This is a genomic window from Klebsiella sp. 4_1_44FAA, assembly GCF_000238715.1.
In the GTDB taxonomy this organism is placed as follows: Bacteria; Pseudomonadota; Gammaproteobacteria; order Enterobacterales; family Enterobacteriaceae; genus Klebsiella; species Klebsiella pneumoniae.
The window spans coordinates 5,115-62,268 of sequence record NZ_JH414807.1 but is presented as its reverse complement, the minus strand read 5'-3'; the positions used below and the strand labels follow the sequence as shown (position 1 = coordinate 62,268).

Genomic DNA, 57,154 nt, shown 5'->3' with positions numbered 1-57,154 from the left:
ACCAGCTTCTCGTTCTGGATGCCGACGCAACGGCCGCCATGGCCCTGCAGCAGCAGCTCAATCGCATAGGCGCCCATGCGGGAAGCCAGGATGCGGTCGTAAGGAACCGGGGAACCGCCGCGCTGAATGTGGCCGAGGACGGTGGCGCGAGTTTCACGGCCAGTCTCTTTCTCGATGTAGCTTGCCAGCTCGTCAACGTCGCACATGTGCTCGGTGATGGCCACGATAGCGTGTTTTTTCCCTTTCGCGATACCGGCTTTGATTTCTGCCACCAGATCGTCACGGGTATATTCCACTTCAGGCACCATGATGAACTCACAGCCGCCGGCAATCGCCGCCGCCAGGGTCAGGTCGCCACAGTAACGGCCCATCACTTCCACCACGGAGATACGCTGGTGCGAAGAGGAGGTGTCGCGCAAACGGTCAATCGCTTCCACCACGGTGCTCAGGGCAGTAAAGAAGCCGATGGTGTAGTCAGTGCCTTTGATATCGTTGTCGATGGTGCCCGGCAGGCCGATGCATGGGAAGCCCATCTCGGTCAGGCGCATCGCCCCCATATAGGAACCGTCACCGCCGATAACCACCAGCGCGTCCAGGCCGCGCTTCTTCATGTTTTCGATAGCCACAGCGCGGATGTGTTCTTCGCGGAATTCCGGGAAGCGAGCGGAGCCCAGGAAGGTGCCGCCGCGGTTGATCATGTCGGAAACGCTGTAACGGTCGAGCTGAACCATACGGTCTTCATACAATCCGAGGTAACCGTCATAGATTCCAAAAACTTCCAGACCTTCCGTTAATGCCGCGCGCACAACGCCACGAATTGCTGCGTTCATGCCCGGCGCATCACCGCCACTTGTCAACACACCGATTTTCTTAATCATGACTACCTCTGAACTTAGGAAGCAAAAAATAATTCTGTTGCCTGAAGCGCTCCCTCACCAGGAGTGCACGACGCTAATGACAATAGTATATCAAACGCCTCAAGCTGAATTGATTCAGGTCAGACCAAACGGCGGTAATTTATACAAAAAATGCCGATCTGCCCCACATTTTTACATCGAGTTTACAGACTATAACCTAACGCTCAAAAAAGCCCTGCTGCGCCGCTGGCACAACAGAGCTGGGATCCTGATGGATAATGACATCGGACCCCGGGAAACGGCGCAGAATCGCCTGCTCCACCTGGTCTGCAATCACGTGGGCTTGCACCAGCGGGAGGTTATCTTCCATTTCCAAATGAATCTGAATAAAGCGGGTCGGCCCTGACTGCCGCGTTCGTAGATCGTGCGCCCCGCGGATGCCGGGCCATGCGGTCACGATGGTGATAATGTCCTGACGCTCCTCGTCAGGCAAAGCGCGGTCGAGTAGTGACTGAACCGCCTCATAGCCCATCCGCAGCGCGCTATATAAAATATAGATGCCAATCCCCAGGGCAAACAACGCGTCGGCGCGATGCCAGCCGTACCAGGAGAGGCCCAGCGCCACCAGAATGGCGCCGTTCATCATAACATCAGACTGATAATGAAGCATATCCGCCCGCACCGCCTGGCTCTGGGTTTTTCGCACCACCCAGCGCTGGAAAGTCACCAGCGCCAGCGTACTAACGAGGGCGATCAATGTGACGACGACCCCGACGCCGGCGGCCTGCAGCGGCTCCGGACGCACCAGGTGCTGAATGCCGGTGAGAAACAGGAACAGCGCCGAGCCGGAGATAAACATGCTTTGCGCCAGCGCCGCCAGCGACTCCGCTTTGCCATGACCAAAGGTATGTTCTTCATCAGCAGGCTGTAGCGAATAGCGAACCACCAGCAGGTTGGTCAGCGAGGCGGCAATGTCCACCAGCGAATCCACCAGCGCAGCCAGAATACTGACAGAACCGGTATACCACCACGCAAAAATTTTGATCAAAAGTAACGCAGAGGCCATAGCCGTCGCTGCAATAGCGGCGCGGCTCACCAACCGGCCATAAGATTGATTCATATAGGCTCCTTCTCCTGCAATGCGCTTAGTATAACCCGAACTTGTGACGCTCACGGGATAGGCGAAGGAGTTGATTTACCGTAAAAAGGGCAAAAAAACCCCCACATCATGTGGGGGAAGACAGGGATGGTGTCTATGGCAAGGAAAACAGGGTTTGTTACTGGGGTTGCAGGGTGTTGCTACTACTCGAAAGCATCATCGCTGAGCCTTTCTGCATCCTTGCAACCTCACGCAACTGATCCATACGCTGCTGGTGCTTAGCATTTAAAACCGCTTGCTGCTCTGGCGTAAGCAGGTGGTACATCTGGTTGCGAACCTTAGCCATCTCGACCTGGCGGGCAACCTGTTCCTGCGCCATCTTTTCTGCCTGAGCGCGCACAGCGTTTTCATCAAAATTTTCTGCGGTGACAAGGCGATGCATTGTCTCCATTTCGCTAACATTAACGGGGAGCCTGTCGTGGCGTGCCCGTTGCATAAGATCCCGTAACTGCTGACGTTGCTGCTCGGTTAAACTTATGCCGTCAAACATATGGCTTTGGCTACCGCGCTGTCCCCCTTCGTCTCCGGGGAGCCAGTTAACGCTGGTAACGACTTCAGCGGCCTGGCTATATGCACTTAGCGCCAGCGTTGAGGCCATGACGGCAGCGATAACATTGCGCATCACATACTCCCAAAACGTTTGTGTCGCGATTCAACGAGAGACAGTCTACGATTCAGGCTGCAAACATGCGTCAGGGGGTGTAAAACAACGTAAAGTCATGGATTAGCGGGCCTTGATGACGTAATTTCTGCCTCGGAGGTATTTAAACAATGAATAAAATCCTGTTAGTTGATGATGACCGGGAGCTCACCTCCCTGTTAAAAGAGCTGCTCGATATGGAAGGTTTTAACGTGCTGGTGGCCCATGATGGGGAACAGGCGCTGGCCCTTCTGGACGACAGCGTTGATTTATTGCTGCTCGACGTGATGATGCCGAAGAAAAACGGTATCGATACGCTGAAAGAGCTGCGTCAGACACACCAGACTCCGGTTATCATGCTAACAGCGCGCGGAAGCGAGCTGGATCGCGTTCTCGGCCTCGAGCTGGGCGCGGATGACTATTTGCCTAAGCCATTCAACGATCGCGAGCTGGTGGCCCGTATACGCGCGATTCTGCGCCGTTCCCACTGGAGCGAGCAGCAGCAGACGACCGAAGCCGGCTCACCAACCCTGGAAGTGGATGCCTTAAGCCTCAATCCGGGCCGCCAGGAAGCCAATTTCGATGGCCAGACGCTGGAGCTCACCGGCACCGAGTTCACCCTGCTCTATCTGTTAGCGCAGCATCTCGGTCAGGTAGTCTCCCGTGAGCATTTAAGCCAGGAAGTGTTAGGCAAGCGCCTGACGCCGTTCGACCGCGCCATCGATATGCATATTTCCAACCTGCGGCGTAAGCTACCGGAGCGCAAAGATGGCCATCCGTGGTTTAAAACGCTGCGTGGCCGCGGGTATCTGATGGTTTCCGCTTCATGATTGGACGTTTGACTGCACGCATCTTCGCCATCTTCTGGCTCACGCTGGCGCTGGTGTTGATGCTGGTGCTGATGTTGCCCAAACTGGATTCCCGGCAGATGACCGAGCTGCTGGAAAGCGAGCAGCGTCAGGGCATCATGATCGAGCAGCACGTCGAGGCCGAGCTGGCCAACGATCCGCCAAACGACCTGATGTGGTGGCGTCGTTTGTTTCGCGCCATCGATAAATGGGCGCCTCCGGGACAACGCCTGCTGCTGGTGACCAGCGAAGGCCGCGTGATCGGCGCAGAACGCAACGAAATGCAGATCATTCGTAACTTTATCGGCCAGGCCGATAACGCCGATCATCCGCAGAAAAAACGCTATGGCCGCCTGGAAATGGTGGGCCCGTTTTCCGTCCGGGACGGGGAGGATAACTATCAGCTCTATCTGATTCGTCCCGCCAGCACCTCACAATCCGACTTTATTAACCTGCTGTTTGACCGGCCGCTGCTGCTGCTGATCGTCACGATGCTGGTCAGCGCCCCGCTGCTGCTGTGGCTGGCGTGGAGCCTGGCGAAACCGGCGCGTAAGCTGAAAAATGCCGCCGATGAAGTCGCCCAGGGCAACCTGCGCCAGCATCCGGAGCTGGAAGCCGGACCGCAGGAGTTTTTAGCCGCTGGCGCCAGTTTTAACCAGATGGTGACGGCCCTGGAGCGGATGATGACCAGCCAGCAGCGGCTGCTGTCCGATATCTCGCACGAGCTGCGCACGCCGCTTACGCGCCTGCAATTAGGTACCGCCCTGCTGCGTCGCCGCAGCGGAGAGAGTAAGGAGCTGGAGCGTATCGAAACTGAAGCGCACCGGCTGGACAGCATGATCAACGACCTGCTGGTGATGTCGCGCAATCAGGCGAAAAACGCCCTGGTCAGCGAGACGGTGAAAGCCAATCAGCTATGGAACGAAGTGTTGGACAATGCGGCCTTTGAAGCTGAGCAGATGGGGAAATCTTTCACCGTTGAGTATCCGCCGGGCCCATGGCCGCTGTACGGTAACCCTAATGCGCTGGAAAGCGCGCTGGAGAATATCGTGCGCAACGCCCTGCGCTACTCGCATACGAAAATTTCCGTCAGCTTCTCGGTGGATAAAGACGGGATTACGGTTAACGTCGATGACGACGGCCCGGGAGTCAGCCCGGAGGATCGCGAACAGATTTTCCGGCCATTCTACCGGACCGACGAGGCGCGCGACCGCGAGTCCGGCGGCACCGGCCTGGGGCTGGCGATTGTCGAAACCGCTATTCAGCAGCACCGCGGCTGGGTGAAGGCCGACGACAGCCCGCTGGGTGGTCTGCGTTTAACAATCTGGCTGCCGCTGTATAAACGAACCTGACGCCGACCCGGCCTGCGCTGTGCGGCGCTGCGCCGGGAGCATCCCTGGGAATACTTAATATGGGGGATTATTTCCCCCATAATCTCCGCGAACTATCCTCTATCTTGCCGCTTAAACGCCGTTTCTGCATCGTTCGGCTCCAGCTAACAGACAGGCCCGCTGCCGACAATAAGCGGTGGTACTGATCATCATCAAACGGCATCTGCCAGGCAATCGCCCCGGCCTCATGAACGCTGACATCACTCAGCCGGGAAACCAGCTCGAGCGGCGCATCGCTGGAAACTTGCCCTCCGGCAATCACCCGGTACAGCCAGCCGGTTTTTCCGCTGTTTTGCATCAGCTGCGCCATATCATTGATCGCAAAATGAAAGTTGAGCTTGAAGCACGGCGATCGCGGCTGGGTGACCTGGATCAGCGCCTCGCCCCAGCGAAAGATATCGCCGATATAAACGTTTTGCTCGGTAAGCCCGGTGGTGGAGAGGTTTTCGCCGAACGCCGGCGCGCAGAACCGCTCGGCCTGCTGGGGGAAGTCACGGATCCAGTCGGCATAGTGTTCACGCGGATAATGACACAGCGCGCGGTCCGGCCCGCCGTGGATTTTCTTCTCCGCCTGCTGGTCCCCATCGAGACCGAGATCGCCGAGCTGCAATTCTCCGTCGACCTGGATTTTGTCGATCGCGCTGGGGCGACTGCCCACGTAGTCCCTGATTTTGCCGACAAAGACATTCACCGGATAATGCATGGCTGCTCTCCTTGCTACAGATATAAAAAAAGCGAGTCATCAGACTCGCTTCTCTTTTAGCGCAATGCAACCTTATTTTTTGGCGGCAAAACGCGCTGCAGCTTCGTCCCAGTTCACTACGTCCCAGAAGGCTTTGATGTAGTCCGGGCGGCGGTTCTGGAATTTCAGGTAGTAAGCGTGTTCCCAGACGTCCAGGCCGATAATCGGGAAGCCGGAAGCGCCGGAAATGGCTTCGCCCATCAGCGGGGAATCCTGGTTGGCGGTGGAGACAACGGCCAGTTTGTCACCTTTCAGGACCAGCCACGCCCAGCCGGAGCCGAAACGGGTAGCAGCGGCTTTTTCGAATTCCGCTTTGAAGTTCTCCACGGAACCGAAATCGCGCTCGATAGCCGCTTTCAGGTCGCCCTGCAGGGTGGTACCGGTTTTCAGGCCTTTCCAGAACAGGCTGTGGTTCGCGTGGCCGCCGGCGTTGTTACGCAGTACGGTTTTTTTGTCAGCCGGCAGCTGATCCAGCTTGGTAATCAGCTCTTCAGCGGACAGGTTAGCGAACTCCGGCAGGCTTTCCAGCGCGGCGTTGGCATTGTTCACGTAGGTCTGGTGGTGTTTAGTGTGATGGATCTCCATCGTCTGCTTGTCGAAGTGCGGTTCCAGAGCATCGTAAGCGTAAGGCAGGGATGGCAGGGTATAGCTCATAATCATCTCCATTATTGTCGAGCGGCTCAAGTGTTAACGCCGCGTAAGCAGTTTGTCCATTATAGTTAATTAAATGGTATTGAAAATGCTTATCAATGCCGTATTTTTCATATGGATATAACCAGAAGAAATACCCGTCGTTTTGTGATGTAGAACAACTAATTAAGCCCATGGTTGCCAGGGTTCGCCATCCTGTGGCAACGTCCTGAAGGCGGCCAAAGCGGCCAATTTTTACACTCATCCCATCGGAAGCCGCCGTCTCCGATAAAAAAAGATGAGGATAAAATCAATGAACCACGCGATTACGATGGGTATTTTTTGGCATTTGATAGGGGCCGCCAGTGCCGCCTGTTTCTATGCCCCGTTCAAGAAAGTAAAACACTGGTCGTGGGAAACCATGTGGTCGGTCGGGGGGATCGTCTCCTGGCTGATTCTGCCCTGGGCCATCAGCGCCACGCTGTTACCCGACTTCTGGGCCTACTACCGCTCTTTTAGCGCCTCCACGCTGCTGCCGGTCTTTCTGTTCGGCGCCATGTGGGGCATTGGTAATATCAACTATGGCCTGACCATGCGCTATCTTGGCATGTCGATGGGGATTGGCATCGCCATTGGCATCACGCTGATTGTCGGCACGCTGATGACGCCGATTATTAACGGTCAGTTTGCAGTGCTGATGCACACCCAGGGCGGTCAAATGACGCTGCTCGGCGTGCTGGTGGCGGTGATTGGCGTCGGCATCGTCACTCGCGCAGGCCAGCTGAAAGAGCGCAAAATGGGCATCAAAGCCGAAGAGTTCAATCTGAAGAAAGGGCTTCTGCTGGCGGTAATGTGCGGTATCTTCTCCGCAGGGATGTCGTTCGCGATGAACGCCGCCAAACCGATGCATGATGCCGCCGCGGCGCTCGGCGTCGACCCGCTGTACGCAGCGCTGCCAAGCTACGTGGTGATTATGGGCGGCGGGGCGCTGGTTAACCTTGGCTTCTGCTTTATTCGTCTGGCGAAAGTGAAGAACCTGTCAGTCAAAGCCGATTTCTCGCTGGCCAAACCGCTTATCATCAGCAACCTTCTGCTCTCCGCCCTCGGCGGTCTGATGTGGTATCTCCAGTTCTTCTTCTATGCCTGGGGCCACGCCAGCATTCCGGCGCAGTATGATTATATGAGCTGGATGCTGCACATGAGTTTCTACGTGCTGTGCGGCGGTGTGGTGGGTCTGGTGCTGAAGGAGTGGAACAACGCCGGCCGTCGTCCGGTGAGCGTCCTGAGCCTCGGCTGCGTGGTGATCATCATCGCCGCCAATATCGTCGGTCTGGGAATGGCCAGTTAATCACCGGATCATCTGCCTGACAACGACGCTCTTCAGGCGGCGGCGCGACTGCGCTGCCGTCACTGCCCCGGCGACATGCCGATTTCCCGGCTAAAAACCACCGAAAAGTAGTTACTGTCCTCAAAGCCGCACTGCATGGCGATATCGCCGATTAAGCGCTCGGTATGCTGCAGCAGATACTGCGCATGGCAGATCCGCAGCTGGCGTAAATAGTGATTGATGGTCATCCCGGTTTGCTGGCGAAACTACTGGCGAAGCGCCCGCTCGCTGCCGCCCTCCTGCTCGCAGAAACGCTCCAGAACAAAGGGGCGGCTAAGGCTGGCCGCCAGCGCGGCCAGCAGTTTGTCCAGCAGCTCTTCGCGCTGCGTCGCCGCGGGATCATCCGTCGCGTAGCGATGGCGCTGCAACGTCAGCGCCAGCTGGGCAAAAAGCAGTTCGGCCATCGCATTTCCCTGCGCGTCGCGCCGGGCGCACTCATGCTCAAGCTGGCTAATCACCTGGCGCGCCTGCGCCATACCTGTGCTGCCCATGCGCCAGTGGGGCTTCCACGGCGTGCCGAAGAGGCCAGGGATCGCCCCGGCCCAGTCAAAATTGAGCTGCAGCCGCTCCGGGCAATAGATGATGTTCTGCAGAACCAGATCGTTAACGGAAGCATAGGAGTGTTTATCTTCGGCGCGAATGTAGAACAGATCGCCGCGGGTAATGCGCCAGGGGCGATCGTTAAGGACGTGCAGCCCGTTGCCTCGCCACACCAGAACCAGCTCGCAGAACTCATGGGTATGTTCGGCAAAGACATTTTGCGGGTAGCGGTCTGCCACCGCCACTGCCTGTGTGGCGGAAGGGAAAAACTCCTCTTTACGTAAAATCAGACCGGCCACGGCTCACACTCCAAACGCGGATAACGGCGCATTATTCGCGTTTTTAGTCTGCAATACGTTGACTCTTCTCGCGTTACTGAAGAATGGCGTCGCGCCCCTGGCGGATATCGCGCGGCGACCAGTCGAACTCCCGGCGAAAAAGCGTCGAAAAGTGGTTACTGTCGCCGAAGCCGCAGCGATAAGCGATATCAGTCACGCTTTCATCGCTGTGGCGCAGCAGGTGGCGGGCTTTCATCAGGCGCACCCGATTAAGATAGCGCTGTGGCGTCAGACCGGTTTGCTGCTTCAGCTGGCGGTGCAGCGTACGCAGCGACAGCGAAAACTGCGCCGCCACCTCCTCCCAGCAGATCTCCTGCGCAAAATGGTCTTCGAGCCAGGCCAACAGCTGATTCAGCCGCGCATCGTTGTTGGTGGCCTCTTCCGCAAGGCTGCTTTTACGTAACAGCACCAGCAGCTGCATAAACAGGATCTCACGGCTGGCGACGGCATGAGTATCCGTTTCGCTCCCCACGGCCTCGATCTGCGCCACGATATGCCGCACCTGTTGCAGGACGGTTTGATTCACCCGCCAGTGCGAGGGGTAGTTTCCTTCCTGTTCCTGGGGCAGTAGTTGACTGACCCCGGCGAGAAAGCGAAACGCATCCGGCGCGCGATAGAGCACATTGGTCAGACACAGATTATCCGTGTGCTCGTAAAGATGGCGGTCGTGATCGCGGATAAAACAGACCGAACCGCCGCCAATGGTGTAGGGCTGGCCATTGAAGACGTGAATACCCGATCCCTGCTCCACGATAACTATTTCATGGAAATCATGGTGATGTTCCGGAAAGGCCGACTGAGGGAGGCGGGGTTCAATAGCCACCGTCGAGATCCCGGCCTTAAAGAAATCCGTACTGTGCAATATGGTCATGATGCCACCCTCGTAATGAGAAAAATTATCAGTCACCGGCTGATAGTAATGAAGGGTTGGCTATCCGGCCTTCAATTTTTGACCGCGAAATTCGTAAATCCTGCCGCTTTTTCAAGAATCAGCCGGAAAGATGCGGAACTGCGGAGGCCATCACATCCCCCTCGCCATCCCCTAAAACCGCAAACTGTGATGTCCCTCACGGTCACCTTTGCTTTCTTGCCAGCGGCCAGTTTTGGCTGTCCGTAGCGAGAAGGTGTCAGTAAACGGCCTTTTTTAGACTGCGGACAATGATTTTAAGAAGGATCGTTTCATGAGTATTCGTCATTGTGTCGCTGTCGATTTAGGCGCCTCCAGCGGGCGGGTGATGCTCGCCAGCTATCAGCCCGGGCCGCGCGCCCTGACGCTGCGCGAAATTCATCGCTTCACCAATAGTCTGCAGAAAGTAGACGGCTTCGACTGCTGGGATGTAGATAGCCTGGAAGGCGAGATCCGCCGCGGGCTGGAGAAAGTGTGTGAGCAGGGCATTCTGATAGACAGTATCGGCATCGATACCTGGGGGGTAGATTATGTCCTGCTGGATAAGCAGGGCCAGCGCGTCGGGCTGCCGATTTCCTATCGTGACGACCGCACCCAGGGCCTGCTGCGTCACGCTGAAGCGCAGCTGGGCAGGGCGGAAATCTATCGCCGCAGCGGCATTCAGTTTTTGCCGTTTAACACGCTTTATCAGCTGCGCGCGCTGGTGGAGCAGCAGCCGGAGCTGGTCAGTCAGGCTGCCCATGCCCTGCTGATCCCCGACTATTTCAGCTTCCGCCTGACCGGCAATCTGAACTGGGAATATACCAACGCCACCACCACCCAGCTGGTCAATATTAACAGCGATAGCTGGGATGAGACGCTGCTGAACTGGACCGGCGCGCCGTTGGCGTGGTTCGGAAAGCCGACCCACCCCGGCAATGTGATAGGCCACTGGATCTGCCCGCAGGGTAACCGAATTCCGGTAGTCGCTGTCGCCAGCCACGACACCGCCAGCGCGGTGATCGCCTCCCCGCTGGCCGACCGCCATGCCGCCTATCTCTCCTCCGGCACCTGGTCGCTGATGGGGTTTGAAAGCCTGACGCCGTACACCTGCGACGCGGCGCTGCAGGCCAATATCACCAACGAAGGCGGAGCCGAAGGCCGCTATCGGGTGCTGAAAAATATCATGGGCCTGTGGCTGCTGCAGCGGGTGCTAAAAGAGCAAAACGTCAGCGACCTGCAGGGGCTGATCGCCCGCACCGCCGCGCTACCGGCGTGCCGCTTCATAATTGACTGCAACGATGACCGCTTTATCAACCCGGCCAGTATGAGCGCCGAGATCCAGGCCGCCTGTCGCGACGCCGGGCAGCCAGTTCCTGAAAGCGATGCCGAACTGGCGCGCTGCATTTTCGACAGCCTGGCGCTGCTCTACGCCCGGGTGCTTAACGAGCTGGCGGCGCTGCGCGGCCACCCCTTCAGCCAGCTGCATATCGTCGGCGGCGGCTGTCAGAACACGCTGCTCAACCAGCTGTGCGCTGACGCCTGCGGGATCGCCGTCGTGGCCGGCCCGATAGAGGCCTCCACCCTCGGCAATATCGGCATCCAGTTAATGACCCTCGACGAGCTGGCCAATGTCGATGAGTTTCGTCAGGTAGTGCGCGGCAACGCGGCGCTCACCACTTTTACCCCCAATCCTGATAGTGAAATTGCCCGTTTCGTGGCGCAGTTTCAGCCACAACAGACCAAGGAGCTTTGCGCATGACCACTCAACTTGAACAAGCCTGGGAAATTGCTAAGCAGCGCTACGCCGCCGTCGGCGTGGATGTCGAGGAGGCCCTGCGCCAGCTGGACCGTCTGCCCGTCTCCATGCACTGCTGGCAGGGTGACGACGTCGCCGGTTTCGAAAACCCGGCGGGAAGCCTGACCGGCGGTATCCAGGCGACCGGCAACTACCCGGGCAAAGCGCGCAATGCAGAAGAACTCCGCGCCGACCTTGAGCAGGCGCTGAGCCTGATCCCGGGGCCAAAGCGTCTCAATCTGCACGCTATTTACCTGGAATCCGACGCGCCGGTAGCCCGCAATGAGATTAAGCCGGAGCACTTTAAAAACTGGGTTACGTGGGCGAAAGCCAACAAACTGGGGCTGGATTTCAACCCCTCCTGCTTCTCGCATCCGCTGAGCGCCGACGGCTTTACCCTGTCGCACGCCAACGATGAGATCCGCCAGTTCTGGATCGACCACTGCAAAGCCAGCCGCCGCGTATCCGCTTATTTTGGCGAACAGCTGGGCACGCCGTCGGTGATGAATATCTGGGTGCCGGACGGCATGAAGGATATAACCGTTGACCGCTTCGCCCCGCGCCAGCGGCTGCTGAACGCCCTTGATGAGGTGATCAGCGAGAAGCTCGACCCGGCGCACCATATCGACGCCGTGGAGAGCAAGCTGTTCGGCATCGGCGCCGAAAGCTACACCGTCGGCTCCAACGAGTTCTATATGGGTTACGCCACCAGCCGTCAGACGGCGCTGTGCCTCGATGCCGGCCACTTCCATCCGACGGAAGTGATCTCCGACAAGATCTCCGCCGCCATGCTCTACATCCCGCGCCTGCTGCTGCACGTCAGCCGCCCGGTGCGCTGGGACAGCGACCACGTGGTGCTGCTGGATGATGAAACCCAGGCCATCGCCAGCGAAATCATTCGCCATAACCTGTTTGACCGCGTGCACATCGGCCTCGACTTCTTCGATGCCTCCATCAACCGCATCGCGGCCTGGGTGATTGGCACCCGCAATATGAAAAAAGCGCTGCTGCGCGCCCTGCTGGAACCGACCGCCCAGCTGCGCCAGCTGGAGAACGACGGCGATTACACCGCCCGCCTGGCGCTGCTCGAAGAGCAAAAATCGCTGCCGTGGCAGGCCATCTGGGAGATGTACTGTCAGCGTCACGACACGCCGGCGGGCAGCCAGTGGCTGGACAGCGTACGGGCTTATGAGAATGCGGTTCTGAGCCAGCGCGGGTAATGCACGAGCTTCCCCGGGTCGCGGCTGACGCCTTACCCGGGCTACGAACCGGTAGCCCGGATAAGCCGTTTACGGCGCAATCCGGGGGCACGCACATATTTAGGGTGAGGGGGTCAACCCCGCACCGAATCAACAGGAAAGACAAGACTATGCAGACCATTATCGACGCCTGGTTCGTCCAGGGCATGATCAAAGCCACCTCCGACGCCTGGCTGAAAGGCTGGGACGAACGCAACGGCGGCAACCTGACGCTGCGTCTGGATGAAGCGGATATCGAACCTTACGCGGCGGATTTCCACGCCCAACCGCGCTATATCGCCCTCAGCCAGCCGATGCCAACCCTGGCCAACCAGCCGTTTATCGTCACCGGCTCCGGCAAATTCTTCCGTAACGTCCAGCTCGACCCGGCCGCTAACCTCGGCGTGGTGAAGGTCGACAGCGACGGCGCGGGATACCATATCCTGTGGGGCCTGACGGAGGATGCCGTCCCGACCTCCGAGCTGCCGGCACACTTCCTGTCGCACAGCGAGCGCATCAAACTGACCGGCGGCAAAGACCGGGTGATCATGCACTGCCATGCCACCAACCTGATCGCCCTGACCTATGTTCTGGAGAACCACAGCGATCTTTTCACCCGTAAGCTGTGGGAAGGTAGCACCGAATGTCTGGTGGTCTTCCCGGATGGCGTCGGCATTCTGCCGTGGATGGTGCCGGGCACCGATGAAATCGGCCAGGCGACCGCCGAAACCATGCAAAAACACTCGCTGGTGCTGTGGCCGTTCCACGGCGTCTTCGGCAGCGGCCCCACGCTGGATGAGACCTTCGGCCTGATCGATACCGCCGAGAAGTCCGCCGAGGTGCTGGTGAAAGTCTTGTCGATGGGCGGGATGAAGCAGACCATCACCCGCGACGAGCTTATCGCCCTTGGCAAACGCTTCAACGTGCAGCCGCTGCAGTCCGCTTTAGATCTTTATCCATAACAACATCGCGCCCCGCTCACCGAGACGGGGCGAAATATCACCTGCAAACCCTACAAAACTAACTCATGTGGAGTAAAAGCAATGAAAACAAAGACAAGCTTGATCCTCACCGTTGCCGCCCTGGCGTTGTCCGGTTCCGCCATAGCCGAAGTTAAAATCGCCCTTGTGGCGAAATCGCTGGGAAATGGCTTCTTCGAAGCCGCCAACGTTGGCGCCCAACAGGCAGCCAAGGAGTTAGGTGATGTCAAAGTGATCTACACCGGCCCGACCACTACCACCGCCGAGGCGCAGATCGACGTGCTGAACGGGTTGATCGCCCAGGGGGTGGATGCGATCGCCATTTCCGCCAACGATCCGGACGCGGTGGTGCCGGTGCTGAAAAAAGCGATGCAGCGCGGCATCAAGGTGGTCTCATGGGACTCCGGCGTGGCGCCGGCAGGCCGTCAGATCCATCTTAACCCCTCAAATAACGCCTTAATTGGCGAAACCAACGTCAAGCTTGCCGCCGATGCGCTGCAGGCGCTGAACGTTGAGAAAGGCGAGGTGGCCGTGTTAAGCGCCACCCCAACCTCCACGAACCAGAACATCTGGATTGAGGAGATGAAAAAGGTGCTACCGCAGTATCCGTCGGTGCAGCTGGTCACCGTCGCCTACGGTGACGATCTGTCGGATAAAAGCTACCGCGAAGCGGTGGGTCTGCTGAAATCATATCCGGACCTGAAAGTCATTGTCTCGCCGTCGTCGGTGGGGATTGTTGCCGCCGCGCAGGCGGTGAAGGACCAGGGCAAAATCGGCAAAGTGTATGTCACCGGGCTGGGGCTGCCGTCGGAAATGGCCGGCGCGATCAAGTCCGGCGCCAGCAAAAGCTTCGCCATCTGGAACCCGATTGACCTGGGCTACGCCGCCACCTATCTGGCCGACGATTTAGTCAAAGGCACGGCGACCAAAACCGAAGCCAGTATGGGCAAGCTGGGCAAAGTGAAGCTGGACGCCGAGGGGAATGGCGCGATGGCCAAGCCGTTTGTCTACGATGCGAGCAACATCGATAAGTTCTCGAAAATTTTCTAATCCTTGTTCCCTCACCCCGGCCCTCTCCCGGAGGGAGAGGGGGAACGGCTGGCCCTCTGCGCGATGCGGCCAGCGGACGCCGGACCGTTCCCTCGCCCCTGTGGAGGAGGGTTAGGGTGAGGGGTGATTTTTGTGGAGAACTATCATGTCAGCATCAACGCCACTGCTGTCGCTGAAGGGGATCACCAAGATTTTTCCCGGTGTGCGCGCCCTTGAGAACGTGCAGCTTGATCTCTGGCCCGGCAAAGTGACCGCCTTAATCGGCGAAAACGGCGCGGGGAAATCCACGCTGGTCAAAGTGATGACCGGTATTTATCAGCCCGAAGAGGGCGAGATCCTCTATAAAGCGATCCCCATTCATCTGCCAACGCCGGAGTCGGCGCATAAGGTAGGGATCACCGCCATTCACCAGGAAACCGTGCTGTTTGACGAACTCTCGGTCAGCGAAAACATTTTCGTCGGCCAGTATCTGTATAAGGGACTGCTGAAAACGCTCGACTGGCCGGCGATGCACCGCAGAGCCAACGAGATCCTCACCCGGCTGGAAGTCCAGATCGACCCGCGAGCCACGCTGAAAACCCTCAGCATCGCCCAGCGTCACATGGTGGCGATTGCCCGGGCGCTGGCTTTCGACGCCCAGGTGGTGATCCTCGATGAGCCGACCGCCGCGCTTTCCCAGCATGAAATCCTCGAGTTTTATCATATCGTTGAGCGTCTGAAGCAGGACGGCAAAGCGATCCTGTTTATCTCGCATAAGTTCGATGAAATCTTCGAGCTGGCCGATTATTACACCATCCTGCGCGATGGGGTGTACGTCAGCTCCGGGGCGATAAGCGACATCACCGAAGAGCGGATGGTGTCGATGATGGTGGGCCGGGCGATCAGCCAAACCTACCCGAAAGTCGACTGCACCCCCGGAGAAACGGTGCTGGAGGTGACCGATCTCTGTCATCCTACCGAGTTTGCCCATATCAGCTTCCGCCTGCGCAAGGGAGAAATTCTCGGCTTTTACGGCCTGGTGGGCGCCGGACGCACCGAGCTGATGCAGGCGCTCTCCGGTGTCTCGCGCCCCTCCTCCGGCGAGATCCGCCTGAACGGCAGAACCATGCGCTTTCACCAGCCCGCCGACGCCATCCGCGCGGGCATCGTCTGCGTGCCGGAAGAGCGGCAGAAACAGGGAGCGATCATCGCCCTGCCTATCGCCCAGAACATCAGTTTACCGCAGCTCAGCAAGCTCAACCCTAACGGCGTCCTGAACGACGCCCGGGAATGGCGGCTGGCCGACGAGTACGCCTCGCGCCTGCAGGTAAAAGCCTTCAGCTGGCGGCAGCCGGTGGAGACCCTCTCCGGCGGCAACCAGCAGAAAGTGGTGATTGGCAAATGGCTGGCGACCCAGCCCGAGGTGATCATTCTCGATGAGCCGACCAAAGGCATCGATATCGGCTCAAAGGCCGCCGTGCATCAGTTTATGTCCGAGCTGGTCAGCCAGGGGCTGGCGGTGATTATGGTGTCGTCAGAGCTGCCGGAAGTGATGGGCATGGCTGACCGGATTATCGTAATGCACGAAGGGCTGATGGTCGCCGAGTACCGGGCCGGGGAAGCGACGGCGGAAACCATCGTTAGCGCCGCCAGCGGCATCGGCCAGGAGGCGGCATGATGGGACACGCATGGCTGAAACATCGCGAAGCGCTGCTGGCGGTGGTCATCATTTTGATGATCGGCGCCATCGGCAGCCGGGTGCCGTCGTTCGTTTCACCGGGCAATCTGGTGGAGATGTTTAACGATACCGCCATCCTTATCATCCTCGCCCTCGGCCAGATGATGGTGTTGCTCACCAAAGGCATTGATCTGTCGATGGCCGCCAACCTGGCGCTGACCGGGATGATCGTCGCCCTGCTTAACGCCCACTATCCGGGTATTCCGGTGGTGGCGCTGCTGGCGCTGGCGACTCTGCTGGGCCTGCTGATGGGAGTAATTAACGGCCTGCTGGTCTGGCGCCTCGGCATTCCCGCCATTGTGGTGACCCTGGGCACCATGAGCATTTATCGCGGCATTATCTTCCTGCTGACTGACGGCGGCTGGGTTAACTCACATCAGATGAGTGCTGATTTTCTCAGTCTGCCGCGCAGCCCCCTCCTTGGGCTGCCACTACTGAGCTGGTGCGCCATCGCCGCGCTGCTGCTGGTGGGTTATTTCCTGCGCTACAGCCGCACCGGCCGGGCCTTATACACCGCGGGCGGCAACGCGACGGCGGCATACTACACCGGCATTAACGCCGGAAAAATGCAGTTCGTCAGCTTCTGTCTCTCCGGCGCGCTGGCCGGCTTCTGCGGCTATCTGTGGATCTCGCGCTTCGCCGTCGCCTATGTCGACGTCGCCAACGGTTTTGAACTCCAGGTGGTCGCCGCCTGCGTGATCGGCGGTATCAGCACCATGGGCGGAAGCGGACGGGTGCTGGGCTGCCTGTGCGGCGCGCTGTTCCTCGGGGTCATCAATAACGCCTTGCCGGTGATCGGCATCTCGCCCTTCTGGCAAATGGCGATTTCCGGGGCGGTGATCGTCATGGCGGTGCTGCTCAACGAGCGCGGCAATCGCGGTCACGGGCGGTTAATCCTGCGCAACGCGGCGTTAGCCCGACAGAAACAGGCGGTGAAATCATGAGCAAAATGATGGTATCTGAAGAGATGAAAAACGCCCCGGCCGCGCCGTCGCCACTGCGCCGCCTGCTGTGCTGGGAAGGGTTTTTACTGGCGGTCACCCTGGCGGTATTTATCGGCAACGCCGTGGCTTCCCCGTACTTCCTCAATATCTGGAACCTGTCGGACGCCACCTTTACCTTTACCGAGAAGGCGATCGTCGTCCTGCCGATGGCGATGCTGATTATCGCCCGGGAAATCGATCTGTCGGTAGCCTCGACGATGGCGCTCAGCTCAACGGTGATGGGCTTCTGCGCGGCAGCGGGGATGGACACTCCGCTGCTGGTGGTCATCGGCCTGGGCGTAGGTCTGCTGTGCGGCCTGTTCAACGGCTTGCTGGTGACCCGCTTTAACCTGTCGTCCATTGTGATCACCATCGGCACCATGAGCCTGTATCGCGGCATCACCTATATCCTGCTGGGCGATCAGGCACTCAATCACTATCCGGAGAGCTTTGCCTGGTTCGGCCAGGGGTACGTGTGGGGGGCGCTCTCTTTTGAGTTTGCGCTGTTTATCCTCCTCGCGGCCGCCTTCACCTTCCTGCTGCATAAAACCAACTTTGGTCGCCGGACCTACGCCATCGGCAATAACCCGACCGGCGCCTGGTTCTCCGGGATCAACGTTAAGCGTCATAACCTGGTGCTGTTCGCGCTGGTTGGGCTGATGGCCGGGCTGGCGGCGGTCCTGCTGACCTCACGGCTCGGCAGTACCCGCCCCACCCTGGCGATGGGCTGGGAGCTGGCGGTTGTCACCATGGCGGTGCTCGGCGGCGTCAATATTCTCGGCGGCTCCGGCAGCATGCCCGGGGTGATCATCGCCGCCTTTCTGATGGGGCTGGTGACCTTCGGCCTTAGCCTGCTGAACGTCCCCGGCATCGTGATGTCGGTGATTATCGGCGCCATGCTGATCGTGGTGATCTCCCTGCCGATTATTACCCGGCGGATGATGCAGCGAAGACGATGTTAATTTCCCCCTCACCCTGGCCCCCTCCCTGCGGGAGAAGGTCGGGGTGAGGGGAAACGGATTTCCCAAAATCAACATTAAGGAGAATTATCATGAGTTTTATGTTGGCACTACCTAAAATCAGCCTCCACGGCGCAGGCGCGATCGGTGATATGGTCAAGCTGGTAGCGGGCAAACAGTGGGGCAAGGCGCTGATCGTCACCGACGGTCAGCTGGTGAAGCTGGGCCTGCTGGACAGCCTGTTCGCCGCGCTGGATGAACAGCAGATGGCTTATCAGCTATTTGACGAGGTATTCCCCAACCCCACCGAAGCGCTGGTGCAGCAAGGCTATGCGGCTTACCAGGCGGCCCGCTGCGATTACCTGATCGCCTTCGGCGGCGGTAGCCCGATTGATACCGCCAAAGCGATAAAAATCCTCACCGCCAACCCAGGCCCCTCCACCGCCTACTCCGGCGTCGGCAAAGTGAAAAACGCTGGCGTGCCGCTGGTGGCCATCAACACCACCGCCGGCACGGCGGCGGAGATGACCAGCAACGCGGTAATTATCGATAGCGAGCGGCAGGTGAAAGAGGTGATTATCGACCCGAACCTGATCCCGGATATCGCCGTCGACGACGCCAGCGTGATGCTCGACATTCCGCCAGCCGTTACCGCCGCCACCGGCATGGATGCCCTGACCCACGCCATCGAGGCCTTTGTCTCCGTTGGCGCCCATCCCCTGACCGACGCCAACGCCCTCGAAGCCATCCGCCTGATCAACCTGTGGCTGCCGAAAGCGGTAGACGATGGACACGATCTGCAGGCCCGCGAGCAGATGGCCTTTGGCCAGTATCTGGCGGGCATGGCGTTCAACAGCGCCGGCCTCGGGCTGGTACATGCCCTGGCCCATCAGCCTGGCGCCACCCACAACCTGCCGCACGGGGTATGCAACGCCATCCTGCTGCCGATCATCGAAAACTTTAACCGCCCGAACGCGGTGGCGCGCTTTGCCCGCGTGGCGCAGGCGATGGGCGTCGATACTCGCGGCATGAGCGATGAAGCTGCCAGCATGGAGGCCATCAATGCCATCCGCACGCTGAGCAAACGCGTAGGGATCCCAGAGGGTTTTAGCCAGCTTGGCGTCAGCAAAGCCGATATCGAAGGCTGGCTGGATAAAGCGCTGGCCGACCCATGCGCGCCGTGTAACCCGCGCCCCGCCAGCCGCGATGAGGTTCGCGAGCTCTATCTGGAGGCCTTATGATCCGTAAAGCCTTCGTCATGCAGGTGAACCCCGACGCGCACGAGGAGTACCAGCGCCGCCATAACCCCATCTGGCCGGAGCTGGAGGCAGTGTTGAAGGATCACGGCGCGCACCACTACGCCATCTATCTCGATAAAGAACGCCATCTCCTGTTCGCGACGGTGGAGATTGAATCGGAAGCCCGCTGGGAAGCGGTCGCCAGTACGGAAGTATGCCAGCGTTGGTGGAAATACATGCGCGAGGTGATGCCCAGCAACCCGGACAACAGCCCGCTGAGCGCGGAGCTCAAAGAAGTGTTTTATCTGGCGTAAAAATAACTGGCCTCCCTCCAGACGGGAGGCCGGTCGATTAAACGGTCATTGCATTATCGCGCAGCGGCTCGGTTTTCGCCTTACCCGCTAACGTAAACGCGGAGATTAAGGTGACGGTCAGAGCAATACCGCCGAGGATCATATAGGTCTCCTGGAAACCGATCCGATCATACATATTGCCGGCGAAGGCGGAGAGAAAGATCGCCGCCACCTGCTTGGCGAACTGGAAGCCCACCAGATAAATCGTCGCCGACAGCCGGACGTCAAACACGCCGGTGATGTATTTAAAGGCGCCCACCAGCAGGAACGGCACCTCCAGCGCATGGAGCATTTTCAACGCTACGACTTCCGCGGCGGTGGTGGCGAAGGAAGAGCCAATCATTCTTGCCGCCATCACCATCCCGGCGATCAGCAGGGTATTCTTCGCTCCGATACGGTTAATAATCCACGGCGAGCTGAACATAATGATGGCGTTACATATTTCTCCCGCGGTGGTGGCGAAACCAAAGGCGCGGGTGCCCGCTTCCGGGGTCGCGAAGAACGATTTGAAGAAAGTGGCGAACTGCTGATCGAAAACGTCATACACGCAGGCCACGCCGATAACATACAGAATAAACATCCACATCTTACGCTGGCGGAACATGCGCACCGCCGTTTTTAAATCGATCGCCGGGCGATTGGCGCCGAGCGAGTCCATTACCTGCGCGGACTGACTGGCCTGCGGTTTGGCGATGGCCACCAGCACCACCAGCAGCAGCGCGGCGGCCGACCCCATCCAGAACACCCATTCGGGATTAATGCTGAACAGCATTCCGGCGGTAGTCGCGCACAGCGCCCATCCCAGGCAGCCAAAGGTGCGCGCCTTGCCGTATTCAAACCCGCTGTTGCGGCTTACCCGTTCGATATAGGCCTCCATCGCGCCGGCGCCTGCGGAGAATGCAAAGCCGATATAGGCGCCGCCGCTCAGCGCCCCGAGCCAGATATTGGTTTTCAGCAGCGGAGCGAAAACATAAAGGAAGAAGGGAGCAATCAGCACCAGCAGAACGGTCACGATCCACATCAGGTGTTTTTTCAGCCCCAGCTTGTCAGAGATCACTCCGAGGATCGGCTGGAAACAGATGGCGAACAGCGACAGGCTGGAGAAAACGAGGCCGGTTTCGGTTTTATTCAGGCCGATGACGTCCGACAGCCAGATCGGCAGAAACGGAAAGCAGGTGGCCATGATGAAGAAGTAGAGAAAGAAGAACAGCCCGAAAATCCAGAAGTTGGGGTTGTTTTTGTGGGTACAGACGGTCGGGTTCATTATATTTTCCTCAAGAAGGGCCGCAGCGCGGCCCGATACCATCACACGCGTTGCAGACCAATCAGAATGGCGCTTTCCGGGTCGAGGATGGGTAGCGCCAGCCCCGCCTGCTGCAGCCACTCACCGCTCACCGTCTGCGGCGTCGTCATCCATGCCGGCAGCTTCCGCATGGTGTGGCCGCCCTCACCGGTGATCTGAATGTTCGGATGATCAAGGAGCGTCACCTGATAGCGGGCGCTCGCCTCCAGGCCCGCCAGGCGCAGGGGCGCCATCAGGGTGTAGTCCGGCATCGCCAGCTGGCTAACGAGGAAGATCGCCTGCGCTTTATCCGGGCTGACGACGCCATGGGCAAGGGTGGTGGCGTCCGGCATATCTATTCGCCACTGCACGCCGTGATGGATCACGTCGCGCCACTGTTTATGCAGGGCTGCATATTTTCGGTATCCGGCGCGCTCTTCTTCATCGGCGCTCACCGGATCCAGCTCAAGGCCCATATGACCGAACAGCGCCGTCAGGCCGCGAAAGGCGATACTATGCTGGCGGAAGGTGGCATGACAGTGGCGATTGCCAATATGCGCGCCCATTACCTCGGGTGGAAAGAAGTAGCTCATGCCGCGCTGGATGGTGTTGCGCTCAAGGGCGTCATTGTTGTCAGAAGCCCAGAAGCGATGGCTGCGTTTGAGGACTTCATAATCGATCCGTCCGCCGCCGGAGGAGCAGGATTCAAATTCAATGTGCGGGAAACGGGCCACCAGCGTATCCAGCAGGCGGTAAAACTGGCGCGTTTGCGCGTCCGCAGCGGCGCGTCCCTGATGCCCAGGCTGCACCAGCTCGCGGTTCATATCCCACTTCACGTAGTCCACCGCATGCTCGCCCAGCAGCCAGCTCATCCGCTCCAGCAGATAATCAAACGCTTCGGGAATGTTGAGGTTCAGGACAAACTGATGGCGGCCGGTCAGCGGGGTATAGCCCGGCAGCGCCAGCACCCAGTCCGGGTGCGCCCGGTACAGATCGGAATCCGGGTTAATCATTTCCGGCTCCACCCAGATACCGAATTCCATACCCAGAGACTTCACGTGATCGATAACCGGCGTCAGGCCGTAGGGGTATTTTTTCTCATCGAGATACCAGTCGCCAAGCGCCGCCCAGTCGTCGTTGCGCCCTTTAAACCAGCCGTCATCGATAATAAAGCGCTCGACGCCCAGGGCCGCCGCTTCGTCGGCCATACGCATGATGTAGTCCGGGTCGTGGTCGAAATAGATCCCCTCCCAGGTGTTGAGATGCACCGGGCGCGGTTTGTTGCCCGGGAAACGAATAATCCGTTCGCGCAGATAACGATGGAACTGCTGGCTCATGCCGTTCAGCCCATTCGCCGAGTAGCTGGCATACAGGTACGGCGTCCACAAGGTTTCCCCTTCCGCCAGCGCCATTTCGCCCGGCAGATAGAGCGCCTCGGCCTGCAGATAGCGACGGCCATCAGTTTTCACCTCCGCCCGCAGGCGATGGTTACCGCTCCAGGCCAGATGCACGCCCCAGACTTCACCCTGCATCTCGCTAAAGGCGCGGCTGCCGGTGATCAGAGCCGGGAAATGTTCGTGAGAGGTGCGCCCGCGGCGGTTCTCCAGCACAAAGCTGTCGTGCTCCAGCGTCAGGCGATGAGGCTGAAACTCGCGGATCCAGCGGCCATGGAAAGCCATCACCTCGCGAGCGCGTTCGGCGACCGGCAGCGTGACCGCCAGGCGATCCACCTGCCATGGGCTGGCGCGCAGATTGGTCACGCCATGGCGCACGCTCAGCACGCCGCTGGCATCCAACGCGATCTCGCTCTGCAGGCGCAGGCCGGCCTGCGGATCTTCGCTGACCAGGGTCAGCGTCTGGCCCTCGTGCCGCACTTCGCTGGTGGTGAACAGCGGAGAGGCATCCAGCCCCTGACGATGGCCTTCAATGCCCGGCGCGCCAAACAGACCATGGCCCAGCTCCGCCATTAAGGTCACTGGCGAATCGACATCCAGTCTACCGTTGGCGACCGGGCGCGTCAGGCTGTCGGCATCCTGCGGCGAAAAGTGGCTTAAATGCGGTCCCCAGTAGACAATTTCGGCGAAAGGGCGGGTTTTAATCACAACATCGGCACCGGCGCTTTGCAGGTGAATCAGCGAATCAGACATCAGACATCTCCATTACAAGGAATGTCTTACTGTTGATCCGAAACGTTTCGGATGCCAACCAAAACGTTTCGGATCCGTGATCGGCTTCAGAATTACGGGTTAAAAAGGGGTAAGATCAGGCGGTTTCACCCGGGAAAAATTCCGGCTGCCATAGCACCTGCAGCGTGGCGAGATCCTCCCCGGCGATTAAGCGACGCACCATATCAGCAATCTGCCTTCCCACGCCCTGGCGCGTGGACTGGATCACCGCGGCGACATCGGTCTCAATGATGCTGTCCTGCGGCAGCCCGTCGTACACCACCAGGGCGACGCGGTTGTCGCCGGTTAAACGCCCCAGGTGGGCGAGCGCCATCGCGGCGCCATCGCCATGGGTGTTGCAGTCGGTGATAATCGCGGTAGGCGGCTCAGGCAGACGCAGCAGCTCCAGCGTGGCCTGATAGCCGCCGCGGCGCGTCGCCGGCACGCTACGCAGCCATGCATCGGATAACCCCGCCTCGCGCAGGGCATCGAGGTAGCCGTTACGCCGTTGCAAAATAAACGCCTGATTGTTGTTCTCGCCCAGCAGAGCGATACGCTGGTGGCCCTGTTGAATCAGATGGCGGGTGGCGCGGCAGGTGCCGGCATAGTTATCGAAATCAAACCAGGCGTAGGGCTGCGCCAGGCGGCTACGGCCGAGCGCCAGAAACGGAAAGCCGGAGGCCTGCAGCTGCGCCAGCCGCGGATCGTCATCCAGAGTATGGGCCACGATTAATGCATCGACGCGACGGCCCTGCACCATGCGCATATAGCCATGTTTATCCGCCTGCTCATCATCGGCGATCAGCAACAAATCAATGTCATGGCGCGCCAGCTCATGGCTGATCTCCCCGACCATCTCGAGAAAAACGTTATTGTTGAGCGGCGCGGGGCGGACAGGAAAGACGAGACCAACGGCATCGATGGTGCCCATTTTCAGGCGGCGGGCGAAAGTGTTGGGGCGATAGCCCCGGCGCTGCGCTTCAGCCTCAACCCGGGCGCGGGTCTCCTGCGACACATCGTCGTAGCCGTTCAACGCCCGGCTGACGGTCGTGACGGAGATCCCAAGTTGTTTGGCAATGGCTTTCAGCGACATAAAAATCCCTGTTTTCGCATAGGAAAGCTAGTTTCCCGCAATATGGCTATGACGTCCAGCGAGCGCGCGTCCCCCGCCGACGCGATGTCAGTTTTGCTCAGCGATCAGCAGGGCCTGCGTATCCGGCTCCAGCGCCTGAAAAACATGCTCCTGATCCGCCGGGTAGCAGATATAGTCGCCCTCGCCGAGCTCTTCCGGCGCCGACGTCAGCCCTACCCGCGCCCGCCCCTGGGTGACGATAATATGTTCCACCGAGCCTGGCGGATGCGGATGCGAAATGCGGTCGGCGCCGGGCTGGGTGAGCAGCAAATAGATGTCCCGACGCGCGCCGGGCGGACAGGCGGCCAGCAAAATGGCCTGATAGTTCGCCTGCTCTGCCACCACTTTGGTCCCCTCGCCGCGGCGGATCACCTGCGTTTTGTTCACCTGCGGCTCAAGCAGCCTGGCAAATGGAATATCCAGCGCTACGCAGAGCGACCACAGCGTTTCCAGACTCGGGTTGCCGTTGCCGGACTCCAGTTGCGATAGCGTGGATTTTGCGATACCCGCCCGACGCGCGACTTCCGCCAGCGAAAGCCCGGTCCGCGCCCGCTCCCGCACCAGACTTTTGGCGATAACGCTGATTGGCTGTGTCATACCCGCCCCTTGTTTTTTATATCGAACAATTCGTTCGCCTTGAAAAACGATCATTATGTGTTCATTATAATGGAAATTCGTTCGATATGGCTAAGTGATATGAAACAAACTCTCTCCAGTCTCAGCGGAGACACGATAAAAGCGATTGTTTTGGTCTGCCTTGCCGTCGGGGTGGTGGGCATGTCCTATGGGTCGCTGGCGGTGGCTTACGGCTTCCCTTTATGGGTGCCGCTCTTGCTTTCGGTGTCCGTGCTGGCAGGCGCTTCTGAATTCATGTTTATCGGCATTGTCGCCAGCGGCGGTAGTCCGCTGGCCGCCGCCGCCGCCGGCCTGTTAGTCAATGCGCGCCATATCCCGTTCGGGGTGACCGTACGCGAACTGGTTGGTCGGCGCGCCTTAAGCTTTATCGGATGCCACATTATGAACGACGAGAGCGTGGTCTTTGGCTTGTCGCAGCCCACCCCCGCGCAGCGCAAAGCGGCCTACTGGCTGTGCGGCGCTGGCGTCGCGCTGATCTGGCCCCTCGGTACGCTAACCGGCGCGGCCGTCGGCAAACTGCTGCCAGCGCCGGAAACCATCGGGCTTGATGCGGTCTTCCCGGCGATCCTGCTGGCGCTGGTGATCCCGGCCTTTAAAAACCGCACTACGCTGATCCGCGCCGCCAGCGGCGCCGCGCTGGCGCTTGCCGCCGTACCGTTTGTGCCCACCGGGCTGCCAGTGCTGCTTTCGCTGTTCGGTTTACTGTCGAGGAAAAAATAATGGGCAATATGACGCTGTTTATCGCCGGTATCGCCATCCTGTCGCTGGGAACCTATCTGATGCGCCTCGGCGGCGCGAAGCTCGGCAATCGGCTGGCATTTTCCGAGCGCTCGCAGGCGCTGCTTTCCGATGCGGCGACGGTGCTGCTTTTTTCCGTCGCCCTGGCCACCACTTTCTATGAGGGCGCACATTTCGCCGGTATGGCGCGCGTTCTGGGCGTTGCTTTCGCTGTGTTCCTCGCCTGGCGCAAGGTCCCGCTGATCGGCGTGATTATCGCCGCCGCCGTGGTGACCGCGCTGCTGCGCCTGACGGGTATGCCCTAGGACGAGTAAGCGTAATCTGTAAAACCGCTGTGCTGTCCGGCGATCGTGCCTTCAAGCCACTGAATAACCGGTTCGATTTGCAGCGGGTGCCGCTGGTCTATCGTCAGTACAGGTCCTAACGACATGGGCTGCGCCCGCCCGGCCAGCTGGGCCAGCTCCGGCAAATACTCTTCTCCGGGGTGGCCCGGCGGCCGCGTCGCCAGCCGCGAGGCATAGCGCGCGACGGCCAGCTCCGGAGAGATATGGTTCCAGACCTCAATCACCTGCTCCACGCCCGCCTGCTGTAGCAGTCTCTGCAAGGTCTCCCGCGGCTGAAAGCCGAACCAGGCGTCGATCAACCAGACCATGCTGGCAGGCGATGCGCCGACAATCGACCAGATCACCTCATACGCCGCGCAGCCCAGCTGGCGATTCATCGGCCGGTCGACAGGGGCCAGGCGCGCCATAAACGGCTCTTTGATGCCGTCGATCGTCAATACCGGCAGGCTAAAGGTCTCCGCCAGCAAACGGGTAATGGTGCTCTTCCCCGACGCCGGAATGCCGTTGATTAAAATGGCCGTTTTGCAGCCTGGGGTCAGATGTCTGTTCATAGTAATGCGACAACCTCCTCCCGGCTGCGGGCCGTCCGCAGTTTGGCCATGGTGTCATTATTATCCAGCAGCGCGACGATGGAACGGATGCCCTCCTCGATATGCGCATTGCTGTCCCGGGCGCCAAACATAATAACAATGTCCGCTTTTTCACTGTCCGCAAAGGGAATAGGCTTTTCCAGCACCACCAGGCTAAAGCAGTTGCGTCTGACGCCGCATTCGGGGCGGGCATGGGGGATGGCAATCCCTTCATCAAAAACGTAATAAGCGCCATGATTTAAAGTATTGTCGATCACCGCCTGGCTATATTCCGTCGAAATAAAGCCTTTTGCCTCCAGCGGGCGGGCAGCCAGCTTTATTACCCGCTGCCAGTCGGACTCCACAACGCCAACCTGAATGGCATCGGCCTCAATAAGCAGTTCTTTTATGGTCATTCTCTGTTCCTAGATATTGCGGCGAATAATATTGCGTAAATTATCAATCTGCAGAAACAGCGCATCGATATCCTGCCGGTGGCTCTTACTTTTGGCATATACCGATAATGCCCGGTTGTAAGTCAACATCAATGTTTTTTGCACGTCGCTATTATCGGGCTGGCGCTGTAATTCGCCTTCCAGTCTGGCGATCTCTTCCGCCAGCTGACGGGACTGTTGATCATAATCCTGCAGCGGGTTTTGCTCTTTTTTCCACAGCGTTTTCAATGATTCAAACATAGCAAGCTCCCTCCCTGGCGGAAGACAGGGCAACAAAAGATATGTGTCGGTAAAAACGCTATTTAAATAGCGCCATTTTTTCCATTAATACGGCAGTCACTGCCTGGTTGGCGGGAATTAAAAATTTCCGTACGCTGTCATTTACTTTTCCTTTCTCAAACGTTGATTTACAGCGATCGACCCACTGCACGTTCATTTCCGTTCCGACGTTCACTTTATTAATCCCTTCGGTGACGGCCAGCCGCATATCCTCATCGCTGACACCTGTGCCGCCATGCAGCACCAGCGGCACGCCCGTCGCTTCGCTTATCGCCTTCAGCCGCGCATGCTGTATCTGCGCTTTACCGGTGTACAGGCCATGCACAGTGCCCACGGAGACGGCCAGCATATCGACCTGTGTCTCCTTCACAAAACGCGTCGCGTCTTCGACGGTAGTAAAACAGATATCTTCGGCAGCCACCGCTTTTCCATCCTCTGACCCGCCGATCGCCCCCAGCTCACCTTCTACCGTAATATTCCGCGGCCGGGCCATTTCCACCACAATCCGCGTGTTACCGATATTTTCCTCGAGGCTTAAGTGAGACCCGTCGTACATCACCGAAGAAAAGCCCGCATTCATTGCCGTCTCGATGGCTTTAATATCGGAGCAGTGATCGAGATGCAGGCAGGTCGGGATATTTTCACTGTCTGCTAATGAACGCACGGCATCGACCAGTAACCGATACCCCAGATACTCTGCGGTACCGGTTGATATTTGAATCATTAATGGGCTGCGGCTGTTTTGCGCGGCTTTGAAAAAAGCCGGTAACATCTCAATACAGTGCAAGTTAAACGAGCCAATCGCTTTAAAATCTCTTTCCTGAGCGATTTTTAAAATCTCATTAAAATTATACAGACTCATGAACACTTTCCCCTTTCGGCTTAGCGGATTTACCGTTTACAAACCATGCCAGTGCGGCGACAAACACAATAAACAAGGCGACAAAGAGCCAGTTATTCTGGAAGGCGTGGCCTAATACCAGACCGGAGCTGATGACGTCTGAATCGCTGAAGGTGACGCCCGTAAAGCCGTAGCTCTCCAGCATGGGTACCAGAATGGCCGGCAGAAATGTGATAAACAGGCCGTGAATCACCCCGCCGATCATCGCCCCGCGACGTCCGCCCAGCGCATTGCCAAATACCCCTGCCGTACCGCCGGCGAAAAAGTTGGTTAACAGCCCGGGGAGAATCATCGCCAGGCCGAACATCGGGAAAACCAGCATGCCGATAATCGAGCCGACAGTCGTTGCCAGAAATCCAACAATCACCGCATTCGGCGCATAGGGAAATAGCACCGGGCAATCGAGAGCGGGCTTTGCATCCGGGACAATACGCATCGCGATACCGCGAAAAGCCGGCACCAGCTCATTGAGTAATAAACGCACGCCGCTATAGAGGACAAAGACCCCGGCGACAAACTGAATGGACTGCATGAAGGCATACATCAGGTAATTAATGCCGCCGGAGAACTGCGCGATGTACTGCGGCCCCGCCGCGATAGCCGGGATGAGATACATCGGCACCATCACCACCGCCATGGCCAGATAGGTATCCTGCAGAAACTTAAATTTATCAGGCAGTTCGAGATCTTCCGTGGAGCGAGAGCCTTTGCCGACAACTTTAGCGACCGCAGCCTGCACCAGATAGCCGATAGTACAGAAGTGCCCCAGGGCCACATCATCAGACCCGGTAATGCGCCTGACCACCGGCTGCGCCAGGGCCGGCATTAACACCGCCATCACGCCGCCGAAGATGCCCCCGGTTAAAATCAGCGGTACGCCGGTGAGCCCGGACTTATAGCCAATCACGGCGCCGATCGTCGCCATCCACAGCAGCGCCTGGCCGGTCAGAAAAATATATTTCAGCGGCGTCAGCCGGGCGATAATAATATTGACGGCAAAGATCACCAGCAGCGTCAGCGCCACCTCCGAACCTAATTCCCGATTCGCTAACCCGGCGATGGCGGCCACATCGGTAATATAGCCTTTCATGCCAAATCCCTGGGTGAAGATATCATTCAGGAAGGTCAGCGTGGCGACAATGATGTTTATCCCGGCCATCATAATTAAGAAACCGAGCAGCGTTTTAAATGTCCCTTCCGCGGTTTTGCCTGGCGATTTCTTTTGCAGGATCAGGCCAAGCATGGCAATAAAAGCAATAAGAATGGATGCCTGGCCGAGTAAATCCTTAACGATAAACGCAACGAAGCTATTCATAATCAGCCACCTTCAGATGACGTTCTTTTAAGAATGCGACGATCTTAGTTTCAATCTCCTCTTTATCAGTAAGTTTATTCAATACCACGACACGTTTAATTTCTTCTTCACTGGCATCGGCGGTTAAGATGTCGGCAAAGGTTTTTTGCGTCAGAATCATATCCGATTTAAAAGCCCCAGCTTCGGAAACGGTGGTGTGTTCAATATGAGCGGGAATTTCCAGCTTCTTTAAAACTGCCTTCGCCGTCATTTCAATGGCAAAGCTTGAACCGAGGCCGCAGCCACATACGCATAAAATTTTCAGCATGGAGGGTCTCCTCAAATAATATTGAGTTGCTTGGCAAGTTTATAATGATGTCCTTCAGTATCGACCAGACGTTTTTTCATACTGACTAAATCAATCGGAATAGGTTTGTTACTGGAATTAATTATTATGGCTTTATTTTTCATACCTGACTGAATACAGCGAACCACTTCACTGGCCATAATAGTGCCCTGATAAATCTCTTCGCAGGTTGGATCACCGCTGCGTAAACCATAGCCGACGATCGTTTTACGGATACGGACACCTATTTGTGGTTCCAGCTGTTTAATCATGGTATCAATCGCCCCCTGAAAGCCGGGAGAGTACTCTTTGGTATAGCCTTCTGAGCAGAGGATAACGACGCTATTCTGCGTACTCAGCTTCCGGGTAATCCGTTCCGCGAGCACGGCCAACGGCATCTGTGCCTCCGGGATCAGGGCAATATCCGCATTACATTTAATGGCGGACTGCAACGTTAGTTCTCCACAATAGCCTCCTAATATCTCAACCATAAAAACCCGACCGGGCAGCGCTCTTCCGGTATTTCTTAAACGAGAGACTTCTTTAATAATTTGCTCACAGGCCGTGGAAAAACCAATCGTATAATCACTGCCATACACATCATTATCGATAGTCATTCCCACACCAAAGCAATTAATCTCAAATTCACTAAGGGTATTCAGAAACTGCAGGCTGCCATCCCCCCCGGCCATAATGAGCACATCAATACGCAGAGATTTAAGTTTTTTAGCAATGCTTTCATATTCACTGCGCTGCAGTTTGCGACTGGTTCGCCCCGAGGTAATGATCGGCACCGCGGTAATTGAATAATCAACCAGATCGCGCCACGCCATATCCTGATGACTTTTCTCCAGTAGCCCTGGAATACCGCCATTAAACAGCGTGATATCAGCATTAGCCTGCCTGGCTATCTGGAATATAAAATTATTCATTCCAGAAACATCCCCGCCGCTAATAACGATACCAATTTTCATGACGCATCCTCGCTCATTTGCCTGACAACATTTTTCCCTGAGTACAAGCCTTCTATTTGCAATGAAGATCACATAATGCGTATTAAATTACCGCAGTGAATAGTTGACAGGTACGGCGAAACACCTATTTTTGTGATACGCATCCCATTTAAAGAGAGTGATCTCCATCGCTTTCTGTTTTTTATTTCTTTAAATTTCATGGCGTTAAAAAATCGAGATATTCAGGCGTGCTGACCTTTCCTTTGCCATAAAAAGGAGGATTTAAGAAAAGAACGGAAACGTGATTAGTGCCACATTTTTTTCGTAGCAGAGGAAAATATTGGCAAATTTCGCAGAGACGGGAAGCGGAAAACAAAAACAAAAAAAGCGCCCTGAGGCGCTCTTTCGACAGTTGCTATACGCTTATTTGTTCAGTTCGGCAGTCATATGCACGCGGTTGCCGGTAAACGCTTCGGTGATTTTGTAAGACGAAGCGCCGGCAGCCTGCGCCTGTGCGGCGATTTTCGCTTCCGCGCCGTCCATTGTGGAGGCGGTTGCGGTCACGGTTTCAGCAGCGAAGGAAGCGAAAGAGGCGGCCATAGCGATTACTGCGACAAAAGTTTTGATGCTTTTCATGATATAAACCCTTTCATTTAGTTGTTTAGATAAGGCGCTGTGCCTTGATGTGTTAAATAGTAGCCCGCACATCGCTAAACAAAAAGCGGAAGGATTTGCTGTCATTGTTCAAATTTATTGACCAATATTTAACCCGCAATTAAACGCTGCGGATGGGTGTAAACTGTCGCCCTGCCCGGCTTGCAAAAGCCCACCAGCGTCAGATTGCAGCGCTCGGCAACTTCCACTGCTAAGGTGGTGGCCGCCGAGACCGCGAACAGGATCTCGACGCCGCACATCGCCGCCTTCTGCACCATTTCATAACTGGCGCGGCTGGAGACCAGCGCGGCGCCATGCTGCCACCCCTCGCCGACTTCCGCCCGCCGGCCCAGCAATTTATCCAGGGCGACATGCCGGCCAACGTCTTCAAACCCCCCCGCCAGTTCGCCCGTCAACCGGACCCACGCGGCCGCGTGAGTACAGCCGGTGAGCCGGCCAACCGGTTGAAAGTCGTTAAGATGCGCCAGGGCCTGATCGAGATTGGCTAAATCGAACGACTGAGTGAACGGCAGCGGCTGGACCGGCTTACCAATATCATTGAGCTGCTCGACGCCGCATACGCCGCAGCCGGTGCGCCCGGCCAGCGCGCGACGCCGGGCTTTGAGGCCCATAAAACGCCGGCTGGAGAGCTCAATCTGCACCTCAAGGCCGTTGCACACCGCTACCACGTCCATGCCGAAAATCTCCCGCCGGTGCTCGATAATCCCTTCGGATAAGGAGAAGCCGACGGCGAATTGCTCCAGATCTTTCGGGGAGGCCATCATCACCACGTGGGAGATACCGTTGTAGACCAGCGCGACGGGCACCTCTTCCGCTAACTCATCTGGCTGAGGGTGTTGCAGATCCTCGCGTTTCCAGAGGGAGACCTGGCGATATCCTGTGACATTCGTCACATTTTTGATTTGTTCGAGAGGCTTCTTGTTCACTTTGCTTTAACCGTATTGGAACAGGCATACACACAATGTGGTATTCTGTTTTTATCCCTTCAGGAATGAGGGAAATTTGCCCTAATTCTGAACCTTTGCGGCCTTCACCGCAAAGCAAATAACTACATGTGACAATGTCGAAACAAGGAGCGAACCATGCAGGTCAGCAGAAGGCAGTTCTTTAAGATCTGCGCTGGCGGTATGGCGGGAACCACGGCAGCAGCGCTGGGCTTTGCCCCGGCAACTGCGCTCGCGGAGACACGGCAGTACAAATTGCTGCGCACGCGCGAAACCCGTAACACCTGCACATACTGTTCTGTCGGCTGTGGGCTGTTGATGTATAGCCTCGGCGACGGCGCGAAAAACGCCAAAGCATCCATTTTCCATATCGAAGGCGATCCGGATCATCCGGTCAACCGTGGTGCGCTCTGTCCGAAAGGGGCTGGTCTGGTGGACTTTATCCATTCTGAAAGCCGCCTGAAATTCCCGGAATATCGCGCGCCAGGCTCCGATAAATGGCAGCAAATCAGTTGGGACGAAGCGTTCGATCGCATCGCCAAGCTGATGAAAGAGGACCGCGACGCCAACTTTATCGCGCAAAACGACGCCGGCACCACCGTCAACCGCTGGTTGACGACCGGGATGCTGTGCGCCTCCGCCTCCAGTAACGAAACCGGCTATTTAACGCAAAAATTCACCCGCGCCCTCGGGATGCTGGCGGTGGATAACCAGGCGCGTGTCTGACACGGACCAACGGTAGCAAGTCTTGCTCCAACATTTGGTCGCGGTGCGATGACCAACCACTGGGTTGATATTAAAAACGCCAACCTGGTCGTAGTGATGGGCGGTAACGCCGCAGAAGCGCATCCGGTGGGGTTCCGCTGGGCGATGGAAGCCAAAATTCATAACGGCGCCAAGCTCATCGTTATCGATCCGCGCTTTACGCGTACGGCGTCGGTGGCTGATTTCTATACCCCGATTCGTTCCGGTACCGACATTACCTTCCTGTCGGGCGTGATCTTGTATCTGCTGAATAACGAAAAATTCAACCGCGAATACACCGAAGCCTACACCAACGCCAGCCTGATCGTGCGTGAGGACTATAGCTTCGAGGACGGGCTGTTCAGCGGCTATAACGCAGAAAAACGCCAGTACGACAAAACCAGCTGGAACTATGAGCTGGACGAAAACGGCTTCGCCAAACGCGATACTACGCTGCAACATCCGCGCTGCGTCTGGAACCTGCTGAAGCAGCATGTTTCCCGTTATACCCCGGATGTGGTCGAAAACATCTGCGGTACGCCGAAGGCTGACTTCCTCAAAGTCTGTGAATACATTGCTGAAACCAGCGCGCCGGATAAGACCGCATCGTTCCTGTACGCTCTCGGCTGGACCCAGCACTCCATCGGTGCGCAGAATATCCGCACCATGGCGATGATCCAGCTGCTGCTCGGCAACATGGGGATGGCGGGCGGCGGCGTCAACGCCCTGCGCGGCCACTCCAATATCCAGGGTCTGACCGACCTCGGCCTGCTCTCCACCAGCCTGCCAGGCTACATGTCGCTGCCGAACGAAAAACAGGCCGACCTGCAGACCTACCTGACGGCTAACACGCCGAAGCCGCTGCTGAAAGACCAGGTCAACTACTGGGGCAACTATCCGAAGTTCTTCGTCTCCATGATGAAAGCCTTCTTCGGCGACAAAGCCACCGCGGAAAACAGCTGGGGCTATGACTGGCTGCCGAAGTGGGATAAGAGCTACGACGTTCTGCAGTACTTCGAGATGATGAATCAGGGCAAAGTGAATGGCTATATTTGCCAGGGCTTTAACCCGGTCGCCTCGTTCCCGAACAAAAACAAGGTCGTCGCTTCCCTGTCGAAGCTGAAGTTCCTCGTGACTATCGACCCGCTCAATACCGAAACGTCCACCTTCTGGCAAAACCATGGTGAGTCGAACGATGTCGATCCGGCGAAAATCCAGACCGAAGTGTTCCGTCTGCCCTCCACCTGCTTCGCCGAAGAGAATGGGTCTATCGTCAACTCCGGCCGCTGGCTGCAGTGGCACTGGAAAGGCGCGGACGCCCCGGGGATCGCCGTCACCGATGGTGAAATTCTCGCCGGTATCTTCACTCGCCTGCGTAAGATGTATGCCGAAGAGGGTGGCCCGGCGCCGGAGCCGGTGCTCAACATGACGTGGAACTACTCCACGCCACACGAGCCGGCATCGGAAGAAGTGGCGATGGAAAGCAACGGTAAAGCGCTGGCGGATATCACCGACCCGGCAACCGGCGCGGTGATCGTCAAGAAAGGCCAACAGCTGAGCTCCTTTGCGCAGCTGCGAGATGATGGCACCACCTCCAGCGGCTGCTGGATCTTCGCCGGGAGCTGGACGCCGGAAGGTAACCAGATGGCGCGCCGCGATAACGCCGATCCATCCGGTCTCGGCAATACCCTGGGCTGGGCCTGGGCCTGGCCGCTCAACCGCCGCATCCTGTATAACCGCGCCTCCGCGGACCCGCAGGGTAAACCGTGGGATCCGAAGCGTCAGTTGCTGAAATGGGACGGCGCCAAATGGGGCGGCGTGGATATTCCGGACTACAGCGCCGCCGCGCCTGGCAGCGACGTCGGTCCGTTTATCATGCAGCCGGAAGGGATGGGCCGTCTGTTCGCTATCGACAAGATGGCGGAAGGACCGTTCCCGGAACACTACGAGCCGTTTGAAACGCCGCTCGGAACCAACCCGCTGCACCCGAACGTGGTCTCTAACCCGGCCGCTCGCGTCTTCAAAGGCGATCTCGAGCAGATGGGTAAGGCCGAGAAGTTCCCGTACGTCGGCACCACTTACCGTCTGACCGAGCACTTCCACTACTGGACCAAGCATGCGCTACTTAACGCCATCGCCCAGCCGGAACAGTTCGTGGAGATCGGGGAAAAACTGGCGAATAAGCTCGGCATCGGCCACGGCGATACCGTGAAAGTTTCCTCCAACCGCGGCTATATCAAAGCCAAGGCGGTGGTGACCAAACGTATTCGCACGCTGAAAGTTGACGGTAAGGATATCGATACCATCGGCATTCCTATTCACTGGGGCTATGAGGGCGTGGCGAAAAAAGGCTTTATTGCCAATACCCTGACGCCGTTCGTCGGTGATGCGAATACGCAGACGCCGGAGTTCAAAGCTTTCCTTGTGAACGTGGAAAAGGTGTAACGGAGACGACTTATGGCTTACCAATCGCAAGATATTATTCGTCGTTCCGCGACTAACGGTTTCACCCCCGCGCCTCAGGCGCGGGACCACCAGCAGGAGGTGGCGAAGCTTATCGACGTCACCACCTGTATCGGCTGTAAAGCCTGTCAGGTGGCCTGCTCCGAATGGAACGATATTCGTGATGAAGTCGGTCACAATGTCGGGGTGTATGACAACCCGGCGGACCTGACCGCCAAGTCATGGACGGTCATGCGCTTCTCGGAGGTGGAACAAAACGACAAGCTGGAATGGCTCATCCGCAAGGATGGCTGCATGCACTGCGCGGACCCGGGCTGCCTGAAGGCCTGCCCGTCAGAAGGCGCGATCATTCAGTACGCCAACGGCATTGTCGACTTCCAGTCCGAGCAGTGCATCGGCTGCGGCTACTGTATCGCCGGCTGTCCGTTCGATGTACCGCGTCTGAACCCGGAAGACAACCGCGTCTACAAATGTACCCTGTGCGTAGACCGCGTGACCGTCGGCCAGGAGCCTGCCTGCGTGAAAACCTGTCCGACCGGCGCAATCCACTTTGGCTCCAAAGAGGATATGAAAACGCTGGCCGGCGAACGCGTGGCTGAGCTGAAAACCCGCGGTTATGACAATGCGGGCCTGTACGATCCGGCCGGCGTCGGTGGCACCCACGTCATGTACGTGCTGCACCATGCCGACAAGCCGAATCTGTACCACGGCCTGCCGGAAAACCCGGAGATCAGCCAGACCGTCAAGTTCTGGAAAGGCATCTGGAAACCGCTGGCGGCCGTCGGCTTCGCCGCGACCTTCGCAGCCAGTATCTTCCACTACGTCGGCGTCGGTCCGAACCGCGCGGAAGAGGAAGAGGACAATCTGCATGAAGAGAAAGACGAGGTGCGCAAATGAAAAGACGTGACACCATCGTGCGCTACACGGCGCCGGAACGCATCAACCACTGGGTCACCGCCTTCTGCTTCGTCCTGGCGGCGGTGAGCGGGTTAGGCTTTTTCTTCCCGTCCTTTAACTGGCTGATGCATATCCTCGGCACGCCGCAGCTGGCGCGAATTCTCCACCCGTTCGTCGGGGTGGTGATGTTCGCGTCGTTTATCATCATGTTTTTCCGTTACTGGCATCACAACCTAATCAATCGGGATGATATCTTTTGGGCGAAGAATATTCGTAAGATCGTCGTCAACGAGGAGGTGGGCGATACCGGGCGCTATAACTTCGGCCAGAAATGCGTATTCTGGGCGGCGATTATCTTCCTGGTACTGCTGCTGGTGAGCGGTGTGATCATCTGGCGTCCGTATTTTGCGCCGGCTTTCTCAATCCCGGTGATCCGATTTGCGCTGATGCTGCATTCATTTGCCGCAGTGGCGTTAATTGTGGTTATCATGGTGCATATCTACGCCGCCCTCTGGGTGAAAGGCACCATTACCGCGATGGTGGAAGGCTGGGTTACCAAAACGTGGGCGAAGAAACATCACCCGCGCTGGTACCGAGAGGTCCGCCAGAAACAGGAAAAGTCATCTGAATGAGTATTCGCATAATCCCGCAAGACGAGCTGGGTTCGAGCGAGAAACGCACGGCGGAAGCAATTCCGCCGTTACTGTTCCCCAGGCTGAAAAATCTGTATAACCGCCGCGCTGAACGCTTGCGCGAGCTGGCCGCTAATAACCCGCTAGGCGATTACCTGCGCTTTGCCGCGCTGATTGCCCATGCCCAGGAAGTAGTGCTGTACGACCATCCGCTGCAGATGGATCTCACCGCCCGCATTAAAGCGGCCAGCGAACAGGGCAAGCCGCCGCTGGATATCCACGTCCTGCCGCGCGACAAGCACTGGCACAAGCTGTTGCACTCGCTGATTGCCGAGCTGAAGCCGGAAATGAGCGGCCCGGCGCTGGCGGTCATTGAGAATCTGGAAAAAGCCTCTGAGCAGGAGCTGGAGCAGATGGCCAGCGCGCTGTTTGTTTCCGATTTCGCCTCCGTCAGTAGCGACAAAGCGCCGTTTATCTGGGCTGCGCTGTCGCTCTACTGGGCGCAGATGGCCAGTCTGATCCCAGGAAAAGCGCGCGCCGAATACGGCGAACAGCGCCAGTTCTGCCCGGTGTGCGGCTCGATGCCGGTCTCCAGCATCGTGCAAATCGGCACCACTCAGGGGCTGCGCTATCTGCACTGCAACCTGTGCGAAACTGAGTGGCACGTAGTACGCGTCAAGTGCAGCAACTGCGAGCAGAGCCGCGACCTGCACTACTGGTCGCTGGACAACGAGCAGGCGGCGGTGAAAGCCGAAAGCTGCGGCGACTGCGGAACCTACCTGAAGATTATGTATCAGGAGAAGGATCCGAAAGTCGAAGCCGTCGCCGACGATTTGGCCTCCCTGGTGCTCGACGCCCGCATGGAACAGGAGGGCTTCGCCAGGAGCTCAATTAACCCGTTCATGTTCCCCGGCGAAGGGGAGTAAGTTCTGCAGTATGATTTCGGGCGGCTCTTGTCGCCCGTTTTCCTTCTTGTGACACGAACGTGCGCAGGGATTATTCACACGCGTCACTGACCGTTATCAGAGGCCAACCTTTGGCTGGAGATATTCGTTTCAGACGAGTCTGTCGCTCACTTGTCGTCCTCCTGCCACTCGAATTATTCAGGGTGGATTTCGTACGGCGTGACTACGCCAGGAATACCGGCAAAATCCTTCGTATTCCGCGTAATTAGTTCCAGACGATGGAGTTGCGCCGTCGCCAGAATGATGGCATCCGGCAGCTTAAGCTTATACTCCTGCCGCAGCGCAACGCTTCGCTCTGCAATATCCTGTGAGATGTTAATGATATTAAAGGTGCTCAGCGCCATTCGCGTGCGCTGCTCCTGGTGATATTTTTTAGCGCCAACCATCACCTCCATCCAGGTTATCAGACTGATCGCATTCTGCGGTGGCCAGGCCTCCAGCGCCTGTTTGGCTTCGCGACGCCCGCTAAATAAATCAATAAGAATATTGGTATCAAAAAGCGCAGATCCGGAGGTCATTACCACTCCTTGCGTAGCTGACGTTGATATTCCATGCCGTCTTCTTCGCAGTCTTGCCACAGACCCAGCGCACTGGAGATGGTATCTTTAGCTCGATCTTGTTTCTCCAGATATTGTTCAACCGCTTCACGTAACAGTTCCGCTCGCGGAATGTTACGCTGCACTTTGAGGTCATCGAGACGTTGAATGACATCGTCTGATAAATCGAGAAGAATTCTGCCCATATCCCTTTCAGCCATCATGCTCATATATACCTCAAGTATATCATCAGTGATGAAGTTATGAGCAATCTAGAGCTTTTGGAATCGGAAACAAACAGGATTTTGTCAGGTAAACTCTTTTTTGCGAGCCGCTTTCCATAATGCACAGGCGACCTCAACAGGCCTGTCTTTTCGCCATAATCCAGGCTATAACACTGGATATTAAAACAGTACAAGGAACTTCATATGGCGCTGGAAAAAGGGATTGCTTCGCTGGTTGAGGCATTTATTGCGGCAGGTCGTCCGTCATCACGCGATCAGCATATTGATGATCGGAGGGCCGGCTATATCGCCAGTGCGGTACTCGCCGGGGAGACGGAAACGCGAGTGCGGGTGGAGGATATCACCCTGGAGGGTATGCACTTCCGCGTCGTTTCACCGCCCACAGCCGACGGCCTGCTACCCACGCTTATCTACTACCACGGCGGCTGTTTTGTCAGCGGCGGCTTTACCACCCACGATAACCAACTCCGTCAGTTAGCCATGTTCAGCGGTTGCCGGGTGATCGCTGTACAGTACCGCCTGGCGCCGGAGCATACCTTTCCGGCGGCGCACGATGACGCAGAACAAGGTGTCATGATTATCCACCGGCACGCGGAGCAGCTTGGCGTTGACGCATCACGTATCACCCTGGCTGGCGACAGCGCCGGCGGGCACCTCGCTCTGGTCACGGCCCTGCGCCTGAAAGCGGCGGGAGCATGGCAACCTGCACAGCTTATCCTGATTTACCCGATGCTCGACGCTACCGCCAGCATGGCAAGCTACGCCAGCAACGGCGAGGATTACATCATTACCCGGGACACGCTGCTTAGCGGCTACGAAATGTATTTAGCGGCCACACCCGCTACCCATCCGGATGCCTGCCCGCTCTGGCGCGAAGATTTTAACGGGCTGCCACCGGTACACATTCTGACGGCGGAGTTCGATCCTTTACGTGATGAGGGCGAAGTGCTGTACCGAAGGCTGACGGAGCAAGGGGTGGAGAGTTCCTGTCAGCGCTATCTGGGGGTGATCCACGGCTTCTTTCAGCTGGGAGGCGTCAGCAACGCCGCGCGTGATGCCATGCGGGATATCGCCTGGCGTGTGGCATCGCCAGGACGATAACTGCCGCAGGCGCTTACTCTTCCTCGTTGCCGCCCTCTTCGTACGAGCCAAAGGGCTTCGCCGGCAACACGATGTAGATCCCCTCGAAAACGGCGCCCTGTTTATCGTCGCCAAAAAGCTCCACCTGCATTTGCACGCGGGCTTTACGCCCGCGCGCCAGTCGGTCGAGATCGCCGCTCAGAGAACCGAGGTCGGCGATGGCGCTGGGGCGGCCGCTAATAGGCTGGCTGTAGCGGATATGCGCATCCGCCAGAATAATGGTGCCTCCCAGGTGCCGCTCGCGCAGCATCAGCCAGATAAGCCCCCATCCGGTTAAGGTAGCGAGCGAAAATAGGCTGCCGGCGAACAGCGTATGGTGCGGATTCTGGTTCCCCGCCTCCGGCATGGTGGTAATAAATTTCTGCCCGGTGTACTGCTGAATACGTACGCCCATTTTTTCACTCAGCGGAATATGCTGATACCACGCCTGCTGGAGCTGTGCGCACCAGTCGCCGCGGTGCAAAATATCGTCCAGCGACGCGACCGGTTTGATCATCAGAAAATGACGGATCGGCGTGGTGGTCGGGGTGGTGATCTCCCCCTGATTGACAAATCCGAGCTTGGCGAAAAATTCCACCGCATCTTCGCGCGCGCTGCAGGTAACCCGCTTAACCCCTTCCTGACGCGCGACGGACTCCAGGGTCATCGCCATCAGCGTACCCAGCCCTTTATCCTGCACCGAGGGATGCACAGCCATAAAGCGGATGGAGGCTTCATTCTCCGCATTGATATATAGCCGGCCGACGGCAACCAGGTTGCCCTCTTCATCCACTACCATCTGATGATGCGCCATCGCATCCCAGGCGTCACGTTCCGATCCCTTAGGCTGATGCAGCGGCTTACGCAGCATCTCCCAGCGGAACTGGTAGTAGCTCTCTAACTCTTCTGCTGTTTGCGGTACACGAAGGTGATACATAGTCGTACTCTCTTTTGTTACCCGCAGCCTGCCCGGAAGCTGGGTCATACCTGCAACCAAAAGGTCACGGGACCATCATTGACCAAAGAAACCTGCATATCCGCAGCGAATCTTCCGGTCTGGGTGTGCATTTCCTGCTGGCGACAGCGGGCGACGAAATACTCATACAGCGCCTCAGCGCGGTCAGGGGCAGCGCCTTTCGAGAAGCTCGGTCGCATCCCCCGCTCGGTATCGGCCGCCAGCGTAAATTGCGAAACCACCAGCACGCTGCCGCCCGCCTGCTGGACATTCAGGTTCATTTTCCCTTCCGCATCACTGAAGATGCGGTAGCCCAGCACGCGTTCACAAAGGCGATTCGCCTTTTGTTCATCATCGTCTTTCTCGACGCCCAGCAGCACCAGAAGCCCCGGGCCAATTTCGCCCGTCACCTCGTCCGCCACGGTAACGCTTGCACGGGATACGCGTTGAATTAATGCAATCATGGTTGTTCTGTTTCTTCTGTTTTAAGTTTGCGGTATTCACCGAGAGTGACAGTAATTTCAGCGCCAAGCAAGACGATACACCAGGTCCAGTACACCCAGACGAACAAAATCGGCACCACCGAAATCACGCCATAAATTAGCTGATAGGACGGAAAGGTGGTGATATAGAGGGCAAACGCCTTTTTACCTGCCTCAAACAGCAGCGCCGCCACCAGCGCCCCGATCACCGCGTCGCGGTTACGTACCTGGGTAGTCGGTACAATACTATAGAGCAGCCAGAACGCTGCCCAGGAGAGGATCAGCGGAAATAGGCGGAGCAGATTATCAATTACGCCGTCCAGGTCGCTTGCCCAGCGCAGCGACAGCAGATAGGAACTGATCGCCAGGCTGGCGCCCGCCAGCAGCGGGCCGAGGGTCAGGATCATCCAGTAAACGGCAAAGGAATAAACTTTGGGGCGGCTGCGCGTGCTGCGCCAGATGGTGTTTAGCGCGCTGTCGATCGAGTACATCAGCAGCAGCGAGGTGACGATCAGGCCAAAGGCGCCTACGGCGGTCATGCGGCTGGAGTTGGCCACGAACTGCTCGATATATCCCTGGATTACATCCCCGGTCGCCGGAATAAAATTGGCGAAGATAAAATGACGGATCTGCACGCTGACTTCGGAGAACATAGGAAAGGCCGCAAACAGCGCGAACACGACGGCAATCAGCGGCACCAGGGACAGTAATGACACATAGGCGAGGTTCCCCGCCAGAGTGGTCATATGGTCTTCATCAATGCGCCGCCACAGCAGCTTTAGCCACGCCAGCAGCGGCCGGGTATGGTGGAGTAATTTTTGATGAACGGTTTTTAGCATAGCTGTTTCGCGAAATAGTCAGGGATGGTCTCCTTACCAGTCACCAGGATACTGGTGATCCCCAACCGGTTGGCCCCTGCTATATTATCGACGTTATCATCAAAAAAGACCGTATCTGCGGCGGAAAACCCCTCTTCTTCCAGTACTCGCAGATAAATTTGCGCTTCAGGCTTACGCAATCCCATCTCCTGCGACAGATAAATGCGATCGGCGGCCGCGCGCACTTCCGGGTATTCATCGGGCCAGAACGTGGTGTGCAGACGATTGGTATTGGAGAGCACCACCACCCGATGCCCCTGGGCACGAAGTTTATGCATGATGGTAATCACCTCCGGGCGCAGCGCGACAAACACCGCCTGCCAGCCGTGAGCAAACTGTTCATAGCTGAGGGGCATATTCATTTCATGGCACATGGCGGCGGCAAAGTCTTCATCGCTGAGCTCGCCGCGCTCATGCTGATGGAAAGCCTCACCCATGGTGAAATGCTGCTTCAGCGTCGCCAGCGGGATGCGGGTTAAATCGCTCCAGGCTCCCAATACCCGGTTGAAGTCAATGTCGACAATCACATTACCTAAATCAAAGATATAGAGCATTTTTGTCTCCTTCCGCGCCGTGGAAAATTAACTTTAGCGGGAAAGGCTGGATTTGACTATTGGCGTGTGATGCAGGAATGAAAAAAAGAAACCCCGCCGGAGAGGCGGGGTTTAGCGAACAACAAGAAGAAAAAATTACTCTTCTTTTGCACCGCGCATCGCGCGTTTACGGTCGTTCTCGGTCAGGTGACGTTTACGGATACGGATAGAGGTCGGAGTAACTTCTACCAGTTCGTCGTCATCGATGAACTCCAGAGCCTGCTCCAGGGTCATCTTAACCGGCGGAACCAGAACCGTGGCTTCGTCAGTACCAGACGCACGCATGTTGGTCAGTTTCTTACCGGTCAGGCAGTTTACCGTCAGGTCGTTGGAACGGCTGTGAATACCGATGATCTGGCCTTCGTAAACTTCAGCGCCGTGGCCGAGGAACAGCTTACCGCGATCCTGCAGACCGAACAGCGCGAACGCTACCGCTTTACCCTGACCGTTGGAGATCAGTACGCCGTTGTTACGCTGGCCCACTTCGCCCGGACGAACGTCGTCGTAGTGGCTGAAGGTGGAGTACAGCAGACCGGTACCGGAGGTCATGGTCATGAACTCTGAACGGAAGCCGATCAGACCGCGGCTTGGGATCACGTAGTCGAGACGTACGCGGCCTTTACCGTCCGGATTCATGTTTTTCAGGTCGCCTTTACGCTCGCCCAGCGCCTGCATGACAGAACCCTGGTGCTGCTCTTCGACGTCCAGCGTCACGTTCTCGAACGGCTCTTGTTTACGGCCGTCGATTTCGCGGAAGATAACTTTCGGACGGGAAACCGCCATCTCGAAACCTTCACGACGCATGTTTTCAATCAGAACGGACAGGTGCAGTTCACCACGGCCGGAAACGCGGAACGCATCAGCGTCTTCGGTTTCTTCAACGCGCAGCGCCACGTTGTGCACCAGCTCTTTATTCAGACGGTCCAGGATCTGGCGAGAGGTAACGAACTTACCTTCTTTACCGCAGAACGGAGAGGTGTTGACGTTGAAGAACATGGAAACGGTCGGCTCATCAACGGACAGGGCCGGCAGCGCTTCGACATTCTGCGGGTCGCAGATGGTGTCGGAGATGTTCAGCTCGCCCAGACCGGTGATCGCGATGATGTCGCCAGCTTCAGCTACGTCGCTCTCAATTCGCTCCAGACCCAGGTGAGTCAGTACCTTACCGACTTTACCGTTACGGGTTTTGCCTTCGCTATCGATGATAGTGACCTGCTGGTTCGGCTTCACTTTACCGCGCTTGATGCGGCCGATGCCGATAACACCAACGTAGTTGTTGTAGTCCAGCTGGGAGATCTGCATCTGCAGCGGACCGTCAAGATCAACGTCCGGCGCCGGCACGCGATCGACAATCGCCTGGTACAGCGGGGTCATGTCGTCAGCCATGTCTTCGTGATCCAGACCCGCGATACCGTTCAGCGCGGACGCGTAAACGATCGGGAAGTCCAGCTGTTCGTCGGTCGCATCGAGGTTAACGAACAGGTCGAACACCTGATCGACAACCCAGTCCGGACGCGCGCCCGGGCGGTCAACTTTGTTGATGACCACGATCGGTTTCAGACCGTGGGCAAAAGCTTTTTTGGTCACGAAGCGCGTTTGCGGCATCGGGCCATCAAAGGCATCTACCACCAGCAGCACAGAGTCAACCATGGACATAACACGCTCAACTTCACCTCCGAAGTCGGCGTGCCCTGGGGTATCAACGATGTTGATACGGTAATCATTCCATTTGATTGCGGTGTTTTTCGCGAGGATGGTAATCCCACGCTCTTTCTCCAAATCGTTGGAGTCCATCACACGTTCTTGTGCTTCAGTACGTGCGTCGAACGTACCGGATTGCTGTAGCAGCTTGTCAACCAGGGTAGTTTTACCATGGTCAACGTGCGCGATGATGGCGATATTACGCAGATTTTCGATCACAACTTTGCCTCAGGCATTAGAAATAGCGCGTTATTGTACACGTATTAAGCGAAGGACTGAACAGGATCACAAACATCCTCCGCAAACAAGTATTGCAGAGTTTCTTTGTGACCGCTTTCACGGAGCGATAAAAGGGCACCGTAACAAAAATTGCACCAAAATGGTGCTCAATGTTCACACTGAAGCACTATTTTGGTGCATTATCTCCATCATGGTGCAGTCCTTTTGCACTATGGTGCGCATGATACAGCGTTTTATGGGGCATTTAAAAGTTGGCACAGATTTCGCTTTATATTTTTTAAGGCAACAACGCCACTTTTAAGCAGTATGAAGTTTTCGTTACCACGACGACAATGACCAATCCGGGAGAGTTTAAGTATGTCCGCTGAACACGTTTTGACGATGCTGAACGAGCACGAAGTGAAGTTTGTCGATCTGCGCTTCACCGATACCAAAGGTAAAGAACAGCACGTCACGATTCCGTCTCATCAGGTAAATGCCGAATTCTTCGAAGAAGGCAAAATGTTTGATGGCTCCTCGATTGGTGGCTGGAAAGGTATCAACGAATCTGACATGGTCCTGATGCCGGACGCGTCCACCGCGGTCATTGACCCGTTCTACGAAGAACCGACCCTGATCATCCGCTGCGATATCCTCGAGCCAGGCACCCTGCAGGGCTATGACCGTGACCCGCGCTCCATCGCGAAACGCGCTGAAGAGTACCTGCGCGCCACCGGCATCGCTGATACCGTCCTGTTCGGGCCAGAACCAGAATTCTTCCTGTTCGACGACATCCGCTTTGGCGCCTCTATCTCCGGCTCCCATGTCGCGATCGATGACATTGAAGGTGCGTGGAACTCCTCTACCAAATACGAAGGCGGTAACAAAGGTCACCGTCCGGGCGTGAAAGGGGGTTACTTCCCGGTTCCGCCAGTAGACTCTTCTCAGGACATCCGTTCCACCATGTGTATGATCATGGAAGAGATGGGTCTGGTTGTTGAAGCCCATCACCATGAAGTAGCAACCGCAGGTCAGAACGAAGTGGCAACCCGCTTCAATACCATGACCAAAAAAGCGGATGAAATTCAGATTTACAAATACGTTGTTCACAACGTCGCTCACCGCTTTGGTAAAACCGCGACCTTTATGCCGAAACCGATGTTCGGCGACAACGGCTCCGGCATGCACTGCCATATGTCTCTGGCGAAAAACGGTACCAACCTGTTCTCCGGCGACAAATACGCCGGTCTGTCTGAGCAGGCGCTGTTCTACATCGGCGGCGTAATCAAACACGCTAAAGCCATCAACGCCCTGGCGAACCCGACCACCAACTCCTACAAGCGTCTGGTCCCGGGTTACGAAGCGCCGGTTATGCTGGCTTACTCTGCCCGTAACCGCTCTGCCTCTATCCGTATTCCGGTGGTGACCTCTCCGAAAGCGCGTCGTATCGAAGTGCGCTTCCCGGACCCGGCTGCCAACCCGTACCTGTGCTTTGCGGCGCTGCTGATGGCTGGCCTTGATGGTATCAAGAACAAAATCCATCCGGGCGAAGCAATGGATAAAAACCTGTATGACCTGCCGCCGGAAGAAGCGAAAGAGATCCCGCAGGTTGCCGGCTCTCTGGAAGAAGCCCTGCAGGCCCTGGATGCTGACCGCGAGTTCCTGACCGCTGGCGGCGTGTTCACCAATGACGCTATCGATGCCTACATCGCCCTGCGTATGGAAGAGAACGACCGCGTACGCATGACTCCGCATCCGGTTGAGTTCGAACTGTACTACAGCGTCTAATTTTGCTGTAAATCCAGGGTATGTCGTGTTGTGGCGCGAGATGCCCGGGATATTTTGTTGCCGTGGAAACTTTCAGCCCATCTCAGGATGGGCTTTTTTCTCCACCAACACGCTGATCTCGCGAGCTTTTTACCGATAAAAAGCTATACTGCACTAAATTGGTGCACTCATTTTCAGGAGACTGTCGAATGGCAACAGGCACACTGCCCGATGCTGGGCAGATCCTTAACTCCCTTATCAACAGTATTTTACTGGTCGATGATGACCTGGCGGTGCACTTTGCCAACCCTGCGGCGCAGCAGCTGCTGGCGCAGAGCTCGCGCAAACTGTTTGGCACCCCATTACCTGAGCTGTTGAGCTATTTTTCGTTGAATATCGGGCTGATGCAGGAGAGCCTGCAGGCGGGCCAGGGATTTACCGATAACGAAGTGACGCTGGTTATCGATGGCCGTTCGCACATCCTGTCGTTGACCGCCCAGCGGCTGCCGGAAGGCTTTATTCTGCTGGAAATGGCGCCGATGGATAATCAGCGCCGCCTGAGCCAGGAGCAGCTACAGCATGCGCAGCAGGTCGCCGCTCGCGACCTCGTCCGCGGCCTGGCGCATGAGATAAAAAACCCGTTAGGCGGCCTGCGCGGCGCGGCCCAGCTGCTCAGCAAAGCGCTGCCCGACCCGGCGCTAACGGAATATACCAAAGTGATCATTGAGCAGGCCGACCGGCTAAGAAATCTGGTCGACCGCCTGCTCGGACCACAGCATCCGGGCATGCACGTTACCGAAAGCATCCACAAAGTCGCCGAACGGGTAGTTAAACTGGTTTCCATGGAGTTGCCGGACAACGTGAAGTTGATCCGCGATTACGACCCCAGCCTACCAGAGCTACCCCACGACCCGGATCAAATTGAACAGGTGTTGCTGAACATCGTCCGTAATGCGCTGCAGGCTCTGGGGCCGGAAGGGGGCGAAATTATTCTTCGCACCCGCACCGCTTTCCAGCTGACGCTGCACGGGGTGCGTTATCGCCTCGCCGCCCGCATCGACGTTGAAGATAATGGCCCGGGTATTCCGCCCCATCTCCAGGATACGCTGTTCTATCCGATGGTCAGCGGCCGCGAAGGCGGTACCGGCCTGGGCTTATCTATCGCCCGTAGCCTTATCGATCAGCACTCCGGCAAAATTGAATTCACCAGCTGGCCGGGTCATACCGAATTTTCGGTATACCTGCCTATTCGGAAGTAGAGGTGTTTATGCAACGAGGGATAGCCTGGATCGTTGATGACGATAGCTCCATCCGCTGGGTGCTTGAACGCGCGCTCACCGGAGCCGGCTTGAGCTGCACAACGTTCGAAAGCGGCAATGAGGTGCTAGATGCCCTCACCACCAAAACCCCGGATGTACTGCTGTCAGATATCCGTATGCCGGGAATGGATGGTCTGGCGCTGCTCAAACAGATTAAGCAGCGCCATCCAATGCTTCCGGTCATCATAATGACCGCGCATTCCGATCTGGACGCCGCGGTCAGCGCTTATCAGCAGGGCGCGTTTGATTATTTGCCCAAACCTTTTGATATCGATGAAGCCGTCGCCCTCGTCGACCGGGCGATAAGCCACTATCAAGAGCAGCAGCAGCCGCGAAATGCGCCGATAAGTAGCCCAACCGCCGACATCATCGGCGAAGCGCCAGCCATGCAGGATGTCTTTCGCATTATTGGCCGCCTGTCGCGCTCATCCATCAGCGTGCTGATCAATGGTGAATCCGGTACCGGTAAAGAGCTTGTCGCACATGCCCTGCATCGCCATAGTCCACGCTCAAAAGCGCCGTTTATCGCGCTGAATATGGCGGCGATCCCCAAGGACCTGATTGAGTCCGAGCTGTTCGGCCATGAAAAAGGAGCCTTTACCGGCGCCAATACCGTCCGTCAGGGTCGCTTTGAACAGGCTGACGGCGGTACGCTGTTCCTGGATGAAATTGGCGATATGCCGCTTGATGTCCAGACTCGTCTGCTGCGCGTGCTGGCGGATGGCCAGTTTTATCGCGTGGGCGGTTACGCGCCGGTGAAGGTCGATGTGCGGATCATCGCCGCCACCCACCAGAACCTGGAACAGCGCGTGCAGGAGGGGAAATTTCGTGAAGATTTGTTCCACCGCCTGAACGTCATCCGGGTGCATTTACCGCCGCTGCGTGAGCGCCGGGAAGATATTCCACGCCTGGCCCGCCATTTTCTGCAGATAGCCGCCCGCGAGCTCGGCGTTGAAGCCAAACAGCTGCATCCGGAAACGGAGACAGCGCTGACCCGCCTGGCGTGGCCAGGCAACGTCCGTCAGCTGGAAAACACCTGTCGCTGGCTCACCGTCATGGCCGCCGGCCAGGAGGTGCTGACGCAGGATCTGCCGAGCGAACTGTTTGAGACCACGATTCCTGATAGCCCAACGCAGATGCAGCCTGACAGCTGGGCGACGCTGCTGGGTCAGTGGGCCGATCGGGCGTTGCGATCCGGTCATCAAAACCTGCTCTCAGAAGCGCAACCCGAAATGGAGCGCACGCTGCTAACGACCGCCCTGCGCCATACTCAGGGGCACAAACAGGAGGCTGCGCGCCTGCTGGGATGGGGACGTAATACCCTGACGCGTAAGCTAAAAGAATTGGGTATGGAGTAGGGTTCAACAGCATGATGAAAAATAGCCGATCGGCGCAAAGTGCTGCTATTTTGTACTTTACTGTTCCGATGAGTTGAGTATGATCGTGCCCGGCATTAGGGGAGAGCATCATGTTTGAATCACTGGTGAGTATGATATCGAGCGGCGCCGCTGCGAGTCACACGCCACAAACGGCAGTCGCTGCCGTGCTGTGCGCTGCGCTGGTCGGGCTGTTCAGCTAATTGTTCCCCCTCTCCTGCGGGAGAGGGGGAAAATATTAAATAACCCGTGAGAACTGCTGCATCCGGGCCTTTTGCCGTAGGTAGGCATCAAAGCACATACAGATGTTGCGGATCAGCAGGCGGCCTTTCGCCGTCACCTGAATGACCTTATCATCCACAGCCACCAGCCCGTCATGCGCCAGCGGCGCCAGCAGCTTCAGATCCTCGGCGAAATAAGACGCAAAATCCACGTCCCACTGCGCCTCGACCGCCGCGATATCCAGCTGGAAGTTACAGATCAACGCTTTAATCACGTCGCGACGCAGACAGTCATCGCGAGTTAACGCGATCCCGCGCCACAGGGCGTTCCCTTGCTCTGCTACCTGCTGGTAGTACTGCTTGAGCTCTTTTTGGTTCTGGGCGTAGCTGTCGCCAATCATGCTGATCGCCGAAACGCCCATCCCCAGCAGATCGGTATCGCCCTGAGTGGTGTAGCCCTGGAAATTACGATGCAGTACGCCGTGACGTTGCGCGACCGCTAATTCATCATCGGGACGGGCGAAATGGTCCATGCCGATAAACTGATAGCCTGCCGTCGTCAGCGAGCCGATGGTTTCCTGCAGGATCTCCAGCTTCTGCTCAGCGGAGGGCAGATCGGCATCTTTAATCTTCCGCTGAGCGGCAAAGAGCGTGGGCAGATGCGCATAGTTAAACACGCTCAGGCGGTCAGGATTGAGCTCGGCGACCTTTTGCAGGGTAAAGGCGAAGCTCTCCGGCGTTTGCTTCGGCAGGCCATAAATGAGGTCGATATTGGTCGAGGTAAAACCAATCTCCCGCGCATGGTTGAGCAAATCAAAGATGAACGCTTCGTCCTGCTCACGGTTAACCAGACGCTGAACCTCTTTATTGAAGTCCTGTACGCCCATACTCAGGCGGTTGAAACCCTCAGCGCGTAAATGATCGAGGACATCCAGCTCGATTTCACGCGGATCGACCTCAATGGAGATCTCGGCTTCCGCGCTGAAATGGAAATAGCTGCGCAACAGATCCATCAGGCGACTGATTTGCGCCTTATTGAGATAAGTTGGCGTGCCGCCCCCCCAGTGCAGTTGCTTCACCTGGCGAGTGGCAAACAGCGGCGCGCGGTGGATGATCTCCTGTTCAAGGACATCGAGATATTGATCGGCCTTATGCTGCTGGCGGGTGACTATCTTATTGCAGCCGCAGAAATAACACAGCTTATGGCAAAACGGGATATGCACGTACAGCGACAGGGGACGCTGTGGGTAACGGGCCACAGCGGCATCGAATTCCGCCGCGCCAAATTGCGGTGAAAACTCCAGCGCGGTGGGATACGAGGTATAGCGCGGCCCGGAATAGTTATATTTCTGGATCAGGGCCAGATCCCAGTCGATTATCTGCTCAGACATGCTCACTCCTTCCGATGGTGCCGCCGACGGGTACGCCGTCCCGGCCCCACCGCACCGCGGGTCATGAGCCGGTTGCGCAGCCATTTCTGACGCCGCGACAACCGTCGTAGTTTAACGAATAACCACAGCAGATAACATATAACCAGAAGAGTTATAAGGAGTACCGGGAATCCGATGGGATGCAAATGTTAGTTTCCACCCTTCAGCAGACGCATCATATCTTCCTGACGCTCTTCCTCTTCTTCATCTTCATCATCGTAAGAGAGGCCGAGCTGCTGCATCAGCTCATCAATGCGATCCAGTTTGGCGTCCACCCAGCTCTGCTCTTCAGCATTCAGGGTGCCGCCCTCTTCCAGACGTTCCAGCAGCGCGTCCAGGCGCTCATCATTCTCCAGCAACTCCAGCTCAGCCTGCGGTGAAAGCATAGGTTTCTCGCTCTTTGGTTTATGCTGCTTGGGAGCTGGAACGCTGCTTTCGCTCACGCCCAGCGGGATCGGTTTTTTGCTACCCACGCGCGGATCTTGCGCCTGACGCTGTTTTTTACCCGCTGAAGCCGCATCGCCGCCGTTCGCGCGACTGCCTGCCGCGTGGCCACGATGTTTCTTCTGCCGTTTGCGATCGCGAGCTTCCTGATTTAACTCTTCACGCGACTTGCGGCCGGATTTGCCACGGGTGGCGGATGTCGGTTTTTTCATGATGTGTAATCTTCAGACAGTAGTATTCAGTATAGAATTGAGGCGGAATCTAGCAGAAAGCAAGCAAAGAAAAAAGGCGACAGATTACTCTGTCGCCTTTTTCCTCACTGACCACCCTTAACGGGCTCTTCTTTCCCTGTTCGCTAACGACTCACCCTGTCTTTCCCTTAGCGTCCAACGGTCCCTGTTTCTTCCTTTTCCCTGTAAAACGTCTCCAAGACGCGCGTCATCCTGACTATCCTGTGGTCTTCGCCTCCTGGCGCTTCCTGACTCCTCGTCCTGAGTCCTAATCCTTTCAGCATCCCCGCCGTTGTGTATTACTTTACCTTGTTGACAAAAATCGACAACCAGTCTGGCAGTTAAAAATCTATTTTCAGAATTCTCTATTTCTATAATTGATTAATTTTCAATACTTTAAATATGTTTTGTCTTATTTTCCTCAGGTATGTCCTATACAAAGAATAGTCAATGTCTCACAAACCATATGGTTTTTACTTACAGGAACGGCGTGCGGTAAAAACAGCCTTTTTCTGCTGTTCAGGTATAATCCCTGCCATAGCCTGTTTTAACGGAGACGACCGTCTTGACCAACTGGAATTATCAACTGACGCACTTTGTCACTAGCGCGCCAGATATCCGCCATCTTCCTGCCGATACCGGTATTGAAGTGGCGTTCGCCGGCCGCTCCAACGCGGGAAAATCCAGCGCGCTGAATACGCTGACTAATCAGAAGAACCTGGCGCGTACCTCCAAAACCCCGGGGCGTACGCAGCTGATTAACCTGTTCGAAGTCGCTGAGGGCAAGCGCCTTGTCGACCTGCCCGGCTATGGTTATGCGCAAGTACCCGAAGAGATGAAGATCAAGTGGCAGCGCGCGCTGGGGGAATACCTGGAAAAACGTCTGTGCCTGAAGGGTCTCGTGGTGCTGATGGACATACGTCATCCGCTTAAAGATCTCGATCAGCAGATGATCGAATGGGCGGTAGAGAGCGATATTCAGGTGCTGGTACTGCTCACCAAAGCCGATAAGCTCGCCAGCGGCGCGCGTAAAGCGCAAGTGAATATGGTGCGTGAAGCGGTACTGGCCTTCAATGGCGATGTCCAGGTTGAACCCTTCTCTTCGCTGAAAAAATCTGGCGTCGATAAGCTGCGACAGAAGCTGGATAGCTGGTTTAACGAAATCCCGCCGCAAGAAGCCGTCGAAGACGCCGAGTAACCCCCGCTTTTTCCGGATAACGGCGCGTAGCGCCCTATCCGGACGTTCATACTACGTTGTTTTCACAGCCTAAAACTTTTCTTTCGCGCAATAAAAAACGCCCCGGTCATAAATGACCGGGGCGGCTAAAATATTCAGCCAAATCCGATTACGTGAAGTAAAAGGTCTGAAAGATAGAACATCTTACCTCTGTACCCTACGCGAATAACTTTACTCTTCTTTCGCTCACGGATAAAGCATTTTTTGTAGTTTTTTTTCACTATTTACATAGCAAATTCAAATGATCCTCACAAAACTCTATAAGTTATGTTGCTTACTTACAGAAAATCGCGTTGCGCTTTGTATACTTAGTGCGCTTGATCCCAGTTTTCGCCGCTGCCCACTTCCACCAGCAACGGTACCGCCAGCGTAGTGCTGTTCTCCATCAGTTCGTGGATCTTTTTCGATACGGCATCGAGCTCATCCTTATGCACTTCAAAGACCAGTTCATCGTGAACCTGCATGATCATCCGCACGCGAGGTTTCTCGCTCCGCAGCCATTCATCAACGGCAATCATCGCCCGCTTGATAATATCCGCAGCCGTCCCCTGCATCGGGGCGTTAATCGCCGCACGCTCCGCGCCGGCACGACGAGCGCCATTGCTGGACTTGATATCCGGCAAATAGAGTCGACGGCCATCCAGCGTTTCAACATACCCTTGCTCCTTCGCCTGTGCGCGGGTGCGCTCCATATACTCCAGGACGCCCGGATAACGTTCGAAATAAAGATCCATGTACTTCTGCGCTTCTTTACGCGGGATGTTCAGCTGGCGGGCCAGGCCAAAGGCGCTCATGCCGTAGATCAGACCGAAGTTGATGGCTTTCGCACTGCGCCGCTGTTCGCTGCTGACGCTGTCCAGCGGTAAGCCAAATACTTCAGCCGCCGTCGCCCGGTGAATATCCTTCCCTTCCGCGAAGGCGGTCAGCAGGCCTTTATCCCGCGACAGGTGCGCCATAATGCGCAGCTCGATTTGCGAGTAGTCCGCCGAGACAATGACGTAATCTTCCGGCGCGATAAACGCCTGGCGAATACGGCGCCCTTCTTCGTTACGCACCGGAATGTTTTGCAGGTTTGGATCGGTAGACGACAAACGGCCGGTGGCGGTGACCGCCTGATGATAGGAGGTATGCACGCGGCCCGTTTTGGGGTTAATCATCAGCGGCAGCTTATCGGTATAGGTAGACTTCAGCTTCGCCAGCCCACGATACTCCAGAATCACTTTCGGCAACGGATAATCGAGCGCCAGCTCTTCCAGCACCTCTTCAGAGGTGGACGGCGCACCGCCCGGCGTCTTCTTCAGCGGCTTGATACCCTGTTTTTCAAACAGGATCGTTTGCAGCTGTTTGGTGGAGGAGAGATTAAACGCTTCCCCGGCGATCTCATGTGCCCGCTGCTCCAGCTCAACCAGGCGCTGGGCAATTTCCTGCGAGTGCGCATGCAGCACGGCGGGGTCGATTTTAACGCCGTTGCGCTCAACGCGAGACAGCACCGGCACCAGCGGCATTTCAATGTGCTGGAAGATATTCAGCGGGCCTTCATGCTGCTGTAGCTTCGGCCACATCTTCAGATGCAGCTGGAGCGTAACGTCGGCATCTTCCGCCGCATAGCGACCAGCCTCTTCCAGCGCAATCTGGTTAAAGGTGAGCTGATTCTTACCCTTGCCAGCAATCTCTTCGAAGGTAATGGTTTTATGTTTCAGCCAGCGGTCGGAAAGACTGTCCATATCGTGGCGGCCCGCCACGCTGTCGAGAATGTAAGACTCGAGCATGGTATCGAACGCAATCCCGCGCAGCTCAATGTCGTAATTAGCCAAAATGCCGCGATCGTATTTGAGATTTTGCCCGACCTTGAGCACCTTCTCATCCTCCAGCAGCGGTTTAAGCAGCGCCAGCACGCGCTCGCGCGGGATCTGATCCGGCGCATCAAGATAATCATGCGCTACCGGGACATAGGCGGCCACGCCTGGCTCAACAGCGAATGAAAGACCAACCATGTTGGCGGAGATGTTATCCAGGCTGTCGGTTTCCGTATCAAAGGCAAAGAGCGGCGCCTGCTTCAGCTTATCGATCCAGGTGAGCAGCGTAGCCTCATCAAGGATAGTGACATAATGCTCTGCTGAAAGTGCAGTAGCGGCTTCAACCTCTTCTTCCGCTTCTGCCGCTGCTGCAGGCGCTGCAGGTTTCGCAGCCGGTTTGCCCCCCTTAGCCTGCAGCCATTTTCCGGCCTCAACGTCGGTGGTCCAGCGCTTAAATTCATACTGTCTGAACAGCGCCAGCAGATCGTCTGCCGCCGGCGGCTGCACCTCCAGCTCTTCGCAGGTGAGCTCCAGCTCGACGTCGGTTTTGATGGTCGCCAGCTGATAAGAGAGATAAGCCACGTCCTTGTTCTGCTCGAGCTTCGCCGCCATCGTTTTCGCGCCGCGGAAGCTCAGTTCAGCGATCTTCTCCGGTTCCGCATACAGCGTATCAAGGCCGCCGAGGCCTTGCAGCAGCGCCTGGGCGGTCTTTTCGCCCACGCCCGGCACGCCGGGAATGTTATCCGAGGAGTCGCCCATCAGCGCCAGGAAATCAATAATCAGCTCCGGCGGGACGCCGTACTTAGTAACCACCTCATCCGGCCCGAGGATAGTGTTGGTCATGGTATTGATCAGGGTGATGCCCGGCGTCACCAGCTGGGCCATGTCTTTATCGCCGGTGCTGATCAGGACTGGGCGACCTGCCCTTTCCGCTTCCCGCGCCAGGGTGCCAATCACATCGTCAGCTTCGACGCCCGGGACTGCCATCAGCGGCAGCCCCATCGCTTTCACCATCTTATGCAACGGCTCAATCTGCGCGCGCAGATCGTCCGGCATCGGCGGGCGGTGAGATTTGTAATGCTCGAACAATTCATCACGGAAGGTTTTCCCTTTCGCATCAAAGACCACGACGGCATGAGTCGGTTGATACTGCAGTATCAAACTGCGCAGCATATTCAGTACGCCGTACATAGCCCCGGTGGGCTCCCCTGCGCTGTTAGTCAGCGGCGGAAACGCATGATACGCCCGATAAAGATAGGAGGAGCCGTCAACGAGGATGAGAGGGTTTTCTGGGATCTGAACCATAATTTCCGTGCCTGTTTATCAGATTATGGATAAAGGATGCCACAGACGGGCATGAAATCCTGAATTTTTCCCGCAATTCGCGGAAAAGATTCAACGATCGTCGCGATCGCGCGACAACTTAGCTTGTGGATAACTTTGTGCATAGTTTTACAACGTCAGCTTATCCGCCCCTGAAAATAAATGAATAAATAGTATTATTTACTATTTATCAACCACTTAAAAACAGATCAACGATCCTGGCATGAATTTGATGACCTAATCTTCCATGTGGATAGAAGATCCTTGTTTTTTTCTGTGCTGGTAAGACCCGTCATTTGCCGCGTTTTCTGGTAAAATCAGCCTCTTGCGCAGCTTAAAGGCGCTCTTTGTCAGCCTAACTTTCTGAATAAACTAACTATGTCGAGATTACTCGCTGCGATAACACTTCCGCTGAGTATCGCCTTAACCATCTTAGTCACCATTATCTGCTCTGTACCGATCATCGTCGCCGGGCTGATTAAACTGCTGGTCCCCATTCCAGCGGTATGGCGCTCTATATCCGTTTTTTGCAATTTTATGATGTACTGCTGGTGCGAAGGGCTGGCGCTGCTGTTGCATCTCAATCCCTGGCTAAAATGGGACGTCCAGGGTCTGGAAGGCCTGAACAAAAAGAACTGGTATCTGCTGATCAGCAACCACCACAGCTGGGCAGACATCGTGGTGCTGTGCGTGCTGTTCCGCAAGCATATTCCGATGAATAAGTACTTCCTTAAACAACAGCTGGCGTGGGTACCCTTCATTGGCCTCGCCTGCTGGGCGCTGGATATGCCTTTTATGCGCCGCTACTCGCGCAGCTATCTTATTCGTCACCCGGAGCGCCGCGGTAAAGATGTCGAAACCACCCGCCGTTCGTGTGAAAAATTTCGCGCGCATCCGACGACTATCGTCAATTTTGTGGAAGGCTCGCGTTTTACCGAAGAAAAAAAGGTGATGCTGCCAACTTACTGATTTAGTGTATGATGGTGTTTTTGAGGTGCTCCAGTGGCTTCTGTTTCTATCAGCTGTCCCTCCTGTTCAGCTACTGACGGGGTGGTGCGTAACGGCAAAAGCACTGCCGGACATCAGCGCTATCTCTGCTCTCACTGCCGTAAAACATGGCAACTGCAGTTCACTT

54 protein-coding genes and 2 pseudogenes (1 of these 56 running past the window's edge) are annotated in these 57,154 nt (G+C 56.8%); 26 read left to right on the top strand and 30 right to left on the bottom strand.

Features of this window, described 5'->3' with window-relative positions:
• From pfkA to cpxP, 3 genes are all read right to left on the bottom strand, one after another.
• On the bottom strand, positions 1-878 hold the 5' portion of the coding sequence (pfkA, locus tag HMPREF1024_RS02785) for a 6-phosphofructokinase (protein ID WP_002882911.1). It extends 85 nt beyond the left edge of the window; the window shows 878 of its 963 coding nt (coding positions 1-878); its start codon is at positions 876-878; the stop codon falls past the left edge of the window.
• 196 nt (positions 879-1,074) lie between these two features.
• Positions 1,075-1,977, bottom strand: coding sequence for a CDF family cation-efflux transporter FieF (fieF, locus tag HMPREF1024_RS02790; protein ID WP_002882907.1), 903 nt, complete (start codon positions 1,975-1,977; stop codon positions 1,075-1,077).
• Positions 1,978-2,134: 157 nt separating this feature from the next.
• Complete coding sequence (gene cpxP / locus HMPREF1024_RS02795) at positions 2,135-2,638, bottom strand: cell-envelope stress modulator CpxP (protein WP_004178004.1); 504 nt, start codon at positions 2,636-2,638, stop codon at positions 2,135-2,137.
• Positions 2,639-2,787: 149 nt separating this feature from the next.
• On the opposite strand from cpxP, the gene cpxR reads away from it, so the two are divergent.
• Both cpxR and cpxA read left to right on the top strand, forming a co-directional pair.
• The gene (cpxR, locus tag HMPREF1024_RS02800; protein ID WP_002882901.1) at positions 2,788-3,486 is read left to right on the top strand and encodes an envelope stress response regulator transcription factor CpxR; all 699 of its coding nucleotides are present in this window, start codon (positions 2,788-2,790) and stop codon (positions 3,484-3,486) included.
• Positions 3,483-4,856: an envelope stress sensor histidine kinase CpxA gene (cpxA, locus tag HMPREF1024_RS02805; RefSeq protein WP_009309731.1), complete on the top strand. Its 1,374-nt coding sequence runs from the start codon at positions 3,483-3,485 to the stop codon at positions 4,854-4,856. Before cpxR ends, cpxA begins: the two co-directional genes overlap by 4 nt.
• Before the next feature lie 67 nt (positions 4,857-4,923).
• Here cpxA and yiiM read toward each other — a convergent pair whose 3' ends face one another.
• Together yiiM and sodA are read right to left on the bottom strand one after the other, a co-directional pair.
• Positions 4,924-5,598 carry a 6-hydroxyaminopurine reductase gene (gene yiiM, locus HMPREF1024_RS02810; protein WP_004187194.1) on the bottom strand — a complete coding sequence of 225 codons (675 nt, stop codon included), beginning with the start codon at positions 5,596-5,598 and terminating at the stop codon, positions 4,924-4,926.
• A gap of 72 nt (positions 5,599-5,670) precedes the next feature.
• A complete protein-coding gene (sodA, locus tag HMPREF1024_RS02815; RefSeq protein ID WP_002882894.1) occupies positions 5,671-6,291 on the bottom strand; it encodes a superoxide dismutase [Mn] in 621 nt (206 codons plus the stop codon).
• Positions 6,292-6,580: 289 nt separating this feature from the next.
• On the opposite strand from sodA, the gene rhaT reads away from it, so the two are divergent.
• Positions 6,581-7,615 (top strand): L-rhamnose/proton symporter RhaT, encoded by a 1,035-nt coding sequence (rhaT, locus tag HMPREF1024_RS02820; RefSeq protein WP_002882892.1) that lies wholly within the window; start codon positions 6,581-6,583, stop codon positions 7,613-7,615.
• 59 nt (positions 7,616-7,674) lie between these two features.
• Here rhaT and rhaR read toward each other — a convergent pair.
• Positions 7,675-8,493 (bottom strand): annotated as a pseudogene (rhaR, locus tag HMPREF1024_RS0127590) (HTH-type transcriptional activator RhaR).
• A gap of 73 nt (positions 8,494-8,566) precedes the next feature.
• Complete coding sequence (gene rhaS / locus HMPREF1024_RS02825) at positions 8,567-9,403, bottom strand: HTH-type transcriptional activator RhaS (RefSeq protein ID WP_004178008.1); 837 nt, start codon at positions 9,401-9,403, stop codon at positions 8,567-8,569.
• Between the two features lie 310 nt (positions 9,404-9,713).
• On the opposite strand from rhaS (HMPREF1024_RS02825), the gene rhaB reads away from it, so the two are divergent.
• From rhaB to rhaM, 9 genes are all read left to right on the top strand, one after another.
• Positions 9,714-11,180, top strand: a complete 1,467-nt coding sequence (gene rhaB, locus HMPREF1024_RS02830; RefSeq protein WP_002882885.1) for a rhamnulokinase — start codon at positions 9,714-9,716, stop codon at positions 11,178-11,180.
• Positions 11,177-12,436: an L-rhamnose isomerase gene (gene rhaA / locus HMPREF1024_RS02835; RefSeq protein WP_004150375.1), complete on the top strand. Its 1,260-nt coding sequence runs from the start codon at positions 11,177-11,179 to the stop codon at positions 12,434-12,436. The genes rhaB and rhaA overlap by 4 nt, the downstream gene beginning before the upstream one ends.
• Before the next feature lie 149 nt (positions 12,437-12,585).
• Positions 12,586-13,416 carry a rhamnulose-1-phosphate aldolase gene (rhaD, locus tag HMPREF1024_RS02840; RefSeq protein ID WP_004187188.1) on the top strand — a complete coding sequence of 277 codons (831 nt, stop codon included), beginning with the start codon at positions 12,586-12,588 and terminating at the stop codon, positions 13,414-13,416.
• An 81-nt stretch (positions 13,417-13,497) separates the two neighbouring features.
• Positions 13,498-14,484 (top strand): rhamnose ABC transporter substrate-binding protein, encoded by a 987-nt coding sequence (rhaS, locus tag HMPREF1024_RS02845; protein ID WP_004187886.1) that lies wholly within the window; start codon positions 13,498-13,500, stop codon positions 14,482-14,484.
• Between the two features lie 145 nt (positions 14,485-14,629).
• Positions 14,630-16,141: a sugar ABC transporter ATP-binding protein gene (locus tag HMPREF1024_RS02850; protein ID WP_004150373.1), complete on the top strand. Its 1,512-nt coding sequence runs from the start codon at positions 14,630-14,632 to the stop codon at positions 16,139-16,141.
• Entirely contained in the window at positions 16,138-17,145 is a 1,008-nt protein-coding gene (locus HMPREF1024_RS02855; protein ID WP_004178013.1) for an ABC transporter permease, read from the top strand. Before HMPREF1024_RS02850 ends, HMPREF1024_RS02855 begins: the two co-directional genes overlap by 4 nt.
• Complete coding sequence (locus HMPREF1024_RS02860; protein ID WP_002882873.1) at positions 17,142-18,146, top strand: ABC transporter permease; 1,005 nt, start codon at positions 17,142-17,144, stop codon at positions 18,144-18,146. The genes HMPREF1024_RS02855 and HMPREF1024_RS02860 overlap by 4 nt, the downstream gene beginning before the upstream one ends.
• Positions 18,147-18,235: 89 nt before the next feature.
• Positions 18,236-19,384 carry a lactaldehyde reductase gene (gene fucO, locus HMPREF1024_RS02865; protein WP_009309728.1) on the top strand — a complete coding sequence of 383 codons (1,149 nt, stop codon included), beginning with the start codon at positions 18,236-18,238 and terminating at the stop codon, positions 19,382-19,384.
• Positions 19,381-19,695: an L-rhamnose mutarotase gene (gene rhaM, locus HMPREF1024_RS02870; RefSeq protein WP_002882870.1), complete on the top strand. Its 315-nt coding sequence runs from the start codon at positions 19,381-19,383 to the stop codon at positions 19,693-19,695. Before fucO ends, rhaM begins: the two co-directional genes overlap by 4 nt.
• A gap of 37 nt (positions 19,696-19,732) precedes the next feature.
• Here the strand turns inward: rhaM and HMPREF1024_RS02875 are convergent, their stop codons facing one another.
• The 4 genes from HMPREF1024_RS02875 to HMPREF1024_RS02890 form a co-directional block, all read right to left on the bottom strand.
• Positions 19,733-20,998: an MFS transporter gene (locus HMPREF1024_RS02875; protein ID WP_004210464.1), complete on the bottom strand. Its 1,266-nt coding sequence runs from the start codon at positions 20,996-20,998 to the stop codon at positions 19,733-19,735.
• A gap of 41 nt (positions 20,999-21,039) precedes the next feature.
• Complete coding sequence (locus tag HMPREF1024_RS02880; protein WP_004151861.1) at positions 21,040-23,163, bottom strand: alpha-galactosidase; 2,124 nt, start codon at positions 23,161-23,163, stop codon at positions 21,040-21,042.
• 115 nt (positions 23,164-23,278) lie between these two features.
• Positions 23,279-24,274 (bottom strand): substrate-binding domain-containing protein, encoded by a 996-nt coding sequence (locus tag HMPREF1024_RS02885; protein ID WP_004146243.1) that lies wholly within the window; start codon positions 24,272-24,274, stop codon positions 23,279-23,281.
• An 87-nt stretch (positions 24,275-24,361) separates the two neighbouring features.
• Complete coding sequence (locus HMPREF1024_RS02890) at positions 24,362-24,910, bottom strand: helix-turn-helix domain-containing protein (RefSeq protein WP_002882865.1); 549 nt, start codon at positions 24,908-24,910, stop codon at positions 24,362-24,364.
• A 99-nt stretch (positions 24,911-25,009) separates the two neighbouring features.
• Between HMPREF1024_RS02890 and HMPREF1024_RS02895 the strand changes: the two genes are divergently transcribed.
• Together HMPREF1024_RS02895 and HMPREF1024_RS02900 are read left to right on the top strand one after the other, a co-directional pair.
• Complete coding sequence (locus HMPREF1024_RS02895) at positions 25,010-25,669, top strand: AzlC family ABC transporter permease (RefSeq protein ID WP_004195589.1); 660 nt, start codon at positions 25,010-25,012, stop codon at positions 25,667-25,669.
• Complete coding sequence (locus HMPREF1024_RS02900) at positions 25,669-25,992, top strand: AzlD domain-containing protein (protein ID WP_004187918.1); 324 nt, start codon at positions 25,669-25,671, stop codon at positions 25,990-25,992. The genes HMPREF1024_RS02895 and HMPREF1024_RS02900 overlap by 1 nt, the downstream gene beginning before the upstream one ends.
• On the opposite strand, the gene HMPREF1024_RS02905 is transcribed toward HMPREF1024_RS02900, so the two are convergent.
• The 9 genes from HMPREF1024_RS02905 to fdhD all read right to left on the bottom strand — a co-directional run bounded on the left by HMPREF1024_RS02905 (position 25,989) and on the right by fdhD (position 32,429).
• Positions 25,989-26,582, bottom strand: coding sequence for an ATPase AAA (locus HMPREF1024_RS02905; RefSeq protein ID WP_002882862.1), 594 nt, complete (start codon positions 26,580-26,582; stop codon positions 25,989-25,991). The two genes, HMPREF1024_RS02900 and HMPREF1024_RS02905, sit on opposite strands and share 4 nt — an antisense overlap.
• Entirely contained in the window at positions 26,579-27,016 is a 438-nt protein-coding gene (locus tag HMPREF1024_RS02910; protein WP_002882861.1) for a PTS sugar transporter subunit IIA, read from the bottom strand. The genes HMPREF1024_RS02905 and HMPREF1024_RS02910 overlap by 4 nt, the downstream gene beginning before the upstream one ends.
• 9 nt (positions 27,017-27,025) lie before the next feature.
• Positions 27,026-27,295, bottom strand: a complete 270-nt coding sequence (locus HMPREF1024_RS02915) for a hypothetical protein (protein WP_002882858.1) — start codon at positions 27,293-27,295, stop codon at positions 27,026-27,028.
• A 58-nt stretch (positions 27,296-27,353) separates the two neighbouring features.
• Positions 27,354-28,196: a class II fructose-bisphosphate aldolase gene (locus HMPREF1024_RS02920; protein ID WP_002882856.1), complete on the bottom strand. Its 843-nt coding sequence runs from the start codon at positions 28,194-28,196 to the stop codon at positions 27,354-27,356.
• On the bottom strand, positions 28,183-29,550 hold the full coding sequence (locus HMPREF1024_RS02925) for a PTS sugar transporter subunit IIC (protein ID WP_009309727.1): 1,368 nt from the start codon (positions 29,548-29,550) through the stop codon (positions 28,183-28,185). Before HMPREF1024_RS02925 ends, HMPREF1024_RS02920 begins: the two co-directional genes overlap by 14 nt.
• Positions 29,543-29,857, bottom strand: coding sequence for a PTS sugar transporter subunit IIB (locus tag HMPREF1024_RS02930; protein ID WP_004151864.1), 315 nt, complete (start codon positions 29,855-29,857; stop codon positions 29,543-29,545). The genes HMPREF1024_RS02925 and HMPREF1024_RS02930 overlap by 8 nt, the downstream gene beginning before the upstream one ends.
• Positions 29,858-29,868: 11 nt before the next feature.
• Positions 29,869-30,849, bottom strand: coding sequence for a 6-phosphofructokinase (locus HMPREF1024_RS02935; protein ID WP_002882831.1), 981 nt, complete (start codon positions 30,847-30,849; stop codon positions 29,869-29,871).
• A gap of 402 nt (positions 30,850-31,251) precedes the next feature.
• The gene (locus tag HMPREF1024_RS02940) at positions 31,252-31,464 is read right to left on the bottom strand and encodes a YdgH/BhsA/McbA-like domain containing protein (protein WP_002882830.1); all 213 of its coding nucleotides are present in this window, start codon (positions 31,462-31,464) and stop codon (positions 31,252-31,254) included.
• A 128-nt stretch (positions 31,465-31,592) separates the two neighbouring features.
• Positions 31,593-32,429, bottom strand: a complete 837-nt coding sequence (gene fdhD / locus HMPREF1024_RS02945; RefSeq protein WP_002882828.1) for a formate dehydrogenase accessory sulfurtransferase FdhD — start codon at positions 32,427-32,429, stop codon at positions 31,593-31,595.
• Positions 32,430-32,585: 156 nt separating this feature from the next.
• Here fdhD and fdnG point away from each other — a divergent pair, with 156 nt between their 5' ends.
• Genes fdnG through fdhE form a run of 4 tightly spaced genes read left to right on the top strand, consistent with a single transcriptional unit; the run spans position 32,586 to position 38,109 of the window.
• Positions 32,586-35,636, top strand: a complete 3,051-nt coding sequence (fdnG, locus tag HMPREF1024_RS02955; protein ID WP_148672067.1) for a formate dehydrogenase-N subunit alpha — start codon at positions 32,586-32,588, stop codon at positions 35,634-35,636.
• A gap of 12 nt (positions 35,637-35,648) precedes the next feature.
• Entirely contained in the window at positions 35,649-36,551 is a 903-nt protein-coding gene (gene fdxH, locus HMPREF1024_RS02960) for a formate dehydrogenase subunit beta (RefSeq protein WP_002882822.1), read from the top strand.
• Positions 36,548-37,183: a formate dehydrogenase cytochrome b556 subunit gene (gene fdoI, locus HMPREF1024_RS02965; RefSeq protein ID WP_002882818.1), complete on the top strand. Its 636-nt coding sequence runs from the start codon at positions 36,548-36,550 to the stop codon at positions 37,181-37,183. Before fdxH ends, fdoI begins: the two co-directional genes overlap by 4 nt.
• Entirely contained in the window at positions 37,180-38,109 is a 930-nt protein-coding gene (fdhE, locus tag HMPREF1024_RS02970) for a formate dehydrogenase accessory protein FdhE (RefSeq protein WP_004150358.1), read from the top strand. The genes fdoI and fdhE overlap by 4 nt, the downstream gene beginning before the upstream one ends.
• A gap of 173 nt (positions 38,110-38,282) precedes the next feature.
• On the opposite strand, the gene HMPREF1024_RS02975 is transcribed toward fdhE, so the two are convergent.
• Positions 38,283-38,666 (bottom strand): type II toxin-antitoxin system VapC family toxin, encoded by a 384-nt coding sequence (locus HMPREF1024_RS02975; RefSeq protein WP_002882817.1) that lies wholly within the window; start codon positions 38,664-38,666, stop codon positions 38,283-38,285.
• Positions 38,666-38,908 carry a CopG family transcriptional regulator gene (locus HMPREF1024_RS02980; RefSeq protein WP_004150355.1) on the bottom strand — a complete coding sequence of 81 codons (243 nt, stop codon included), beginning with the start codon at positions 38,906-38,908 and terminating at the stop codon, positions 38,666-38,668. Before HMPREF1024_RS02980 ends, HMPREF1024_RS02975 begins: the two co-directional genes overlap by 1 nt.
• A gap of 204 nt (positions 38,909-39,112) precedes the next feature.
• Here HMPREF1024_RS02980 and HMPREF1024_RS02985 point away from each other — a divergent pair, with 204 nt between their 5' ends.
• Complete coding sequence (locus tag HMPREF1024_RS02985; protein ID WP_009309725.1) at positions 39,113-40,030, top strand: alpha/beta hydrolase; 918 nt, start codon at positions 39,113-39,115, stop codon at positions 40,028-40,030.
• 13 nt (positions 40,031-40,043) lie between these two features.
• Here the strand turns inward: HMPREF1024_RS02985 and fabY are convergent, their stop codons facing one another.
• The 5 genes from fabY to typA form a co-directional block, all read right to left on the bottom strand.
• Positions 40,044-40,985 carry a fatty acid biosynthesis protein FabY gene (fabY, locus tag HMPREF1024_RS02990; protein WP_004178031.1) on the bottom strand — a complete coding sequence of 314 codons (942 nt, stop codon included), beginning with the start codon at positions 40,983-40,985 and terminating at the stop codon, positions 40,044-40,046.
• A gap of 44 nt (positions 40,986-41,029) precedes the next feature.
• Positions 41,030-41,467 (bottom strand): D-aminoacyl-tRNA deacylase, encoded by a 438-nt coding sequence (dtd, locus tag HMPREF1024_RS02995; protein WP_002882809.1) that lies wholly within the window; start codon positions 41,465-41,467, stop codon positions 41,030-41,032.
• On the bottom strand, positions 41,464-42,324 hold the full coding sequence (locus HMPREF1024_RS03000; RefSeq protein WP_004146232.1) for a virulence factor BrkB family protein: 861 nt from the start codon (positions 42,322-42,324) through the stop codon (positions 41,464-41,466). Before HMPREF1024_RS03000 ends, dtd begins: the two co-directional genes overlap by 4 nt.
• A complete protein-coding gene (gene yihX / locus HMPREF1024_RS03005) occupies positions 42,318-42,917 on the bottom strand; it encodes a glucose-1-phosphatase (RefSeq protein ID WP_004151865.1) in 600 nt (199 codons plus the stop codon). The genes HMPREF1024_RS03000 and yihX overlap by 7 nt, the downstream gene beginning before the upstream one ends.
• A gap of 135 nt (positions 42,918-43,052) precedes the next feature.
• Entirely contained in the window at positions 43,053-44,876 is a 1,824-nt protein-coding gene (typA, locus tag HMPREF1024_RS03010) for a ribosome-dependent GTPase TypA (RefSeq protein ID WP_002882755.1), read from the bottom strand.
• Between the two features lie 378 nt (positions 44,877-45,254).
• On the opposite strand from typA, the gene glnA reads away from it, so the two are divergent.
• The 4 genes from glnA to HMPREF1024_RS30850 all read left to right on the top strand — a co-directional run bounded on the left by glnA (position 45,255) and on the right by HMPREF1024_RS30850 (position 49,541).
• On the top strand, positions 45,255-46,664 hold the full coding sequence (gene glnA / locus HMPREF1024_RS03015) for a glutamate--ammonia ligase (RefSeq protein WP_002882753.1): 1,410 nt from the start codon (positions 45,255-45,257) through the stop codon (positions 46,662-46,664).
• A 188-nt stretch (positions 46,665-46,852) separates the two neighbouring features.
• A complete protein-coding gene (gene glnL, locus HMPREF1024_RS03020) occupies positions 46,853-47,902 on the top strand; it encodes a nitrogen regulation protein NR(II) (protein ID WP_004146229.1) in 1,050 nt (349 codons plus the stop codon).
• 8 nt (positions 47,903-47,910) lie between these two features.
• On the top strand, positions 47,911-49,320 hold the full coding sequence (gene glnG / locus HMPREF1024_RS03025) for a nitrogen regulation protein NR(I) (RefSeq protein WP_002882749.1): 1,410 nt from the start codon (positions 47,911-47,913) through the stop codon (positions 49,318-49,320).
• Positions 49,321-49,430: 110 nt separating this feature from the next.
• Positions 49,431-49,541 carry a YshB family small membrane protein gene (locus HMPREF1024_RS30850; RefSeq protein ID WP_004152951.1) on the top strand — a complete coding sequence of 37 codons (111 nt, stop codon included), beginning with the start codon at positions 49,431-49,433 and terminating at the stop codon, positions 49,539-49,541.
• Between the two features lie 35 nt (positions 49,542-49,576).
• Here HMPREF1024_RS30850 and hemN read toward each other — a convergent pair whose 3' ends face one another.
• Positions 49,577-50,950 carry an oxygen-independent coproporphyrinogen III oxidase gene (hemN, locus tag HMPREF1024_RS03030; RefSeq protein ID WP_009309724.1) on the bottom strand — a complete coding sequence of 458 codons (1,374 nt, stop codon included), beginning with the start codon at positions 50,948-50,950 and terminating at the stop codon, positions 49,577-49,579.
• A gap of 188 nt (positions 50,951-51,138) precedes the next feature.
• On the bottom strand, positions 51,139-51,645 hold the full coding sequence (yihI, locus tag HMPREF1024_RS03035; RefSeq protein WP_009309723.1) for a Der GTPase-activating protein YihI: 507 nt from the start codon (positions 51,643-51,645) through the stop codon (positions 51,139-51,141).
• A 583-nt stretch (positions 51,646-52,228) separates the two neighbouring features.
• On the opposite strand from yihI, the gene yihA reads away from it, so the two are divergent.
• Positions 52,229-52,861, top strand: coding sequence for a ribosome biogenesis GTP-binding protein YihA/YsxC (yihA, locus tag HMPREF1024_RS03040; protein ID WP_002882734.1), 633 nt, complete (start codon positions 52,229-52,231; stop codon positions 52,859-52,861).
• Positions 52,862-53,208: 347 nt separating this feature from the next.
• On the opposite strand, the gene polA is transcribed toward yihA, so the two are convergent.
• The gene (polA, locus tag HMPREF1024_RS03045) at positions 53,209-56,001 is read right to left on the bottom strand and encodes a DNA polymerase I (RefSeq protein WP_002882729.1); all 2,793 of its coding nucleotides are present in this window, start codon (positions 55,999-56,001) and stop codon (positions 53,209-53,211) included.
• Between the two features lie 396 nt (positions 56,002-56,397).
• Between polA and HMPREF1024_RS03050 the strand changes: the two are divergent.
• Positions 56,398-56,967, top strand: a pseudogene (locus HMPREF1024_RS03050) (acyltransferase); the annotation flags it as partial.
• A gap of 54 nt (positions 56,968-57,021) precedes the next feature.
• On the top strand, positions 57,022-57,154 hold a 133-nt coding region (locus HMPREF1024_RS29420; RefSeq protein ID WP_001349871.1), incomplete at its 3' end, for an IS1 family transposase.

Coding starts and splice junctions, on each gene's coding strand:
- rhaA (WP_004150375.1), top strand. CDS start 11,177: ATGACCACTCAACTTGAACAAGCCTGGGAAATTGCTAAGCAGCGCTAC.
- HMPREF1024_RS02890 (WP_002882865.1), bottom strand. CDS start 24,910: ATGACACAGCCAATCAGCGTTATCGCCAAAAGTCTGGTGCGGGAGCGG.
- yihI (WP_009309723.1), bottom strand. CDS start 51,645: ATGAAAAAACCGACATCCGCCACCCGTGGCAAATCCGGCCGCAAGTCG.
- rhaB (WP_002882885.1), top strand. CDS start 9,714: ATGAGTATTCGTCATTGTGTCGCTGTCGATTTAGGCGCCTCCAGCGGG.
- dtd (WP_002882809.1), bottom strand. CDS start 41,467: ATGATTGCATTAATTCAACGCGTATCCCGTGCAAGCGTTACCGTGGCG.
- HMPREF1024_RS03000 (WP_004146232.1), bottom strand. CDS start 42,324: ATGCTAAAAACCGTTCATCAAAAATTACTCCACCATACCCGGCCGCTG.
- glnA (WP_002882753.1), top strand. CDS start 45,255: ATGTCCGCTGAACACGTTTTGACGATGCTGAACGAGCACGAAGTGAAG.
- glnL (WP_004146229.1), top strand. CDS start 46,853: ATGGCAACAGGCACACTGCCCGATGCTGGGCAGATCCTTAACTCCCTT.
- HMPREF1024_RS02910 (WP_002882861.1), bottom strand. CDS start 27,016: ATGACCATAAAAGAACTGCTTATTGAGGCCGATGCCATTCAGGTTGGC.
- polA (WP_002882729.1), bottom strand. CDS start 56,001: ATGGTTCAGATCCCAGAAAACCCTCTCATCCTCGTTGACGGCTCCTCC.
- HMPREF1024_RS02940 (WP_002882830.1), bottom strand. CDS start 31,464: ATGAAAAGCATCAAAACTTTTGTCGCAGTAATCGCTATGGCCGCCTCT.
- HMPREF1024_RS02985 (WP_009309725.1), top strand. CDS start 39,113: ATGGCGCTGGAAAAAGGGATTGCTTCGCTGGTTGAGGCATTTATTGCG.
- HMPREF1024_RS02880 (WP_004151861.1), bottom strand. CDS start 23,163: ATGTCTGATTCGCTGATTCACCTGCAAAGCGCCGGTGCCGATGTTGTG.
- fdoI (WP_002882818.1), top strand. CDS start 36,548: ATGAAAAGACGTGACACCATCGTGCGCTACACGGCGCCGGAACGCATC.
- hemN (WP_009309724.1), bottom strand. CDS start 50,950: ATGTCTGAGCAGATAATCGACTGGGATCTGGCCCTGATCCAGAAATAT.
- yiiM (WP_004187194.1), bottom strand. CDS start 5,598: ATGCATTATCCGGTGAATGTCTTTGTCGGCAAAATCAGGGACTACGTG.
- HMPREF1024_RS02920 (WP_002882856.1), bottom strand. CDS start 28,196: ATGAGTCTGTATAATTTTAATGAGATTTTAAAAATCGCTCAGGAAAGA.
- rhaD (WP_004187188.1), top strand. CDS start 12,586: ATGCAGACCATTATCGACGCCTGGTTCGTCCAGGGCATGATCAAAGCC.
- fdxH (WP_002882822.1), top strand. CDS start 35,649: ATGGCTTACCAATCGCAAGATATTATTCGTCGTTCCGCGACTAACGGT.
- rhaT (WP_002882892.1), top strand. CDS start 6,581: ATGAACCACGCGATTACGATGGGTATTTTTTGGCATTTGATAGGGGCC.
- rhaS (WP_004187886.1), top strand. CDS start 13,498: ATGAAAACAAAGACAAGCTTGATCCTCACCGTTGCCGCCCTGGCGTTG.
- fieF (WP_002882907.1), bottom strand. CDS start 1,977: ATGAATCAATCTTATGGCCGGTTGGTGAGCCGCGCCGCTATTGCAGCG.
- HMPREF1024_RS02975 (WP_002882817.1), bottom strand. CDS start 38,666: ATGACCTCCGGATCTGCGCTTTTTGATACCAATATTCTTATTGATTTA.
- cpxA (WP_009309731.1), top strand. CDS start 3,483: ATGATTGGACGTTTGACTGCACGCATCTTCGCCATCTTCTGGCTCACG.
- cpxR (WP_002882901.1), top strand. CDS start 2,788: ATGAATAAAATCCTGTTAGTTGATGATGACCGGGAGCTCACCTCCCTG.
- HMPREF1024_RS02885 (WP_004146243.1), bottom strand. CDS start 24,274: ATGTCGCTGAAAGCCATTGCCAAACAACTTGGGATCTCCGTCACGACC.
- HMPREF1024_RS02925 (WP_009309727.1), bottom strand. CDS start 29,550: ATGAATAGCTTCGTTGCGTTTATCGTTAAGGATTTACTCGGCCAGGCA.
- rhaM (WP_002882870.1), top strand. CDS start 19,381: ATGATCCGTAAAGCCTTCGTCATGCAGGTGAACCCCGACGCGCACGAG.
- HMPREF1024_RS02860 (WP_002882873.1), top strand. CDS start 17,142: ATGAGCAAAATGATGGTATCTGAAGAGATGAAAAACGCCCCGGCCGCG.
- fucO (WP_009309728.1), top strand. CDS start 18,236: ATGAGTTTTATGTTGGCACTACCTAAAATCAGCCTCCACGGCGCAGGC.
- HMPREF1024_RS02905 (WP_002882862.1), bottom strand. CDS start 26,582: ATGAACAGACATCTGACCCCAGGCTGCAAAACGGCCATTTTAATCAAC.
- HMPREF1024_RS02900 (WP_004187918.1), top strand. CDS start 25,669: ATGGGCAATATGACGCTGTTTATCGCCGGTATCGCCATCCTGTCGCTG.
- fabY (WP_004178031.1), bottom strand. CDS start 40,985: ATGTATCACCTTCGTGTACCGCAAACAGCAGAAGAGTTAGAGAGCTAC.
- HMPREF1024_RS30850 (WP_004152951.1), top strand. CDS start 49,431: ATGTTTGAATCACTGGTGAGTATGATATCGAGCGGCGCCGCTGCGAGT.
- HMPREF1024_RS02850 (WP_004150373.1), top strand. CDS start 14,630: ATGTCAGCATCAACGCCACTGCTGTCGCTGAAGGGGATCACCAAGATT.
- sodA (WP_002882894.1), bottom strand. CDS start 6,291: ATGAGCTATACCCTGCCATCCCTGCCTTACGCTTACGATGCTCTGGAA.
- HMPREF1024_RS02930 (WP_004151864.1), bottom strand. CDS start 29,857: ATGCTGAAAATTTTATGCGTATGTGGCTGCGGCCTCGGTTCAAGCTTT.
- HMPREF1024_RS02875 (WP_004210464.1), bottom strand. CDS start 20,998: ATGAACCCGACCGTCTGTACCCACAAAAACAACCCCAACTTCTGGATT.
- HMPREF1024_RS02895 (WP_004195589.1), top strand. CDS start 25,010: ATGAAACAAACTCTCTCCAGTCTCAGCGGAGACACGATAAAAGCGATT.
- HMPREF1024_RS02855 (WP_004178013.1), top strand. CDS start 16,138: ATGATGGGACACGCATGGCTGAAACATCGCGAAGCGCTGCTGGCGGTG.
- rhaS (WP_004178008.1), bottom strand. CDS start 9,403: ATGACCATATTGCACAGTACGGATTTCTTTAAGGCCGGGATCTCGACG.
- HMPREF1024_RS02980 (WP_004150355.1), bottom strand. CDS start 38,908: ATGATGGCTGAAAGGGATATGGGCAGAATTCTTCTCGATTTATCAGAC.
- yihX (WP_004151865.1), bottom strand. CDS start 42,917: ATGCTCTATATCTTTGATTTAGGTAATGTGATTGTCGACATTGACTTC.
- HMPREF1024_RS02915 (WP_002882858.1), bottom strand. CDS start 27,295: ATGTTTGAATCATTGAAAACGCTGTGGAAAAAAGAGCAAAACCCGCTG.
- cpxP (WP_004178004.1), bottom strand. CDS start 2,638: ATGCGCAATGTTATCGCTGCCGTCATGGCCTCAACGCTGGCGCTAAGT.
- glnG (WP_002882749.1), top strand. CDS start 47,911: ATGCAACGAGGGATAGCCTGGATCGTTGATGACGATAGCTCCATCCGC.
- fdhE (WP_004150358.1), top strand. CDS start 37,180: ATGAGTATTCGCATAATCCCGCAAGACGAGCTGGGTTCGAGCGAGAAA.
- HMPREF1024_RS02935 (WP_002882831.1), bottom strand. CDS start 30,849: ATGAAAATTGGTATCGTTATTAGCGGCGGGGATGTTTCTGGAATGAAT.